The organism is Streptomyces sp. NPDC089799, from assembly GCF_040684755.1.
In the GTDB taxonomy this organism is placed as follows: Bacteria; Actinomycetota; Actinomycetes; order Streptomycetales; family Streptomycetaceae; genus Streptomyces.
Genome location: NZ_JBFBGR010000047.1, coordinates 1 through 55,433 on the forward strand (window position 1 = coordinate 1; position 55,433 = coordinate 55,433).

Below are 55,433 nucleotides of genomic sequence, written 5' to 3' on the forward strand. Positions count from 1 at the left end.
ACCTCGGTCAGCCGGCGCGAGAGCCGGTGCGCGAGCTCGATCGGCAGCGGCATCAGGTTCGGGGTCTCGTCCGAGGCGTAACCGAACATCAGGCCCTGGTCGCCCGCGCCCTGCTTGTCGAGCTCGTCCTCATCACCCTCGACGCGGGTCTCGTACGCCGTGTCGACGCCCTGCGCGATGTCCGCGGACTGGGCACCGATGGACACCGACACGCCACAGGAAGCGCCGTCGAAGCCCTTCTTGGACGAGTCGTAGCCGATCTCCAGGATCTTCTCGCGGACGAGCTGGGCGATCGGCGCGTACGCCTTGGTGGTCACCTCGCCCGCGATGTGGACCAGACCGGTGGTGATCAGGGTCTCCACCGCCACGCGGGACGTGGGGTCCTCGCGCAGCAGGGCGTCGAGAATGGTGTCGCTGATCTGGTCAGCGATCTTGTCGGGGTGGCCCTCGGTAACGGACTCCGAGGTGAACAGACGGCGGGACACATCGCTCCCTGGGGTTGCAGCGGCTGCTGGCTGATCATTTGACGGCACGGTATCGGGGGCTGCGCCCGTTCCGTACCGGGTTCAGCTTATCGGGCGCCGCCACCCGCAAGACCACCTGTCTCGCCTTCTGGGAGCCGTGTGACCTGCGGCACTCCATTCTTGCGCCATCCGGAGCACCGGAACAAGGGTGCTCACCGGGCCGGCGGGGCCGTGAGGCGGGCCGCGACGTGGTCCCAGATCACGTCCGCCAGAGCTTCCTTGGGACCGTGGGGCACAGGGGTCTCGGTGCCGTCGGACGCGAGGATCACGGCCTCGTTCTCCTCGGATCCGAAAGTCTTCTGTTCGCCGACCTCGTTGACCACGAGCAGGTCGCAGCCCTTGCGCTTCAGCTTGCTCCGGCCGTTGGCGAGGACCTCGTCGGTCTCGGCCGCGAATCCCACCACGACCTGGCCCTCCCGGGCGCGTCGCGCGGAGACCTCGGCGAGCACGTCCGGGTTGCGCACCAGGGTGATCGGGGCGGGCTCCTCGCCGTCCTTCTTCTTGATCTTCCCCTCGGCGTACGCGGCGGGGCGGAAATCGGCCACGGCGGCGGCCATGACCACGGCGTCCGCGTCCGCCACGGCAGCCAGGACGGCCTCCCGGAGCTGGAGCGCGGTGCCGACCCGTACGACGTCGGCGCCGGCCGGGTCGGGCAGCGCGGTGTTGGCCGCGATCAGGGTGACCCGGGCGCCGCGCGCCACCGCCGCACGGGCCAGTGCGTAGCCCTGCTTGCCGGAGGAGCGGTTGCCGAGGAAGCGGACCGGGTCCAGGGGTTCGCGGGTGCCGCCGGCGCTGACCACGACGCGCCGCCCGGCGAGGTCGGGCCCGGTGCCGGCGCGCTCCGGACCGCTCCGGCCCAGGACGTGCCGGCAGACCTCGAAGATCTCCTCGGGGTCGGGCAGCCGCCCCTTGCCGGTGTCCTTGCCGGTGAGCCGGCCGACGGCGGGCTCGATGACCACCGCGCCGCGCCGGCGCAGGGTGGCCACGTTCTCCTGGGTGGCCGGGTGCTCCCACATCTCGGTGTGCATGGCGGGGGCGAAGACGACCGGGCAGCGTGCGGTGAGCAGGGTGTTCGTCAGCAGGTCGTCGGCGAGCCCGTGGGCGGCCTTGGCCAGCATGTCGGCGGTGGCGGGGGCGACCACGACGAGGTCGGCGGACTGGCCGATGCGCACGTGCGGGACCTCGTGGACGGTCTCCCAGACCTCGGTGCCGGCCGGGTTCCCGGAGAGTGCGGCCCAGGTGGCCTCGCCGACGAAGTTCAGGGCCGAGGCGGTCGGCACCACGCGCACGTCGTGTCCGGATTCGGTCAGCCGGCGCAGCAGCTCGCACGCCTTGTACGCGGCGATGCCGCCGCTGACCCCCAGCACGACCTTCGGCTTGTCCACTGAGTCTCCCGCTCGTCGGTCGTCGTCGTGACGACGTCGTTCCATGACACACCCCATGACACACCACAGGCCCGGCAGCGGTGCTGCCGGGCCTGTGGTGAAGGTGTTTCGTGCCTTACTGGGCCGGGGCCTCGATGGCCTCGGAGGTCAGCAGACCCGCGTTGATCTCGCGCAGGGCGATCGACAGCGGCTTCTCGTGGACGTGGGTGTCCACCAGCGGACCGACGTACTCCAGGAGGCCCTCACCGAGCTGCGAGTAGTACGCGTTGATCTGACGCGCGCGCTTGGCCGCGTAGATCACGAGGCTGTACTTCGAGTCCGTGGCCTCGAGCAGCTCGTCGATCGGCGGGTTGATGATGCCCTCGGGCGCGGTGATGGAAGAGGACACGCTCTACCTTCCGAAGATGGGTAAATGATCAAACAAACGATCAAACAACTTCCATCAAGGCTAGCAGCTCGCGCGCCACGTCCTCGACGGAGGTGTTGACCAGGGTGGTGTCGAACTCGGATTCGGCGGCGAGCTCGATCTTCGCGGTGTCGAGCCGGCGCTGGATGACCTCCGGCGGCTCGGTCCCGCGACCGGTGAGCCGGCGGACCAGTTCGTCCCAGCTCGGCGGGGCGAGGAAGACCAGCTGGGCCTCCGGCATGGACTCGCGGACCTGCCGGGCGCCCTGGAGGTCGATCTCCAGGAGGACGGGTTCGCCGCGCTCGAGCCGCTCCAGCACCGCCCCGCGGGGGGTGCCGTAGCGGTTGCCCGCGAACTCGGCCCACTCAAGCAGCTCGCCATTGGCGATCAGCTTGTCGAACTCGTCGTCCGTGACGAAGAAGTAGTGGACTCCGTGTCGCTCACCGGGCCGCGGCTTGCGGGTGGTGGCCGACACCGAGAGCCAGACCTCGGGGTGGACCTTGCGCATATGCGCGACGACCGTGCTCTTGCCGACCCCGGAGGGGCCGGAGAGCACGGTCAGCCGCGGACGAACCTCTGCTGCCATGAAGCGATTATCCCGGTTCTTGAGACTGCTCGGGAACACGGGACGAACTTCGGGCAACGCTTCAGGCGGAGCGGCCGCCGAACTCGCGCTCCAGGGAAGCGATCTGGTTGGAGCCGAGACCCCGGACACGCCGGGACTCGGAGATGCCGAGGCGCTCCATGATCTGCTTGGCGCGGACCTTGCCCACGCCGGGCAGCGACTCAAGAAGAGCCGAGACCTTCATCTTGCCGATGACCTCGTTCTTCTGACCCTGCTCGATGACGTCGTGCAGGGAGGCGCCGGAGTGCTTGAGTCGATTCTTGACCTCGGCCCGCTCCCGGCGAGCCGCGGCGGCCTTTTCGAGCGCGGCTGCGCGCTGTTCAGGGGTAAGGGGCGGAAGAGCCACGCCTACGTCACCTCGGATGTAGAACTGTCGGATACGGACCGAGCGCACGAACAGTGGTTGCGCTCGTTCGCTCTGCTCGGAGACTAGCGGCCAGGACCGCTCCAGTCAGCGAGAACGAACGAAAAGTCCTGGTCAGCATCCACTGAACCGAACATCCCGGACAAAATACCCCGGTTTTGTCCGACGGCCGACCTGCGATTTCGTCAAATCTCGCGGTCGGGTTCCCGGCCGGTGACCGGCCGGGAACGGGTCCGGCCCCGCTTCAGCCCGCGACCGCCTCGCGGATCTCGTCCGCGAACCGCTCCGCGGAGGCGCGCAGCGCGGCCACGTCCGGGCCGTGCTTGAGGACGCCCCGGGAGACGTTCGGGACCACGTTGCGGACCGCCGTGCCGAAGACCGCCGGGAGGTCCGCGGCGGTGGCGCCCTGGGCGCCGATGCCCGGGGCCAGGAGGGGGCCGTTGATGTCCAGGTCGAAGGCGGACAGGTCGCCGAGGGTGGCGCCGACCACCGCGCCGAAGGAGCCCATGGGCTCGGCGCCGGCGTTCTCCGCCGCCAGGTGGGCCAGCATGGTGGCGCCGATGGTCAGGCCGTCCTCGCGGACGGCGCGCTGGACCTCCGCGCCCTCCGGGTTGGAGGTGAGCGCGAGGACGAACAGGCCGGCGCCGTTCTCCCGGGCCAGGTCGACGGCGGGCTTCAGCGAGCCGTAGCCCAGGTACGGGGAGACCGTCAGGGCGTCGGAGAAGAGCGGGGAGTCCTTGCGCAGGAAGGTCTCGGCGTACGCGGCCATGGTCGAGCCGATGTCGCCGCGCTTCGCGTCCATGACGACCAGGGTGCCGGCCGCGCGGGCGTCCGCCACGGTCCGCTCCAGGACCGCGATGCCCCTGGAGCCGAACCGCTCGAAGAACGCGGCCTGCGGCTTGAAGACCGCCACGGAGTCCGCCAGGGCCTCCACGACCGTGCGGGAGAACCGCTCCAGGCCCTCGATGTCGTCGTTCAGGCCCCAGGAGGACAGCAGGGCGGCGTGCGGGTCGATGCCGACGCAGAGCGGGCCCCGTGCGTCCATGGCCTCGCGGAGTCGGGTACCGAAGGAGAGAGTCACAGGGAAGCCTTCCGGGTCTCGGCGCCGACGGCCTCGGCGAGGGTGGCGTAGGGGCTGGCGGCCAGGCGGGCGGCCAGGCCCTTGTGGATGGCTCGGGCGTAGCAGGGACCCTCGTAGATGAAGGCGCTGTAGCCCTGGATGAGGGTGGCGCCGGCCAGGATGCGCTGCCAGGCGTCCTCGGCGTTCTCGATGCCGCCCACGCCGACCAGGACGATCCGGTCGCCCACCCGGGCGTACAGGCGGCGCAGGACCTCCAGGGAGCGCTCCTTGACGGGGGCGCCGGACAGTCCGCCGGTCTCCTTGAACAGCTCCGGGGAGGACTTCAGCCCCAGCCCCTCCCGGGCGATCGTGGTGTTCGTGGCGATGATGCCGTCCAGACCGAGCTCCAGGGCGAGGTCGGCGACGGCGTCGACGTCCTCGTCGGCCAGGTCGGGGGCGATCTTTACCAGGAGGGGGACCCGGCGGCCGGTGACCGAGCGGTCGGCGGCCTCGCGCACGGCGGTCAGCAGCGGGCGCAGGGACTCGGTGGCCTGGAGGTTGCGCAGGCCGGGGGTGTTGGGCGAGGAGACGTTGACCACGAGGTAGTCGGCGTGGCGGGCGAGCCGCTCGGTGGAGAGCACGTAGTCGGCGGCGGCCTCGGCCTCCGGCACGACCTTGGTCTTGCCGATGTTGACGCCGACGACCGTCCTGAAGACGGGCTTGCGCGCCGCCAGGCGGGCCGCCACGGCCTCGGAGCCCTCGTTGTTGAAGCCCATGCGGTTGATCAGGGCGCGGTCCGGCACGAGGCGGAACAGCCGCTTCTTGGGGTTGCCGGGCTGGGCCTGGCCGGTGACCGTGCCGATCTCGACGTGGTCGAAGCCGAGCATGGACATGCCGTCGATGGCGACGGCGTTCTTGTCGAAGCCCGCGGCCAGGCCGAAGGGGCCGTGGAAGCGCAGGCCCAGGGCCTCGGTGCGCAGCTCCTTGTGGCGGGGGGCGAGGTAGGCGGCGACGAAGGTGCGCAGCACGGGGGTGCGGGCGGCCAGGCGGATCCACCGGAAGGCCGTGTAGTGGGCCTGCTCGGGGTCCATCCGCTTGAAGACCAGGTTGAAGAACAGCTTGTACATCGTCCGTTTAGTCCCTTTAGTCCCTTGAATCCCTTGTGTGCTCGAAACGAGCTCATGAAAGGGGGGACACCGGTCGAAGTCGCCGGTGCCCCCCTTTCGAACGGGCTGCTAGTCGCGGGCCGCGGTCAGGTGCTCCGCGTGCTCCTGGAGGGAGCGGACGCCCACGTCGCCGCGGTTGAGGGCGTCGATGCCCTGGACCGCCGCGGCGAGCGCCTGGACGGTGGTCAGGCACGGGACGCCGCGGGAGACCGCCGCCGTACGGATCTCGTAGCCGTCGAGGCGGCCGCCGGTGCCGTACGGGGTGTTGACGATCAGGTCGACCTGGCCGTCGTGGATCAGCTGGACGATGGTCTTCTCGCCGCCCGGGCCCTCGCCCTCGGACTGCTTGCGCACGATGGTGGCGTTGATGCCGTTGCGCTTGAGGACCTCGGCGGTGCCGGAGGTGGCCATCAGCTCGAAGCCGTGGGCGACCAGCTCACGGGCCGGGAAGATCATCGAGCGCTTGTCCCGGTTGGCGACCGAGATGAACGCGCGTCCCTTGGTGGGCAGCGGGCCGTAGGCGCCGGCCTGCGACTTGGCGTACGCCGTGCCGAAGACCGAGTCGATGCCCATGACCTCGCCGGTGGAGCGCATCTCCGGGCCGAGGACGGTGTCCACGCCGCGGCCGTGGATGTCGCGGAAACGGCTCCACGGCATCACGGCCTCCTTGACGGAGATCGGCGCGTCCATCGGCAGGGTGCCGCCGTCGCCGTTCTTCGGCAGCAGGCCCTCGGCGCGCAGCTCGGCGATGGTGGCGCCGAGCGAGATGCGGGCGGCGGCCTTGGCCAGCGGGACCGCGGTCGCCTTCGAGGTGAAGGGGACGGTCCGGGAGGCGCGCGGGTTGGCCTCCAGCACGTAGAGGATGTCGCCGGCCATCGCGAACTGGATGTTGATCAGGCCTCGCACGCCGACGCCCTTGGCGATGGCCTCGGTGGAGGCGCGCAGGCGCTTGATGTCGTAGCCGCCGAGGGTGATCGGGGGCAGGGCGCAGGCCGAGTCGCCGGAGTGGATGCCGGCCTCCTCGATGTGCTCCATCACGCCGCCCAGGTAGAGCTCCTGGCCGTCGTAGAGGGCGTCGACGTCGATCTCGATCGCGTCGTCGAGGAAGCGGTCGACCAGCACGGGGCGGGTCGGGGAGATCTCGGTGGACTCGGCGATGTACGCCTGCAGGCGCGCCTCGTCGTAGACGATCTCCATGCCGCGGCCGCCGAGCACGTAGGACGGGCGGACCAGGACCGGGTAACCGATCTCGTCGGCGATGGCCTTGGCGCCGGCGAAGGTGGTGGCGGTGCCGTGCTTGGGGGCGGGCAGGCCGGCCTCCTGGAGCACGCGGCCGAAGGCCCCGCGGTCCTCGGCGGCGTGGATGGCTTCCGGGGAGGTGCCGACGACCGGTACGCCGTTGTCCTTCAGCGCCTGGGACAGGCCCAGCGGGGTCTGGCCGCCGAGCTGTACGACGACGCCCGCGATCGGGCCCGCGAGGGACTCGGCGTGGACGATCTCCAGGACGTCCTCCAGCGTGAGCGGCTCGAAGTACAGCCGGTCGGAGGTGTCGTAGTCGGTGGAGACGGTCTCGGGGTTGCAGTTGACCATCACGGTCTCGTAGCCGGCCTCGCTCAGGGCGAAGGAGGCGTGGACGCAGGAGTAGTCGAACTCGATGCCCTGGCCGATGCGGTTCGGGCCGGAGCCCAGGATGATCACCGCGGGCTTCTCGCGGGGCGCGACCTCGGACTCCTCGTCGTAGGAGGAGTAGAAGTACGGGGTCTTGGCGGCGAACTCGGCGGCGCAGGTGTCGACCGTCTTGTAGACCGGGCGGACGCCCAGGGCGTGCCGGACCTCGCGGACGACGTCCTCGCGCAGGCCGCGGATCTCGGCGATCTGGGCGTCGGAGAAGCCGTGCCGCTTGGCCTCGGCGAGGAGCTCGGGCTCGAGCTTCTCGGCGGCGGCGAGCTCGTCGGCGATCTCCTTGATCAGGAAGAGCTGGTCGACGAACCACGGGTCGATCTTGGTGGCCTCGAACACCTCCTCCTGGGTGGCGCCGGCGCGGATGGCCTGCATGACGGTGTTGATCCGGCCGTCGGTCGGACGGACCGCGATGGCCAGGAGCTCCGCCTTGTCACCGGGCTCGCCGACGAAGGTGAACTGCGAGCCCTTCTTCTCCAGGGAGCGCAGGGCCTTCTGCAGGGCCTCGGTGAAGTTGCGGCCGATGGCCATGGCCTCGCCCACCGACTTCATGGTGGTGGTGAGGGTGGCGTCGGCCAGCGGGAACTTCTCGAAGGCGAAGCGCGGGGCCTTGACGACGACGTAGTCGAGGGTCGGCTCGAAGGAGGCCGGCGTCTTCTCGGTGATGTCGTTGGGGACCTCGTCGAGGGTGTAGCCGATGGCCAGCTTGGCGGCGATCTTGGCGATCGGGAAGCCGGTGGCCTTCGACGCCAGCGCCGAGGAGCGGGAGACGCGCGGGTTCATCTCGATGACGATGACGCGGCCGTCGTCCGGGTTGATCGCGAACTGGATGTTGCAGCCGCCGGTGTCGACGCCGACCTCGCGGATGATCGCGATGCCGATGTCGCGCAGGCGCTGGTACTCGCGGTCGGTGAGGGTCATCGCCGGGGCGACGGTGATCGAGTCACCGGTGTGCACGCCCATCGGGTCGAAGTTCTCGATGGAGCAGACGACCACGACGTTGTCGGCCTTGTCGCGCATCAGCTCCAGCTCGTACTCCTTCCAGCCGAGGATGGACTCCTCCAGGAGCACCTCGGTGGTCGGGGAGAGCGTCAGGCCCTGGCCGGCGATGCGGCGCAGCTCCTCCTCGTCGTGGGCGAAGCCGGAGCCGGCGCCGCCCATGGTGAAGGAGGGGCGGACGACGACGGGGTAGCCGCCGAGGGTGTCCACGCCATTGAGGACGTCGTCCATGGAGTGGCAGATGACCGAGCGGGCGGACTCGCCGTATCCGATCTTGGCCTTGACGGCCTCGACGACGCCCTTGAACAGGTCGCGGTCCTCGCCCTTGTTGATCGCCTCGACGTTGGCGCCGATGAGCTCGACGCCGTACTTCTCCAGCACACCCTGCTCGTGCATGGAGATGGCGGTGTTCAGGGCGGTCTGGCCGCCGAGGGTGGGGAGGAGCGCGTCGGGGCGCTCCTTCGCGATGATCTTCTCGACGAACTCGGGGGTGATCGGCTCGACGTACGTGGCGTCGGCGATCTCCGGGTCGGTCATGATCGTCGCCGGGTTGGAGTTCACCAGGATGACCCGCAGGCCCTCGGCCTTGAGGATGCGGCACGCCTGGGTACCGGAGTAGTCGAACTCCGCGGCCTGGCCGATGACGATCGGGCCGGAGCCGATGACCAGGACGGACTGGATATCGGTGCGCTTAGGCACGCTGGCCCTCCATCAGGGAAACGAAGCGGTCGAACAGGTACGCGGCGTCGTGCGGGCCCGCGGCCGCCTCGGGGTGGTACTGGACGCTGAAGGCCGGCTGGTCGAGCAGCTGGAGGCCCTCCACCACGTTGTCGTTGAGGCAGACGTGGGAGACCTCGGCGCGGCCGTAGGGGGTGTCGGAGACCTTGTCGAGGGGCGCGTCCACGGCGAAGCCGTGGTTGTGCGCGGTGACCTCGACCTTGCCGGTGGTGCGGTCCTGGACCGGCTGGTTGATGCCGCGGTGGCCGTACTTCAGCTTGTAGGTGCCGAAGCCGAGCGAGCGGCCGAGGATCTGGTTGCCGAAGCAGATGCCGAAGAGCGGGGTCTTGCGCTCCAGCACGCCCTGCATGACGGAGACGGCGTGGTCGGCGGTGGCCGGGTCGCCGGGGCCGTTGGAGAAGAACACGCCGTCCGGGGCGACCGCGTAGATGTCCTCCACGGTGGCGGTGGCGGGCAGCACGTGCACCTCGATGCCGCGCTCGGCCATCCGGTGCGGGGTCATGCCCTTGATGCCCAGGTCGACGGCGGCGACGGTGAACTTCTTGTCACCGATCGCGGGGACGACGTAGGTCTCCTTGGTGGCGACCTCGGCGGACAGGTTGGCGCCCTTCATCTGCGGGGCGGCCTGCACCTTGGCGACCAGGGCCTCCTCGCGGACGCCGGTCCACGCCTCGCCGGAGAAGATGCCGACGCGCATGGCGCCGCGCTCGCGCAGGTGGCGGGTGAGGGCGCGGGTGTCGATGCCGGAGATGCCGACGACGCCCTGCCGCTCCAGCTCCTCGTCCAGCGAGCGCTGCGCGCGCCAGTTGGAGGGGATGCGGGCGGGGTCGCGGACGACGTAACCGCTGACCCAGATGCGCGAGGACTCGGGGTCCTCGTCGTTCACACCGGTGTTGCCGACGTGCGGGGCGGTCATCACCACGACCTGGCGGTGGTACGACGGGTCGGTGAGGGTCTCCTGGTAACCGGTCATGCCGGTGGAGAACACGGCCTCGCCGAAGGTCTCCCCCACGGCTCCGTAGGCGCGGCCGCGGAAGACGCGCCCGTCCTCCAGGACGAGTACGGCGGGAGCTTTGGCTGCTCCCCTGGTGGAGGTCGTCATCGTTCGGCGCCTTCCGTCATGGTGGTGGTGGATTGGTTCATGGAGTTGATCGCCTCGACCCAGGCGGCGTGCTCGGCCGCACGGTCGGAGCGGAATCCGGAGTCGATCAGCTTGTCGCCGTGCGCCCAGGTGACGACGAGCAGACCGCCCTCGGTGAGTACCTTGCCCGCGATTCCCTTGTCGAGGCGGGCGCCGCGCAGCTGCACGGCCGGTACGAAGAAATCTGTTGCCCCCGGACGGACCACGTCGAGGCCCGCTTCGGTGAGGGTGAGCTCGACCCGGCTGCGGACGCCCAGGCTGTGCGCGACGATCCGGTCGAGCCACTGTCCGGCGGTGGTGGACCCGTGGTACCGGCCGGTGAGGGCCAGCCGGTGTTCGGGAAGTCCACCGGGTGCGACGGGCAGCTCCGGCAGGTCGTTCTGCAGGGCTCCCCGCCATTTCCAGCCTTGCCGCATCAGCCAGTACACGAAGGCGATGAAGAGGATCAGACCGATCACCCACGCGATGCGGGCGCCCCAGTCCGTCACCTCCGCCGACTTCTGTTCGGTTGCCACGGTGGCCTTGTGGGCCAGCTGGATCACTGCAGGTGTCACGCGAGTTTCCCGTCCACGACCGTTGCCCGGCCCCGCAGGAAGGTGTGAGTGACGCGCCCCGGCAGCTCGCGGCCCTCGTAGGGCGTGTTGCGGCTGCGGGAGGCGAAGTGTGCGGGGTCCACGACACCACGGTACGAGGTATCGACCAGGGTCAGGTTCGCGGGTTCACCTGCCGAGACGGGGCGTCCGTGGTGGGCGAGGCTGCCGATGCGCGCCGGGGCGGAGGACATCCGGTCGGCGACCCCGGCCCAGTCGAGCAGGCCGGTCTCGACCATCGTCTGCTGGACGACGGAGAGGGCGGTTTCCAGGCCGACCATGCCCATGGCGGCGGCGGCCCACTCGCAGTCCTTGTCCTCGTGCGGGTGCGGGGCGTGGTCGGTGGCGACGATGTCGATCGTGCCGTCGGCCAGGGCCTCGCGGAGCGCCATCACGTCGGCCTCGGTGCGCAGCGGCGGGTTGACCTTGTAGACCGGGTCGTACGAGCGGACCAGCTCGTCGGTGAGGAGCAGGTGGTGCGGGGTGACCTCGGCGGTCACGTCGATGCCGCGGGACTTGGCCCAGCGGACGATCTCGACGGAGCCGGCGGTGGAGAGGTGGCAGATGTGCACGCGGGAGCCGACGTGCTCGGCGAGCAGCACGTCGCGGGCGATGATCGACTCCTCGGCGACGGCGGGCCAGCCGCCCAGGCCCAGCTCGGCGGAGACGACGCCCTCGTTCATCTGGGCGCCCTCGGTGAGGCGGGGCTCCTGGGCGTGCTGGGCGACGACGCCGCCGAAGGCCTTTACGTACTCCAGGGCGCGGCGCATGATCACGGCGTCGTCGACGCACTTGCCGTCGTCGGAGAAGACGGTGACGGCGGCGGCGGACTCGTGCATGGCGCCCAGCTCGGAGAGCTTCTTGCCCTCCAGGCCGACGGTGACGGCGCCGATGGGCTGCACGTCGCAGTAGCCGGCCTCCTGGCCGAGGCGGTAGACCTGCTCGACCACGCCGGCGGTGTCGGCGACGGGGAAGGTGTTGGCCATGGCGAAGACGGCGGTGTAGCCGCCGGAGGCGGCGGCGCGGGTGCCGGTGAGGACGGTCTCGGAGTCCTCGCGGCCGGGCTCGCGCAGGTGGGTGTGAAGGTCGACGAGGCCGGGGAGGAGGACCTGGCCGGCCGCCTCGATGACGGTGTCGACGCCGTCGGCGGACAGCCCGGTGCCGACCTCGGCGATGGTCTCGCCGTCGATCAGGACGTCCTGCGGCTCGCCGCCCAGTACCTTCGCGCCACGGATCAGGATCTTGCTCATGGTTACTTGTTCTCCTCGGTGCGCGCGGCGGCGGGGGCGGTGGTGGTGACGGCGGGCTCGGAGCCGCCCAGCAGCAGGTAGAGCACGGCCATGCGGATGGACACGCCGTTGGCGACCTGCTCGACGACCGTGCAGCGGTCGGAGTCGGCGACCTCGGCGGTGATCTCCATGCCGCGGACCATGGGGCCGGGGTGCATGACGATGGCGTGCTCGGGCATCTTGGCCATGCGCTCGGCGTCCAGGCCGTAGCGGCGCGAGTACTCGCGCTCGGTGGGGAAGAAGGCGGCGTTCATCCGCTCTCGCTGCACACGCAGCATCATCACCGCGTCGGACTTCGGCAGCACCTCGTCGAGGCTGTACGAGACCTCGCAGGGCCAGTTCTCCACGCCGACCGGGACCAGGGTGGGCGGGGCCACGAGGGTGACCTCGGCGCCGAGGGTGTGCAGCAGGTCCACGTTGGAGCGGGCCACCCGGCTGTGCAGCACGTCGCCGACCAGGGTGATGCGGCGGCCGTCGAGGCCCTTGCCGAGGCCGGCGTCGCGGCCGACCAGGCGGCGGCGCATGGTGAAGGCGTCCAGCAGGGCCTGGGTGGGGTGCTGGTGGGTGCCGTCGCCGGCGTTGATGACGGGGGCGTCGATCCAGCCGGAGGTGGCGAGCCGGTAGGGGGCGCCGGAGGCGTGGTGGCGGATGACCACGGCGTCGACGCCCATGGCCTCCAGGGTCTGGGCGGTGTCCTTGAGGGACTCGCCCTTGGAGACCGAGGAGCCCTTGGCGGCGAAGTTGATGACGTCGGCGGAGAGCCGCTTCTCGGCGGCCTCGAAGGAGATCCGGGTGCGCGTGGAGTCTTCGAAGAAGAGGTTGCAGATCGTGCGGCCGCGGAGGGTGGGCAGCTTCTTGATCGGCCGGTCCGCGACGCGGGCCATCTCCTCGGCGGTGTCGAGGATGAGGACGGCGTCGTCGCGTGTGAGGTCGGCGGCCGAGATGAGGTGGCGCTTCATCTGGGTGCTCCGTAGAGGTCGTGAGGATCAGCGGGTACGGCGCGGGGCGCCGCGGTGGCCTGCGTACCGGCGGGCACGGGGCAGAACGGGGCAAGTCGGGCGGTGCGGGGCACACTGGGGCGCAGGTCCGGATCGCGGACCTGTCACCCGTTCGGCCTACTGCTGCCCGGCTGCCCGGTCGGTCCGCTGGCCGAGCAGCACGGCGTCACGGCCGTCCTCCTCCTGGAGCTGGACCTTGACGGCCTCCCGCAGCGACGTGGGGAGGTTCTTGCCGACGTAGTCGGCACGGATGGGGAGCTCGCGGTGGCCGCGGTCGACGAGGACCGCGAGCTGTACGGCGCGGGGGCGGCCGAGGTCGCCGAGGGCGTCCAGGGCGGCGCGGATGGTGCGCCCGGAGAAGAGCACGTCGTCGACGAGGACCACGAGGCGGCCGTCGATGTCGTCGCCGGGGATCTCGGTGCGGCCGATCGCCCGGGCGGGCTTCATCCGCAGGTCGTCGCGGTACATGGTGATGTCGAGGGAGCCGACCGGGATCTTGCTGCCGGTGATCTCTTCGAGCTTCGCGGCCAGCCGGCGGGCGAGGTACACACCGCGGGTGGGAATGCCGAGGAGCACCACGTCGTCGGCGCCCTTGGCGCGTTCGACGATCTCGTGGGCGATACGGGTGAGGACCCGGGCGATGTCCTGCGCCTCCAGAACGGGGCGGGTGTCGCCGGTCTCCTGCTGAGCTGCCGGGGCGTCCATGAAAAGGACCTCCTTCTCCGCCTCACGGGACGGTTCTTAAAGGACGTCGGTGTACGGATGTACGGGGGCCACGTTACCAGGGCGGGACGGGGGGCTCCGCAAGGGGGTCGCGGAGATCCTTCCCGGGGGTGCGAGCCGGTCCATTCGGCTTGACGCAGCCAAGTAACGCTGCGTAACCTCACAGTGAGTTACCAGCCGCACGGCGGAGCCGCATGTGGTCAAGTAGTCACAGAGCTATACAGCGTCACAGAGCTATACAACGTTACAGAGCTATACAGCGTCACAACGTCATGTTGTAGCAGCGTCACGTCATCGCAGTGCCCAGAAGTCACAGCGTCACAGCGTCCGGGAGCGTTATGTCCAGCGAATACGCCAAACAGCTCGGGGCCAAGCTCCGCGCCATCCGCACCCAGCAGGGCCTCTCCCTCCACGGTGTCGAGGAGAAGTCGCAGGGCCGGTGGAAGGCAGTGGTGGTCGGGTCGTACGAGCGCGGGGACCGCGCCGTGACCGTCCAGCGCCTTGCCGAGCTCGCGGACTTCTACGGCGTGCCGGTGCAGGAGCTCCTGCCGGGCACCACCCCCGGCGGTGCGGCCGAGCCGCCGCCGAAGCTGCGTCTGGACCTGGAGCGGCTGGCCCACGTGCCCGCCGAGAAGGCCGGTCCCCTGCAGCGTTACGCCGCCACCATCCAGAGCCAGCGCGGCGACTACAACGGCAAGGTCCTGTCGATCCGCCAGGACGACCTGCGGACGCTGGCCGTCATCTACGACCAGTCCCCCTCCGTGCTGACCGAGCAGCTGATCAGCTGGGGCGTGCTGGACGCGGACGCGCGCCGCGCCGTGGCCCACGAGGAAGCCTGATCCTCAGGGATCTGAAGAAACGTATACGCGGTAACGGAAGGGCCCGCAGCGCTGGTGCGCTGCGGGCCCTTCCGCATGCCGTCGGGTCTCCCGCGTCGGTCCTCGGGTCAGTCCTCGCCGCGGCGAAGGCTGGGCTTGAGGTCCTTGAAGCGGCCCAGGAGCCCGTTCACGAAGGCCGGGGAGTCATCGGTGGAGAACTCCTTGGCCAGCTGGACGGCCTCGTCGATCGCCACGGCGTCCGGGGTCTCGTCGACCCAGATCAGCTCGTAGGCGCCCAGGCGCACGATGTTCCGGTCCACGACCGGCATGCGGTCGAGGTCCCAGTCCACGGCGTAGGTGGCGATCAGATCATCGATCCGGTTCACCCGTTCGGCGTAGCCCTCCACGAGATTCATGGTGAACTCGCTGACGGGGGGCTGGCGGGTGTCGCTCCGCGAGTGCCGGATCCAGTCCGCGAGGACCTCGCGCACGGGGACCCCGCGCTGGTCGGCCTCGAAGAGGATCTGGAAGGCGCGCTTGCGCGCGTTGCTGCGGGCAGCCACGGTTAGCCGCTCACCCGGCCGAGGTAAGAGCTGTTGCGGGTGTCGACCTTGACCTTCTCGCCGGTGCTGACGAAGAGCGGCACCTGGATCTCGTGGCCGGTCTCCAGGGTGGCGGGCTTGGTGCCACCGGTGGAGCGGTCGCCCTGGACGCCCGGGTCGGTGTGCTTGATGACCAGCTCGACGGCGGCCGGGAGCTCGACGTAGAGCACCTCGCCCTCGTGGCGGGCCACGGACGCCTCGAAGCCCTCGATGAGGAAGTTGGCGGCGTCGCCGACGACCTTGCGGTCGATGTGCAGCTGGTCGTAGGTCTCCAGGTCCATGAAGACGAAGTACTCGCCCTCCATGTAGGAGAACTGCATGTCGCGACGGTCGATGGTGGCCGTGTCGACCTTGATGCCGGCGTTGAAGGTCTTGTCGACGACCTTGCCGGACAGCACGTTCTTGAGCTTGGTGCGCACGAAGGCCGGGCCCTTGCCGGGCTTGACGTGCTGGAACTCGACGACGGACCAGAGCTGGCCGCCTTCGAGCTTGAGCACCATGCCGTTCTTGAGGTCGTTCGTGGAAGCCACGGTTGCGGAATCTCCTGCACTGGAAGACCAAGGGCCGCGGCGCGCGCACAGCTTCGGCTACAGCGCGAGCAGCTCCTTGGTCGTAATGGTGAGTAGCTCGGGACCGCCGTCCGCCTCGGGGCGCACGACGAGCGTGTCATCGATCCGGACACCTCCCCGCCCGGGGAGGTGAACCCCCGGCTCGACGGTGACCGGCACGCAAGCGTCCAGTTTACCCATGGCCGCAGGTGCAAGCTGCGGGTCCTCGTCGATTTCGAGACCGACGCCGTGACCGGTCGAGGGCGCGAGGGCCTCGCCGTGTCCGGCGGAGTCCAGCACCGACCGCGCGGCATGATCCACGTCGCGGTAGGCGGCACCGGGCAGCAGGGCCTCGCGGCCGGCCCGCTGGGCCGCGAACACGAGGTCGTAGAGCTCGATCTGCCAGTCGGCGGGAGTGGTGCCGATCACGAAGGTACGGCCGATCTCGCAGCGGTACCCGCGGTAGGCGGCTCCCAGGCAGACCGAGAGGAAGTCGCCCTCCTCGACCCGTCGGTCGGAGGGGCGGTGGCGGGACCGGCCGGAGTTCGGGCCGGTGCCCACGGAGGTGGGGAAGGCAGGGCCGTCGGCGCCGTGGTCGACCAGCCGCCGCTCCAGTTCGAGCGCGAGGTGCCGTTCCGTCCGGCCGACCAGGATCGACTCCAGCAGCTCGCCGAGCGCCTGGTCGGCGATCTCGGCGGCGATCCGCAGGCAGGCGATCTCCTCCTCGTCCTTGACCAGCCGCTGCTGCTCCACGGCGGTGCCGAGGTCGGCCAGGTGCAGCCTGGGGGCGACCGAGCGGAGGGCGCGGTGCCGGGCGACGGTGAGGTGGTGCTCCTCCACGGCCAGGGTCTCGGCGAGGACGGCGGGGCCCGCGGCGAGGTCCGCGGCGGCGACCGCGGGGTCGGCGCCGGGGGTGGCCAGTACGGTCACGGCCAGCTGTTCGTCGAGCCGGCCCTCGTCCGGTTCCCCGGTGGGCGCGCCGGGACTGAACAGCACGTCCTCGGCCGTGCCCACCAGCAGCACGGCGCCGGTGGGGCTGGCGCCGGCGAGGTAGCGGACGTTCGCCGGGCGCGTGATCAGGGCGGCGGTGTTGCCGGTTGCGGCGCAGCGGTCGCGAAGCAGGGCTCGGCGGGCGGCGTACACATCTGACATGGTTCGAGCGTATTTGCGTAGCCGCGGCCCTGCGCGCCGAGCGCGTCCGGCCGGGTCCGCTGCGCGGCGCCGGCTACCAGCGGGGCGGGACGGTCAGGGCCCGGGCCAGCGCCTCGTCGAGGGCCCTGGACGTGGCCTCCACGTCCAGGTTCGAGTTGTCGATGATCGGGAGGCCGGAGCCGTACCAGCCGGCCATGCGCCCGTGGATGCGGGCGACCTCCTCGTCGGAGAGCCTCCGGTTGCCCGAGCGCTCCGCGTTGCGTTCGAGCACGATCTCCAGGCCGGGCAGCAGGACCACCGGGAGCAGTCCGGGGCCCATGTGGCGTTTCCAGCCGCCGAGCCCCACCACCGGCCGGTCGGGGAAGACCGCGTCGTCGACGATGCAGGAGATGCCGTTGGCCAGGAAGTTCCGGGCGGCGAAGCCGCAGGTGCGGCGGGCGAGGCGGTACTGCGCCTCGGAGTGCTCGTTCCAGCCCGCCTGCGGGTCCGCGAACCCTGCGCAGACCCATTCGCGTACGTCGTCCAGGCTGATGTGCGCGGTGGCCACCGGCCGGGTGGCGGCCCAGTGCCGGGCCACGGTCGTCTTGCCGGCGCCGGCCGGGCCGATCAGCAGGACCGACAGGGTGGCCCCGCCGGTGCCGGGCGCGGCCGGCGGAGGCAGCGGGACGTGCCCGGTGGCCTCCGGCACCGGGGCCACGGGGGCCACCGGGGCCGGAGGAGAAGCCGGCCAGCCCTGCGCGGGGGGTATCGGCGGTTGCGGGGGCACGCCCGGGTGGTGCCCCGGCGGCCCCCAGCCCCCCACTCCGTGCTGCATCCGCTGCCACTCCGTCTCGTTCACGGCCGGCCCTGAGGTTCACGGCCGGCTGCTGATGCGAGAACGTTATCTCAGCCCTGGACTTCCTCCGCCAGTGCGCGCAGCGCCAGCCGGTAGGAGCCCAGACCGAAGCCCGCCACCGTGCCGGTGGCCACCGCGGCGATGACCGAGGTGTGCCGGAACTCCTCCCGGGCGTACGGGTTGGAGATGTGCACCTCGATCAGCGGGGCGGTGCGCTGGGCCGCGGCGTCCCGCATCGCGTACGAGTAGTGCGTGAACGCGCCGGGGTTGATGACCACCGGGATCCGCCCGTCCGCTGCCTCGTGCAGCCAGCGGACGAGCTCGCCCTCGTCGTTGGTCTCGCGGACCTCGACGTCGAAGCCGAGCTCTGCGCCGAGCTCGGTGCAGGTCTCCACCAGGCCCTTGTAGGAGGTGGAGCCGTACACGTCGGGCTCGCGGGAGCCGAGCCGGCCCAGGTTCGGACCGTTCAGCACCAGGACGGGCCGGCTCATGCCGACACCTCGCCGTACGCGGCGATCAGGTGGGCCGGGTCGGGGCCCTCCAGGACCGTCGGCTTGGCCAGGCCGTCCAGGACGATGAAGCGCAGCAGGTTGCCCCGCGACTTCTTGTCGACCTGCATGGTCTGCAGCAGCTTGGGCCACTGGTCGCCGCGGTAGGTGAGCGGCAGTCCGACGGAGGCCAGGATCGCCCGGTGCCGGTCGGCGGTGGCGTCGTCCAGGCGTCCGGCCAGCCGGCCCAGTTCGGCGGCGAAGACCATGCCCACGGACACGGCCGCGCCGTGCCGCCACTTGTAGCGCTCGTTCTTCTCGATGGCGTGCGCGAGGGTGTGGCCGTAGTTGAGGATCTCCCGCAGCCCGGATTCCTTCAGGTCGCTGGAGACCACGTCCGCCTTGACCTGGATGGAGCGGACGATCAGCTCGGCCGTGTGCGGGCCGGCGGGCGTACGGGCGCCCTCCGGGTCGGCCTCGATCAGGTCGAGGATCACCGGGTCGGCGATGAAGCCGGCCTTGATGATCTCGGCCAGGCCGGAGACGTAGTCGTTGACCGGCAGGGAGCCGAGCGCGGCGAGGTCGCAGAGGACCCCGGCCGGCGGGTGGAAGGCGCCGACGAGGTTCTTGCCCTCGGCGGTGTTGATGCCGGTCTTGCCGCCTACCGCCGCGTCCACCATGGCGAGCACCGTGGTGGGGACGGCGATCCAGCGGACGCCGCGCAGCCAGCTGGCCGCGACGAAGCCCGCCAGGTCGGTGGTGGCGCCGCCGCCCACGCCGACGATGACGTCGGTGCGGGTGAAGCCGGACTGGCCGAGCGCCTTCCAGCAGTAGGCGGCGACCTCGACGGTCTTGGCCTCCTCGGCGTTCGGCACCTGGATGGCGATCGCCTCGTAGCCCTGTTCGGCGAGGTCGTCGCGCAGGGCCTCGCCGGTGGAGGCGAGCGCCTCGGGGTGGATCACGGCGACCCGCTGGGCCTTCGTGCCGACGAGCCCGGCGAGCTCGCCGAGCAGCTGGTGCCCGACCAGCACGTCGTACGGGTCGTGGCCGGCGCTGCCGCCGACGTGGATCCGCGTCACCTGCTGGTCGGTGTCCTGCTCCGTCATGAGTCCTTCAGCTCCAGTGCGTCGAGGACCGCCTGCGCGACCTCTTCGGGGGTGCGGTCGTCGGTGGCCACGACGACGCGTGCGACTTCGGTGTAGAGGTGGCGACGGGCCTCCATCAGCTCGCGCCACTGACGGCGCGGGTTGACGGCGAGCAGCGGGCGGGCGGTGTTCAGCCCGACCCGGCGCACGGCCTCCTCCACGTCCATCGAGAGGTAGGCGACCGGCAGCCCGGCCAGCAGCCCGCGGGTCCCCTCGTCCAGGACGGCGCCGCCGCCGAGGGCGAGGACCCCGGTGTGCTCGGTGAGCGCCGTGGCGACGGCTTCCCGCTCCAGTGCCCGGAAGTGGTCCTCGCCGTCGTTCACGAAGATGTCCGCGATCTCACGGCCTTCGTCGGCGACGATGTCGGCGTCGGTGTCCCGGTAGGGGACGCCGAGCCTCGCGGCCAGCAGCGCCCCCACCGTGGACTTGCCCGAGCCCATGGGCCCGACCAGGACGACCAGTGGTCCGCCGGTCACCGGATGTGGAGGTTGTCGAGGTACGCCTGCACGTTGCGGCGGGTCTCCGGGACGGAGTCACCGCCGAACTTCTCGACGACGGCGTCGGCGAGGACGAGGGCGACCATGGCCTCGGCGACGATGCCGGCGGCCGGCACGGCGCACACGTCAGAGCGCTGGTGGTGGGCGGCGGCCGCCTCACCGGTGACGACGTCGACGGTCGCCAGGGCGCGCGGAACGGTCGCGATGGGCTTCATGGCGGCCCGGACGCGCAGCAGCTCGCCGGTGGTCAGGCCGCCCTCGGTGCCGCCGGCGCGGCCGGAGGTGCGCTTGATGCCCTCGGGAGTGGAGACGATCTCGTCGTGCGCCTTCGAGCCGGGCACGCGGGCGAGCTCGAAGCCGTCGCCGACCTCGACGCCCTTGATGGCCTGGATGCCCATGAGGGCGCCGGCGAGGCGGGCGTCGAGACGGCGGTCCCAGTGGACGTGGGAACCGAGGCCGACGGGGACGCCGTAGGCCAGGACCTCGACGACGCCGCCGAGGGTGTCGCCGTCCTTGTGCGCCTGGTCGATCTCCGCGACCATCGCCTTCGACGCGTCGGCGTCGAGGCAGCGCACCGGGTCGGCGTCGAGCTTCTCGACGTCGGCGGGGGTCGGGTAGACGCCGTACGGGGCCTTGGCCGCGGCCAGCTCGACCACGTGCGAGACGATCTCGATGCCGGCGACCTCCTTGAGGAAGGACCGGGCGATCGCGCCGAGGGCGACCCGGGCGGCGGTCTCACGGGCGCTGGCGCGCTCCAGGATCGGCCGGGCCTCGTCGAAGCCGTACTTCTGCATGCCGGCGAGGTCGGCGTGGCCGGGCCGCGGGCGGGTCAGCGGCGCGTTGCGGCCGGTGTCCTTGAGCAGCGAGGGGTCGACCGGGTCGGCCGACATGACGGTCTCCCACTTGGGCCACTCGCTGTTGCCGACCATGACGGCGACGGGCGACCCGAGGGACAGGCCGTGCCGTACGCCGCCCAGGAAGGTGATCTCGTCCTGCTCGAACTTCATGCGGGCACCGCGGCCATAGCCCAGCCGACGCCGAGCCAGGTGATCGGCCACCAGCTCGGTGGTGACCGGAACGCCGGCGGGAAGACCCTCCAGCGTCGCGACCAGCGCCGGTCCGTGGGACTCTCCGGCCGTCAGCCAACGCAACCTGCTCAACGATGCTCCTCATGCTCGCGCGTGATCCGGCGGTGGCCGACCGGGGCGCGCAGCCCTGGTCCGCCACACTGATCCTCCCACGTCCGGGCGGGTATGACGGGCCCTGGTCCAGCTATCGGACGCCTTGTCCGTCAGGTGTGCACCGTCGCGCGTCGGGAATGTGTGGTCCGGGCGTCAGGAATGCGCGGTCCGGGCGTCCAGCGCGCGCTGTCCGGCGGCCCGCATGGCCGCCAGCGGCCCCGGCCGTCCGGTCATCTGCTCGACCTGGAGCACCGCCTGGTGGACCAGCAGGTCCAGGCCGCCGAGCAGCTTTCCGCCCCGCTCGGACCAGGCGGCGGCGAGCGCCGTCGGCCAGGGCTCGTAGAGCACGTCGAAGAGGGTGCCGGGGCTCTCCGGCACGGCGCCGGCCAGTGCGTCGGTGGTGCCCGCCGGAGTGGTGGCGATCACCAGCGGTGCTTCGAGGGCTGCAGCCGCGTCCGCCCAGTCGGCCGTGCGGACGGACACGCCGAGGCGCTCGCCCCACTGCCGCATCTCGTCGGCGCGCGCCCGGGAGCGCACGTACGCGGTGACCTCGCCGGAGCAGATCCGGGAGAGGGCGGCCAGGGCCGAGGAGGCGGTGGCCCCGGCGCCGAGCACGGCCGCCGAGTCGACCTTGTCCACGCCCCGCTCGCGGAGCGCGGCGATCAGGCCGGGGATGTCGGTGTTGTCGCCGGTCAGCCGGCCGTCCTCGGCGCGGACGACGGTGTTGACCGCCTCCACGGAGGCCGCGGTCTCGCTGATGCCGTCCAGCAGCGGGATGATCGCCCGCTTGAGCGGCATGGTCAGCGACAGTCCGGCCCACTCGGGGCCGAGCTGCGCCACGAAGTCCGGGAGCGCGGCCTCGTCGATCTCGAAGCGGTCGTAGGACCAGTCGGCGAGGCCGAGCTCCTCGTAGGCGGCGCGGTGCAGGACCGGGGAGAGGGAGTGCTCGATCGGCGATCCGAGCACCGCTGCGCGCTTCACTGCTTCTTCTCTTGCCTTTCCTTCTCGTACTCCGCGCGGTTCTGGTTGTGCTCTTCGTTGGTGGTGGCGAACAGGGTCCGCTTCTCCAGGGACACGAAGTAGAACCAGGGCCCGGGCTCGGGGTTGAGCGCGGAGTGCAGGGCCTCCTGACCGGGGTTCCCGATCGGACCGGGGGGCAGGCCCTTGATCTTGTAGGTGTTGTACGGGTCGTTGAGCGTACGGAGCTTGTCGACGGAGCCGACGTCCAGGGTGCTCTGACCCTTCATGTAGTTGATCGTGGAGTCGAAGTCCAGCAGACCGTAGGTCTCGGTGTTGTCCGGGTCCAGACGGTTGTAGACGACGCGGGCGATCTTGTCGAAGTCGGGCTTGTTGTTGCCCTCGGCCTGGACGAGGCTGGCCAGGGTGAGGATCTGGAGCGGGTTCTGCAGGCCCAGCTTGGCGGCCTGGCCCTGGACGTCCTGCTCGGTGAACGACTCGTTGGCCTTGGCGACCATCTGCTTGAGCAGGGACTGCGGGGTCGAGTCCTTGCCCAGGTCGTAGCGGGTCGGGAAGAGGAAGCCTTCCAGCGGGTCCTTGATGTCCTTGCTGTTGTTGGCCCAGGCGGGCAGCCCGAAGGTCTTGAACTCCTTCTTGGCGATCTCCGCGGTGGTGCCCTCGGGCTTCCGCAGGCGCTTGTCGATCTCCTTGTAGATCTGGACGTTGCGCCAGCCCTCGGGGATCGTGAGGACGTTCAGCTTGGTCGGGTCGATCATCAGGGCGACGGCCGCCTTGGCGGACATCTCCTTCTTCATCGGGTAGAGGCCCGGCTGGATCGATTTGCCCCTGGGGTCGGCGCCCGCCGCGTCCGTGAACGCCTGGACGCTCTTGACCACGCCGGCTTCCTTGAGCGCCAGGCCGATGTCCATGAGGCTGGCGCCGGCCTTGATCTCCACGTCGACGGGCGCGCCGCCCTCGCCGGTGAAGTCCTCGGGCGCGCCGAACCGGTCCTGCAGGAAGGAATAGCCGTAGTAGCCCACGCCGCCGACGCCGCCCACCAGGACGAGCGTCACGAACAGGCAGGCGACACCGTTGCGGCCCTTGCGCTTCTTGGCCTTGCCCTCGCCGTCACCGCCGCCCTTTCCGCCCTTGCCACCGCCCTTGCCGCGGGCGGAGCGGCGGCCGCCGGGGGGCGTGCCGTCCTTGTCGGCGGCGTCGTCGTCGCCGTCCTCGTCCCCTTCGGGGGACCGTTCCTCCGCGGCGGGGTCGGTGTCCTCGTCCTCCACCTGCCACGGGGAGGCCGGCCGGCGGCGGCCGGGGGGCTCCGGCGGCGGGTACGCCTCTTCGGTGCCGTAGCCGTCGGCGGTCTCGCCGGGGTAGGCGGTGGCCTGCTGCTGGGGGTAGGGCTCGGGGCCCGCGCCGTAGGGGTCGCCCCCGTACGGCGCCTGCGGCGGAGCCGGGGTCGGGGTCTGGAAGTGGCCGCCCTGGGAGTCGTACGTCTGCTGCCCGTCGAAGTACGGCTGCTGCCCCTGCGGCACCTGCTGCTGGAACTGCGGGGACTGCTGGAAGTGCGGCGCCTGCGGGAACTGAGGGGGCTGCTGGGGGTGGTGTGGCTGCTGGGGGTGGTGTGGCTGTTGGAACTGCGGTGCCTGCGGATGCCCCTGGTACTGCGGGCCGGGGTACTGCTGGTCCGGGTAAGGGGCGTTCTGGTATCCGGCGTCCGGGTACTGCTGGTCCGGATAGGGCTGGTCCGGGTACTGCTGCTGGGCGTTGGCCTGGGGATAGTGCTGCTGGGCCTGCTGCTCGCCCGTCCACCCCGGGTCCCCGTAGAGGGGGTCCGCGGGGTGCCACGGTTCAGGGGCCTGGCCCCGCCCATACTCAGTCATCGATCCCCTAGCGCCGCGCCGCGTCGAATAGCCGACGGCTGTTCGAATGCCGCCACATCGCGCGGAACGTTACCGTATCGCGATCAGATGACCACTTCGACGCACTCACCGGGCGGATTTCCGGATACCCGTTCGGTCTCAAGAGCATTTTGAAGAATGATCACAGCAGCGGCCTGGTCGATGACCGAGCGGCCCTTCTTCGCGTTCTTCCCCGAGGCCCGCAGGCCCTGGGCGGCGGTGACCGTGGTCATCCGCTCGTCCACCAGACGGACCGTCACGGGCTTGATGCCCCTGGCCAGTTCGGTGGCGAAAACCCGGACCTTGGCCGCGGCCGGCCCCTCGCGTCCGCTGAGCGAACGCGGGAGGCCGACCACCACCTCAAGGGGCTCGTACTCCGCCACCAGCTGGCGCAGCCGGCGGTGCGCGGCCGGGACGTCACGTCCCGGCACGGTCTCCACCGGTGTGGCCAACACCCCGTCGGGGTCGCAGGAAGCGACCCCGATCCGGGCGTCACCGACATCGATCGCGAGGCGTCGGCCACGGCGCAGCGTCATTACGCGGTCTCCCCCACCAGGCGCTCGACGGCGGCGATGGCGTCGCCGACCGCGGCCGGGTTCTGGCCGCCGCCCTGGGCGACGTCGGGCTTGCCGCCACCGCCGCCGCCGAGGGTCTTGGCGGCGGTGCGGACCAGGTCACCGGCCTTGAGGCCGCGCTCGCGGGCCGCCTCGTTGGTGGCGATGACGGTCAGCGGCCGGTCGCCCGCCACCGCGAACAGGGCGACCACGGCCGGGCGGTCGCCGGGGATGCGGCCGCGCACGTCGAGGACCAGCTTGCGCAGGTCGTCGGCGCCGGTGCCGTCCGGCACCTGCCCGGTGACCACGGCCACCCCGCGGACGTCCTGGGCGCCGGCGGCCAGACCGGCGGCGGCCTGCAGGACCTTCTCCGCGCGGAACTTCTCGATCTCCTTCTCGGCGTCCTTCAGCTTGCCGAGCATGGTCGCGATCTTCTCCGGGAGCTCCTCCGGCCGGCCCTTGACCAGCTCCTGGAGCTGGGCGACGACCGTGTGCTCCTTGGCGAGGAAGTTGTACGCGTCCACGCCGACGAGGGCCTCGACCCGGCGCACGCCGGAGCCGATGGAGGACTCGCCGAGCAGCTTCACCAGACCCAGCTGGCTGGTGTTGCCCACGTGGGTGCCGCCGCACAGCTCCTTGGAGAAGTCGCCGATGGTGACCACGCGGACCCGCTCGCCGTACTTCTCGCCGAATTCGGCGATGGCGCCCTGCTTCTTCGCCTCGTCGATGCTCATGATCTCGGCGGTGACGTCGAGCTCACGGGAGAGCACGTCGTTGATCTTCTGCTCGACGTCGGTGAGGACGGTGCCGGGAACGGCGTTCGGCGAGCCGAAGTCGAAGCGGAAGCGGCCGGGGCTGTTCTCCGAACCGGCCTGGGCGGCGGTCGGGCCGAGGGCGTCGCGCAGCGCCTGGTGGGTCAGGTGGGTGGCCGAGTGGGCGCGGGCGATGGCCCGGCGGCGGTTGACGTCGATGGCGGCGTACGCGGAGGCGCCCACCGTCACCTCGCCGACCTGGACGGAACCCTTGTGCACGGAGACGCCCGGGACGGGCTGCTGCACGTCGCGGACGACGATGACGGCGCCCGAGTCGAGCTTGATCCGGCCCTGGTCGGCGAGCTGGCCGCCGCCCTCGGCGTAGAAGGGGGTGCGGTCGAGGACGACCTCGACGTCGTCACCCTCGGAGGCGGCGGGCGCGGGGACGCCGTTGACCAGCAGGCCGACGATGGTGGACTCGCCCTGGTTGGTGGAGTAGCCGGTGAACTCGGTGGCTCCGGCGCTGTCGGCGATCTCGCGGTACGAGGAGACGTCGGCGTGGCCGGTCTTCTTGGCCTTGGCGTCGGCCTTGGCCCGGTCGCGCTGCTCCTGCATCAGGCGGCGGAAGCCGGGCTCGTCCACGGTCAGGCCCTGTTCGGCGGCCATCTCCAGGGTGAGGTCGATCGGGAAGCCCCAGGTGTCGTGGAGCAGGAACGCCTTGTCGCCGGAGAGGACCGTGCCGCCGGCGGCCTTGGTCTCGGTCACGGCGGTGTCGAGGATGTTCGTGCCGCCCTTGACGGCCTTGAGGAAGGCGGCCTCTTCGGCGAGCGCGACGGTCTCGATGCGCTTGCGGTCGGTGACCAGCTCCGGGTACTGCTGACCCATCGTGTTGATCACGACGTCGACGAGGTCCTGGACGACCGGGCCCGTGGCGCCCATGAGGCGCATGTTGCGGATGGCGCGGCGCATGATGCGGCGCAGCACGTAGCCGCGGCCCTCGTTGCCGGGGGTGACGCCGTCGCCGATGAGCATGACCGAGGTGCGGATGTGGTCGGCGACCACGCGCATCGACACGTCGGTGTTCCGGGCGGCTCCGTAGCGCACGCCGGTGAGCTCGGTGGCCTTGTCCATGACCACGCGCAGGGTGTCGGTCTCGTACATGTTCTGCACGCCCTGCAGGATCATCGCGAGGCGTTCCAGGCCGAGGCCGGTGTCGATGTTCTTGGACGGCAGGTCGCCGAGGATCGGGAAGTCCTCCTTGCCGTCACCGGCGCCCCGCTCGTACTGCATGAAGACGAGGTTCCAGATCTCGACGTACCGCTCGTCGTTGACGGCCGGGCCGCCCTCGACGCCGAACTCGGGGCCGCGGTCGTAGTTGATCTCGGAGCAGGGGCCGCAGGGGCCGGGAACGCCCATGGACCAGAAGTTGTCCTTCTTGCCCAGGCGCTGGATGCGCTCGGCGGGGACGCCGATCACGTCGCGCCAGATCGTCTCGGCCTCGTCGTCGTCGAGGTAGACGGTGATCCAGAGCTTCTCCGGCTCCAGGCCGTAGCCGCCGTCCGCCACGGAGCTGGTGAGCAGCTCCCAGGCGTACTTGATGGCGCCTTCCTTGAAGTAGTCGCCGAAGGAGAAGTTGCCGCACATCTGGAAGAACGTGCCGTGGCGGGTGGTCTTGCCGACCTCTTCGATGTCGGGCGTACGGACGCACTTCTGCACGCTGGTGGCGCGCGGGGCCGGCGGCTTGGTCTCACCGAGGAAGTACGGCTTGAACGGCACCATGCCCGCGTTGACCAGCAGCAGAGTCGGGTCGTCCGCGATGAGCGACGCCGAAGGGACGACGGTGTGACCGCGCTCCTCGAAGAAGCTCAGCCAGCGACGGCGGATCTCAGCCGACTCCATTAGTGGTCCTCATTCCGGTTGTACGAATAGTTCGGTCGGTGGTTCTGGTGGGGCACGTCGTTGCCGATGGCCCGCAGCCGGCGCGGTCCGTCCAGGGCGCGCACGTTGTCGGGCCGGTCCGGGTCGTGGGCCAGCCCCAGTGCATCGTTCAGCTCGTCCTCGCGCTGGGTCATTCCCGCCTTGACGTCGAGGGCGAAGTCCTTGAGCCGGTGGCCCGCCTCCACCGCCTTCTCGGCGGCCTGGGCGGCGAGGCTCTCCGGGGTCAGCTGCTTCAGCTTGCGGTTGACCTTGGTGGTGGCCCACACTCCGGCGGCTGCGCCGGCGGTGAACCAGAAGGTGCGGCGGAACATCGCGGTCTAGCCCTTCTGCTTGCGGCGCCGGGCGGCCGGCACGGTCCGTCCGACGATCACGCTACGTCGCTCCGGGCGCGCCGGCACGTCGTCCGTCCGGCCCAGTGCCTTGCGCACCCCGTAGCCGAACGCCGCCACCTTGACCAGCGGGCCGCCGAAGGTGCTGGCCACGGTGGAGCTGAGCGCGGAGGCGTTGGAGGTGACCTCCTGGACGTCGCTGGTGATCGCGTCGACCTTGTCGAGCTGGGTGCGGGCGGATCGGACGGTGGTGGAGGCGTCTGCGAGGAGCGGGACGGCCTGCTCGGTCACGTCCGCGACCAGCTTGGTCGCTGCCTTCAGCGTCTGCGCCAGCCTCACCAGCGCCAGCGCGAGGAACGAGACGAGGATCGCCCAGAAGACGGCCACGATGATCCCGGCCACCTCTCCACCGGACACGTTGCACCGCTCCCTGAAGTCTGAGAAAAGTCGTCCCCCGACCCTATCGCGCCGGGGGCGGCCCTCCGTACCGGAATTCCGCGGCGAGCAGGCCTTCTTGTACGGGGAGCATCCGGAGCAGTACGCTCCGTGTCCCATGCGGACCGGGACCCACGGCAATCTTCCCTCGGAGCTCACCGGCCTGGTCGGGCGGGGTGCCGAACTGGACGTGCTGGGGCGGCTGCTGGACGCCTCCCGACTGGTGACGGTGACCGGGGTCGGCGGGGTGGGCAAGTCCCGGCTAACGGTGGCGGCCGCACGCGCGGCGCAGGAACGCTTCCCCGACGGGGTGTGGCTGGCCGGGCTGTCCTCCGTACGCGATCCCGCGCTGCTGGCGCTGACGCTGGCCGAGGCGCTGGGGCTGACCGACCACACGGTGCGTGCGCCCCGGGTGGTGCTGGCCGAACACCTGGCCGACCGGACGCTGCTGCTGGTGCTGGACGGGTTCGAGCAGCTGGTCGACGAGTGCGCCGAGCTGGTGGTGGAGCTGCTGGGGCGGGCGCCGGGGCTGCGGGTGCTGGCGGCCGGCCGGCGGGCTTTCGCCGTCGACGGGGAGCGGGTGTTCCCGCTGGCGCCGCTGGACGGCGGGGATTCCGTACGGCTGCTGGCGGCGCGGGCCGGGGCCGCCGATCCGGGGTTCGCCGCCGATCCGGGGGTGCTCGCGGAGCTGTGCGCGCGACTGGACGGGATCCCGCTGGCGCTGGAGCTGGCCGCGGCGCGGCTGCGGGCGCTGTCGCCGGAGCAGGTGCTGGACCGGCTGGACGACCGGTTCCGGCTGCTGGCGGGCGGGACCCGCGGGGTGCTGCCCCGGCACCGGACGCTGCGGACGGCGATCGGCTGGAGCCACGAGCTGTGCACGGCGCGGGAGCGGCTGCTGTGGGCACGGCTGTCGGTGTTCGCGGGGCGCTTCGACCTGGACGCGGCGGAGTACGTGTGCTCGGGTCCGGACCTTCCGGTGGAGGAGGTGCTGGACGTGCTGGGCGAGCTGCTGGACCAGTCGCTGCTGGTCCGGGAGGACACCGCCGCCGGGATCCGCTACCGGATGCTGGAGACCGTACGGGTGTACGGAGCGGGGTGGCTGGATTCGCTGGGTGACGCAGGGCGGCTGCGGCGCCGGCACCGGGACTGGTACCTGGGGCTGGCGACCTGGTGCGAGGTGGACTGGTTCGGCGACCGGCAGGCGGAGGTGGCCGCGCTGGTGGAGGCGGAGCTGCCCAACCTGCGGCTGGCGCTGGACTGCTGCCTGGAGGATCCGGAGGAGGTCCACCTGGGCCGGTTCCTGGCCGGGACGCTGTGGTTCTTCTGGGCCGGCTGCGGCCGGCTGGCCGAGGGCCGGCTCTGGCTGGACCGGGCGCTGTCCCATGAGGCGGCGCACGGCACGGACGCGGACACCTCTCGGCTGAAGGCGCTGTGGGTGCTGGGTTACGTCGCGGCGCTGCAGGGCGACGGAGTGGCCGCGCTGGGCGCGCTACACGAGTGCCGGGAGGGCGCGGAGGCGGCCGGGAACGCGGTGGCGACGGCGTACGCGGTGCACCGGATGGGCTGTCTGGCCCTGGTGTCGGACGACATGGGGCGGGCGGGCGAGCTGCTGGGGGCGGCGCTGGAGCAGTACCGGGCCGCCGGGGAGCTGAACAGCAACGTGCTGATGTGCCAGGTGGAGCTGGCGATGGTGCTGGCCTTCCAGGGCGACCTGCCGGCGGCACGGGAGCTGTGCGAGGAGGTGCGCGAGCTCTGCGAGGAGCGCGGGGAGCGCTGGACGAAGACGTACGCGCTGTACGTGCTGGCGTACGCGGCACTGGACGCGGGGGATCCGGCGGCGGCGCGGCGGCTGCTGTCCGAGTGCGTGTCCGTGAACCACGCGTTCCGCGATCTGGTGGGCCTGGTCCTGGCGGTGGAGCTGCTGGCGCTGGTGACGGTCGCCGAGGGGCACGCGGCGGAGGCGGCCCTGCTGCAGGGCGCGGTGGAGCCGGTGTGGGGTTCGGTGGGGCTGCAGCTGTTCGGGTCGGGGTACTTCAACGCGCCGCGGCTGATGTGCGAGGAGCGCTGCCGGGAGGTGCTGGGGCGGGCCGAGTACGCCGCGGCGGCCGCGCGGGGCCGGGACCTGGGGGTCGACGCCCTCGCCGAGCGGGCCCTGCGGGGGCCGGTCCGGCAGCCGGCGGGCCGTGCGGGGGCGGCGCTGCCCGGCCCCGGGAACGGCGGAGGCCCGCAGCCCCCCGGAGGGGTGCTGCGGGCCTCGCGTACAGCCGGGTGAGGCTACGACCGCATCAGCGGGCGTAGTACTCGACGACGAGCTGCTCGTCGCAGATCACGGGGATCTCCTTGCGCTGCGGCTCGCGGTCCAGGCGGAAGGCCAGGGCCTTCAGGTTGACCTGGAGGTAACGCGGGGTCTCGCCCTCGCCGGCGTAGCCACCCTCACGGGCGACCTGGAAGGGGTGCTTCTCGCGGCTGCGCTCGCGCACGGTGATGACGTCGTCCGGACGGACACGGAACGACGGCTTGTCGACCTTGCCACCGTTGACCTCGATGTGGCCGTGGACGACCATCTGGCGGGCCTGGTAGATGGTGCGGGCGATGCCGGCACGCAGGACCAGGGCGTCCAGACGACGCTCGAGCTCGACGACCAGGGCCTCGCCGGTCTTGCCGGAGACCTTCTTCGCGCGGTCGTACGCGCGGGCCATCTGCTTCTCGCTGATGTCGTACTGAGCGCGCAGACGCTGCTTCTCGAGCAGACGGACCTTGTAGTCCGAGTTCTGCTTGCGGCCACGGCCGTGCTCACCCGGCGGGTAAGGGCGGGCCTCGAAGTACTTGACGGCCTTCGGCGTCAGGGCGATGCCGAGAGCACGCGACTTCTTGACCTTGGGTCGTGCCTGGTTCACGTGGAACCTACCTCCATGTAAGTTAGGTGAGCCTTACCTTATTTCGAGGAGGACGTAATGTCTCGACCGCATGGGATCCCCCTGCCCAGTGCGCACCGCAGTTCGGACGAGAAACGATCCACGTCCGCTTGCGACGACGGTAGGCAAGGTCAGCCGCGTCCCAGGGAAGGCGCTCGACAGCTCACCGGAGCCGAGCGCGTACGAACCCTCGTAGAGTCCAACGCCTCAGTATCCCTCACGCTGGCGGGTGCTCGTGACCGGCAGGGTCACGGGGAGCCCGCCGTGTTCGGGACGGGGATGCCGGCCGCACGGACCGTCACCCCGGACGGGGACGTGATTCTCCTCGTTTCCGGGGAATCGGCGGCTGCCAGGGCTGCCGCTCACGCCCAGGACGACGACCTCGCAGCAGTGATCGAGATCACTGATGTGGCGCCGGTGTCCGTGCCCCATCGTATCCGGAGCCGCGCCTGGCTGTCCGGCTGGCTCACCCCGGTCCGCGGCGCCGCCGAACGGGCGTCCTGCGCCGCGCTGCTCGCCGAGCGCCACCCGGTGGGCCAGCTGCTGGGCCTGGACGAGGGGGTCCCCGGGGACCGGCCGGCCTGGATGCTGCTGCGGCTGGAGGTCGGGGTGATCAACGTGGACGACCTGTGGGGCGCGGAGCAGGTGGACGCCGAGGACTTCGCGGCGGCCGTGCCCGACCCGCTGACCGGGCACGAGACGGAGCTGCTGCAGCACCTGCACGCGGCGCACGCGGAGCGGCTCGCGGACCTGCGGGGCCTGCTCGGGCCGCGTGCGGCGGACTCCCTGACGGCGGTGCCGCTGGCGCTGGACCGGCTCGGGCTGCGGGTCCGCTTCGTCGACGCGGCCGACGGCGCCTCCTTCGACGCCCGCTTCGACTTCCCGGACCCGGTGGCCGACGTGTGCGGCCTCCGCCGCGCCATGCAGGGCCTCTTCGCAGCCGCGGGCTCCTGACCCCCCGGGTGCTGTGCACGCGCCGGCTGCGCCCCACGCCACCCTCCCCCAGACTCCGTCCGGGGGACCCCCATCCGGAAACCGGAGGCGTCCGCCCCCGAACCCCGCCCGGCGGGCCGTGCCGGACCCGCGGGTCCGCCGTGGTTGCCCGCGCGGTTGCCCGCGCCCCTGGCAGGTCCCGCCCGGGCCCGGTCACCCAGGGGCGCGGGGAACTGCGCGAACGGCCACGACGGCGCCGCACGCCGGGGCCACTTGCCCCGTCACGGCGGAGAGGGACCGCGCGGCGAGGCGCTAGCCGTCGCCGCGGAGGCGGGTGCGGACCCGCTCGACCACGTCGGCGTAGCGCGCCTCCGCCCCGTACCGCGTCGGCTCGTAGTACCGCTTGCCGTGGATCGCGTCCGGCGCGTACTGCTGCGCCGCGATCGCCCCCGGCACGTCGTGCGGGTACACGTACCCCTGCGCGTGCCCCAGCTTCGCTGCCCCCTTGTAGTGGCCGTCCCGCAGGTGCGCCGGCACCGGGCCCGCCAGCCCCGCCCGTACGTCGGCCAGGGCGGCCCCGATCGCCGTCGTCGCGGTGTTCGACTTCGGGGCCAGCGCCAGCGCGATCGTGCAGTGGGAGAGGGTCAGCGCCGCCTCCGGGAAGCCGATCATCGCGACCGCCTGGGCCGCGGCGACGGCCGTAGGCAGGGCCGTCGGGTCGGCCAGGCCGATGTCCTCGCTCGCCGAGATCATCAGCCGGCGCGCGATGAACCGCGGGTCCTCCCCCGCCTCGATCATCCGCGCCAGGTAGTGCAGCGCCGCGTCCACGTCCGAGCCCCGGATCGACTTGATCAGCGCCGAGGCCACGTCGTAGTGCTGGTCGCCGTCCCGGTCGTACTTCACCGCCGCGCGGTCGACCGTCTCCTCCAGCGTCTCCAGGGTGATCTCCGGCTCGCCCTTGGCGATCGCCGCACCCGCGCCGGCCTCCAGCGCCGTCAGCGCCCGCCGCGCGTCCCCGCCGGCGATCCGCAGCAGGTGCGCCTCCGCATCCCCGGCGAGCGTCACCGCGCCGCCCAGGCCCCGCTCCTCCGCCAGGGCCCGGCGCAGCAGCCCGGACAGGTCCTCGTCGGTCAGCGACTCCAGCGTCAGCAGCAGCGAGCGCGACAGCAGCGGGGAGATGATCGAGAAGTAGGGGTTCTCCGTGGTGGCAGCGATCAGCGTCACCCAGCGGTTCTCCACCGCCGGCAGCAGCGAGTCCTGCTGGGCCTTGCTGAAACGGTGGATCTCGTCGAGGAAGAGGACGGTCTCCTTGCCGTACCCGCCGGCCGCCCGGCGGGCTCCGTCGATGACCGCCCGGACCTCCTTGACCCCGGCGGTGATCGCGGACAGCTCCACGAACCGCTTCTGCGTGGCCTGGCTGACCACGTAGGCCAGGGTGGTCTTCCCGATGCCCGGCGGGCCCCAGAGGATCACCGAGGAGGAGCCGGCCGGGCCGCCGCTGCCCTCGCCGACCAGCCGCCGCAGCGGGGAGCCGGGCTTGAGCAGGTGCTGCTGGCCGACGACCTCGTCCAGGGAGCGCGGGCGCATGCGGACGGCGAGCGGTGAGCTCGCCGGGTCCTTCTCCTGGCGGTCCTCGGCGGCGGCGGTGAACAGATCGGGTTCCACGCATTGAAGCCTAAGCGAGGCCACCGACAGCCCGGTCCCGGGTCAGCCGGTCCGGGTCGCCCGGTCCCGGTCAGGAGGCCCGGGTCAGGAGGTCCGGGTCAGGAGGCCCGGGTCACGAGGTCCAGAAGTCCCACCAGCGGGTCAGGATCAGCATGCCGATGATCCCGATGTGCAGCACCGGCGGCACCCAGGCGAACTCTTCGAAGAACGCCTTCAGCCAGCCCGGCGCCGGGAGCAGCCCCTCGCGGACGTTGTGCGCGGTGACGTACCAGAACATGACGATGGTGGCGACCCAGGCCAGGCAGCACCACAGGCAGAGGGCGTTGATGTTGTACAGCGACTGGTACGTGAGCCAGGCGCAGAACCCGACGCCGAAGAGCGTGCCGGCGTTGAAGGTCAGCCAGTACCAGCGCCGGAACCGGGCGCCGGCCAGGATGCTCATGCCGACGCAGATGACGATGCCGTAGGCGACCAGGCCCAGCATCGGGTTGGGGAAGCCGAAGGCGGACGCCTGCTCGGACTTCATGATGCTGCCGCAGGCCACCACCGGGTTGAAGCTGCAGCCCGGGACGAAGTCCGGGTCCTCCAGCAGCTTGAACTTGTCGATGGTGATCACCCACGCGGCGAGCAGCCCGGCCGCCCCGGTGATCACCAGCAGCCAGGCCAGCGCCCGGCTCCCGCCGACCGTCCGTGTGGATTCCGCGCCCGAAGTCGTCATGCGGAGCATTCTGCCGCACCCGGTCCGGGGGCCGTGCCCCGGACCGGGTGCGGATGATCTTGCGCCGCCGGGGCGGCGGGGCCGTCAGGCCAGCTTGGCGCGGACCGCCTCGACGAGCCCGTCGACCGGTACGGCGGCCTGCTCGCCGGACTCCATGTCCTTGAGCTGGACGACGCCCTCGGCGAGGTCCCGCTCACCGGCGACCACGGTCAGCCGCGCACCACTGCGGTTCGCGTCCTTCATGGCGCCCTTGAGGCCCTTGCCGCCGTAGCCGAAGTCGGCCGCGATGCCCGCCCGGCGCAGCTCGGTGACCTTGCCGAACAGCAGCCGGCGGGCGTCGTCGCCGATGGCGACGGCGAACACGCTGGTGGCCGCGGGGATGTCCAGCTCGATGCCTTCGGCCTCCAGCGCCAGCACCGTGCGGTCCACGCCGAGCGCCCAGCCGACCGACGGAAGCGCCGGGCCGCCGATCATCTCGGACAGGCCGTCGTAGCGGCCGCCGCCGCCGACCGCGGACTGGGCGCCCAGGCCGTCGTGCACGAACTCGAAGGTGGTGCGGGTGTAGTAGTCCAGGCCGCGCACCAGCTTGACGTCGTCCTCGAAGGCCACGCCCGCCGCGGTGACCAGCGCGCGCACCTCGTCGTGGTACGCCTTGCAGGCGTCGCACAGGTAGTCGCGCAGCAGCGGCGCGTCCACCAGCTGCTTCTGCACGTCCACGCGCTTGTCGTCGAGCACCCGCAGCGGGTTGATCTCGGCGCGGCGCAGGGTCTCCTCGTCCAGGTCCAGCCCGCGCAGGAAGGTCTGCAGCGCCTCCCGGTACACCGGGCGGCACTCCTTGTCGCCCAGCGAGTTCAGCAGGATCCGGAAGTTCCGCAGGCCCAGCGAGCGGTACGCCTGGTCGGCGAGGATGATCAGCTCGGCGTCCAGGGCCGGGTCCTCGGCTCCGATCGCCTCGGCGCCGACCTGCGAGAAGTGGCGGTAGCGGCCCTTCTGCGGGCGCTCGTAGCGGTAGTACGAGCCGGAGTACCAGAGCTTGACCGGCAGGTTGCCCTGCTTGTGCAGGCTCGCCTCCAGGGCGGCGCGCAGCACGGAGGCGGTGCCCTCGGGGCGCAGGGCGAGCCTGTCGCCGCCCTTGGTCTCGAAGGCGTACATCTCCTTGGTGACGATGTCGGTCGATTCGCCGACACCGCGGGCGAAGAGGTTGACGTCCTCGAATCCGGGGGTCTCGATGTATCCGTAACCCGACGTGCGCAGCGGGCCGGAGATGGCCTCGCGGACCGCCAGGTACTTGGCGGAGTACGGCGGGATCAGGTCGTACGTGCCCTTGGGGGCCTTGAAGGTGCTCAACGTAATCTCGTCACATTCCTCGTCGTGGGGCGGCGGTGCCGTCTCCCAGGCCGGCGGCGACTTCCCGCAGGTACGGGTTGGTCGCGCGCTCGCGGCCGATGGTGGTCTGGGGACCGTGGCCGGACAGCACCACGGTCGAGTCGTCGAGCGGCAGGCACACGCGGGCCAGCGATTCGAGCATCTCGGCGTGGGAACCGCCGGGCAGGTCGGTGCGTCCGATGGAGCCGGCGAAGAGCAGATCACCGGAGAAGAAGACCGGCGGGATGTCCGCCAGCTCCGGCATCCGGAAGGTCACCGACCCCTTGGTATGGCCGGGCGCGTGCGCGACCGAGAACTCCAGACCGGCCAGTTCGAGGGTGCTGCCGTCGGTCAGCGTGCGAACGTCGTCCGGCTCGCCCACGGTCAGCTCGCCCATGAGCGGCATCCCGATGGAGCGGCCGAGGGCCTTCTCCGGGTCGCTCAGCATGTAGCGGTCCTCGGGGTGGATCCAGGCGGGCACGTCGTGCGCTCCGCAGACCGGGACCACCGAGGCCACATGGTCGATGTGGCCGTGGGTGAGGACGACCGCCACGGGCTTGAGCCGGTGCTTCCTCAGCGTCTCCTCGACTCCCTGGGCGGCCTGGTGGCCCGGGTCGATGATGACGCACTCCTCACCGGCGGCGGGGGCGACCAGGTAGCAGTTGGTGCCCCAGGCCCCGGCGGGGAATCCGGCAATCAGCACGTTCGTCCTCACGTCGGTCTCGGCTGGGCGGGTCAGCGGGAAATGCTGCAGATCAGAGCGTACCGGCGCCGCTCATCACACAGCGAACCCATATACGGTACGGCCTGACCCTGCCCGCACTTTGGTACCGGACACGCACAAGGAGACGACCCAGGTGGTCACGAGCGATCAGCGGCGGCGTCAGCTCGCCAGGGAGAAGTACGAGCGTCAGCAGAAGCGCCGCGCCGAGGCGCGGCAGAAGACCCGCCGCAAGACGGCGGTGATCAGCGCGGCCGCGGCGGTGGTGGTGGCGCTGCTGATCGGCCTGGCCGTGGGCGGCGTGTTCAGCAGCGAGGACTCCGGCGAGCCCAGCGCGGCGAACTCGCCGTCGGCCGAGCCCACGCCCAAGCAGTCCCCTTCGCCGGCGATGGCGATCGACGCCAAGGCGAAGTACACGTTCTCGCTGAAGACCAACCAGGGCGAGATCAAGATCGACATGGATGCCGCGAAGACGCCGCAGACGGTGAACTCGTTCAAGTCGCTCGCCGACAAGGGCTACTTCGACAACACCAAGTGCCACCGGCTGACCACCGAGGGCATCTTCGTCCTGCAGTGCGGCGACCCGCAGGGCAACGGAACCGGCGGCCCCGGCTACACCATCCCCGACGAGAACCTGGACGCGCTGGGCAAGCCCAACGAGCAGGGCCAGGTGATCTACCCGGCCGGCACCGTGGCCATGGCGAACACCGGCCAGCCCGGCTCGGGCGGCAGCCAGTTCTTCCTGGTCTACAAGGACAGCCCGCTCACGCCGACGTACACCCCGTTCGGGAAGCTCGACGCGGCGGGCCTGAAGATCGTCCAGGACGTCGCCAAGGAGGGCACCGTCGAGGGTGGCATCGCCCCGAAGAAGGGCGTCACCATCGAGAAGGCCACGGTCACCAAGAACTGACCGTCCCGGCGCCGCCGGGCCGGCCGCCGCACCCCGCGGGCGATATTCCGTCGTGCGGGATGCGGACAGCCGGCCCGGCGGTCGCCTATGTTTGCGTTGTGCAGGGCGGGCGCTGCCCGCCCCCTGGAACTGTGGACGATGCCGAGGGGTGATCCCCGTACGGGCATCAGGTGGAGGAGGCGCTGTGAGCAGCGACCCGTGGGGCCGCGTCGACGAGACGGGCACCGTGTACGTGCGAACCGCCGATGGCGAGAAGGTCGTCGGTTCGTGGCAGGCGGGCACCCCCGAGGAGGCCCTGGCCTACTTCGAGCGCAAGTACGAGGGCCTGGTGGTCGAGATCGGCCTCCTCGAACGGCGGGTGCGGACCACCGATCTGTCCGCGAAGGACGCGCAGACCGCGATCGACCACATCAGGCATCAGGTGGACGAGCACCACGCGGTGGGTGACCTCGACGCGCTCCGCACCCGGCTGGACAAGCTGGTCGCGAGCGTGGAGTCGCGCCGCGAGGAGCGCAAGGTCGCCAAGGCCAAGCAGACCGACGAGGCCCGCAAGGCCAAGGAGGACCTGGTCACCGAGGCCGAGCAGCTGGCCCAGAGCGACCAGTGGCGGTCGGCCGGCGAGCGGCTGCGCGCGCTGGTGGACACCTGGAAGGGCCTGCCCCGGCTGGACCGCAAGTCGGACGACGAACTGTGGCACCGGTTCTCGCACGCCCGGTCGGCCTTCTCCAAGCGCCGCAAGGCTCACTTCGCCGCGCTGGACGCGCAGCGCGAGGACGCCCGCAAGGTCAAGGAGCGGCTGGTCGCGGAGGCCGAGGCCCTGTCGAAGTCGACCGACTGGGGTACGACGGCGGCCCGCTACCGCGAGCTGATGGCGGACTGGAAGGCGGCCGGCCGGGCGCAGCGCGAGGCGGAGGACGACCTGTGGAACCGCTTCCGCGGCGCCCAGGACGTGTTCTTCGCGGCGCGCGGCGAGGTGTTCGCCGAGCGGGACGCCGAGCAGGTGGAGAACCTGAAGCTGAAGGAGGAGCTGGCCGACGAGGCCGAGAAGCTCGTCCCGGTGACGGACCTGAAGGCGGCCCGGGCCGCGTTCCGCTCCGTCAACGAGCGCTGGGAGGCCATCGGCCACGTCCCGCGGGACTCCCGCCCGAAGGTCGAGGGCCGGATGCACGCGGTGGAGCGCGCGATCCAGGAGGCCGAGGAGACCGAGTGGCGCCGTACGAACCCGGAGGCGCGGGCCCGCGCGGCCGGCCTGACGGGCCAGCTGCAGGCGGCCGTCGACAAGCTGCGCGAGCAGATCGACGCGGCGCGTGCGGCGGGCAACAACGCCAAGGCCGACAAGCTGGCGCGTGAGCTGGAGGGCCGCCAGGCCCTGCTCGACCAGGCCCTGAAGGGCCTGGAGGAGTTCGGCGGCTGATCCCCCGCCCCAGTCGGTTCCGGAGGCCCGGCAGTGCCCTGCGCACCGCCGGGCCTCCGTCGTCCCGGCCCACCGTCACCGGGGCCGGCCCGGTGGTCCCCCGCCGAGGCCGCAGGGCTCCGGTGCGGATCTCCGCTCTGCCGGACCGGGCCCTCGCGGCTGTCCGTCCGCGGTCAGGGGACGCGCTTGCCGTCCTCGAGCAGGCCGAGTGCGTGTTCCAGCACCTCGCAGGCGTGGATGTGGTTGCCGGACTCCTGGAGGAGTCCCGCCAGCCACCGGCAGACCTGGACGGCTTCCGGCCGGTAGAACCGGTGCACCTGGACGAACGCCTCCTCCAGCACGCTGATGGCCTCGGCGAGCTGACCGGTCTCCGCCAGCATGTCGGACAGTTCGAGCTGGACCGCCAGAAGATCACCCGCGCCCGCGGCCGACCGCTCGTTGAGGACCAGTCGCAGTACGGGCAGCGCGTCGCGGGTCCGGCCGGCCGCCCGCAGTCTCCGGGCCAGCGCCAGCCCTGCCCCGCCCATGGCCGACTGCAGGTCCTCGCGGCTCACCGGACCCGCCGGAGCCCCGCCGGGGGAACAGGCGCGGTTGCGCACGAGGTGCAGCCGCCCGACCCCGTTCTCCTCTGCCTTCCGGGGCAGCGGACGGTTCTTGGCCCGCAGCCGGGACTCCAGGCTGCGGAACAGGGTGTCCAGGTCGATCAGCTCGGGCCCCTCCTGGATGCCGTCCCGCAACACCGTGAGCAGCTCCCCGGTGAAAGCGGTGTGCCGCTCGCCGTCCGGAGCCAGCGCCACCCGGTCGCCGGGGGACGCGGTCAGCACGTAGGCACCCTGTACGGCGGCCTGGGCGGCGAGTCCGTCGGAGTCGTCGGCGGACAGCACGCGGGCGGCCCGTCCGCTGAAGCAGCAGTCCAGAATCACCACCTTGCGGGCCGCACGTGCGCTGCGCACGGCGGAGCGCAGATGCTGGTAGGCCACGGCGGTATAGCCGAGGTTCTGCCGGGAACCGTGCAGAGCCAGGTACAAGTCGGCAGAGTCGGAGTCCCGCATGCCGTGGCCGGCGAAGTACACCAGCAGGGTGTCGGTCGCTTCCTCTCCTGCCTGGTGGACGGGGTCGAGGAGGTCGGCGGGATGCTCGGGGTCGGTGACGACCGTGAGGTGCTGTCCGGGCAGCCCCCACACGGTAGCGTCGGCGAGTTCGGCGGCCAGGTCCTCCAGGTTCGCCGCGACCGGCGGCAGGGCGGGTAGGTGCCGGTAGCCGGCGCTGCCGATCAGCACGGCACGGGACGCCCCGGGGTCAGGAACTCCCGTCATCGTCCCCGCCGAGGGCGGCCACGATTCTGCCCAGCGTCTCGGGGTCCGTGGCCTCGGATCCGGTGAGCCGGATCTCGTACGGTCCGCAGCGCACGCTGACTTCGGGCGGCCGGCGCCGTGCGGCCTGCCACTGGAGGATGGTGAAGACCAGGGACGCCATGGACAGGCCGCTGCCGACGGCGAGTTGAACGAGGTCGAAGGCGCCCGTGCCCATGTGGCCGGGCGGCAGCGGCTGGTCTCCGGTGATCCGGCCGCGTATCCGGCTCCCGGTGCCCTCGTCCTCGGTCAGCCAGGCCAGGAGGGAGCGCAGGTCCTCCTCCGCTCCTTCCTCCGTCACCCGGGCTCCCCGGAGGCGTAACTCGACTTCAGGCATGCTTCTCGCTCCTCGCCGCACCGATGCGGTTGCTGATCTGCGCGAACAGTTCCACGGCCGCGGCGGATTCGCCGAGCCGGCTCAGGCATACGGCCTGCCAGTACTGGCAGGCCAGGGTGGTCGGGTGGGCCGCTCCCAGGTTCTCCCGGCAGTAGGGAAGCACTCCGTCGAGGATGTCGGCCGCCTCGCGGACGTCCCCTCGCAGCACCAGTGCGACGGCCTCCCGCTGGCGGGCCAGCGCGGAGGGCTCTGTCATGCGGCTGCGGACCAGCCGCCGGGTGACCGCCCCCAGCGGGACCGGTTCCACGGTCCTGGACAGGTCTCCGTGCGGGGGCCGCCATTCCGGGTCGGGGTCGGCCTGTCGCGGGACGAAGGGGGCCTCGGGCACCGTGCCGGGCTCGGCCGCCCAGGGCGAGAGCAGCCGGACGGCCTCTCCGGTATCCGCCGGCCGGTCGCGGGGCGCCAGGGCGCAGAGGCTGTCGACGACGTCGGCGAACCCCTCCGGCAGGCTCAGCCCCGTCTCCCTCAGCGAGGGCAGGCCACGCGCGATGCGGTACACGGTGGCGATCGGATGGTCGTCCTCCGCCTCCACCGGCCGACGCCCGGTGAGCATGAAGCGCAGGCAGACGCCGACCCCGTACAGGTCGGACGCCGGCGATGCCCGGCTCCCCTGGACGCGCTCGGGTGCGAGGTAGTCGGGAGTGCCGACGATTCCGCCGCCGGCGGTGTCGCTGGAGTCGTCCGCCAGCTTGGCCAGGCCGAAGTCGTACAGGACCACACCGCGCCGGGTGATCCGCACGTTCTGCGGTTTCACGTCCCGGTGGAGAACACCGCTGGCGTGCGCCGCGCCGAGTCCGGTGAGCATGTCGACGGCCACCCGGCAGGCCCGGTCCACCGACAGCGGGCCGTGCCCGGCGACGAGGTCGGCCAGGTCCTCTCCGTCGAGGAGCTCCATCACCAGGTAGGGGACGGAGTCGTCCATACCGGCGTCGTGCACGGCGACCACGCAGGGGTGGCTGATGCGTGCGAGCGCGATCGCCTCGTCCCGGAAGCGCTGGGCGGCCTTCTCGCCCAGCCCCTCCTGCCGGGTCAGGACCTTGACCGCGACCATCCGTTCCAGCCTGAGGTCCTCCGCGGCGAAGACCACCCCCATGCCGCCCCGGCCGATCACCCGTAGCGGCTCGTAGCGTCGGCCGAGCCCACGCGGGAACAGGTCGTTCGGCGCCACGCGCTCCCCCCGGAACGGACGGTCGGGGCCGGGTCAGGCCCTCGTCACGGTCTCCTCGCAGAAGTCACACGGTAGACGTCGTAGACGCCCTCCACACCCCGAACGGCCTTCAGGACGTGGCCCAGGTGCTTGGGGTCGCCCATCTCGAAGGTGAAGCGGGAGGTGGCGACGCGGTCGCGGGAGGTCTGGACGGCCGCGGACAGGATGTTGACGTGCTGGTCGGAGAGGACGCGGGTGACGTCCGACAGCAGGCGGGACCGGTCCAGCGCCTCGACCTGGATGGCGACCAGGAAGACGGAGGACTGGGTGGGCGCCCACTCGACCTCCAGGATGCGTTCCGGCTGCTGGGACAGGGAGTCCACGTTGACGCAGTCGGCACGGTGGACGGAGACGCCGCTGCCGCGGGTGACGAAGCCGATGATCGGGTCGCCGGGCACCGGGGTGCAGCAGCGGGCCAGCTTCACCCACACGTCCTCGACGCCCTTGACCATCACGCCCGGGTCGGTGCTGCCGCGCCGCTTGCCGCGGCTGCGCGACGGCGGGACGCTCTCCTCGATCTCCTCGCCCGCGGCCTCCTCGCCGCCCAGCGCCTGCACCAGCTTCTGGACCACGGCCTGTGCGGAGACGTGGCCCTCGCCGATGGCGGCGTAGAGGGAGGAGATGTCCGGATAGCGCATCTCGTGCGCGAGGGTGACCAGGGAGTCGCCCGTCAGGATCCGCTGGATCGGCAGGTTCTGCTTGCGCATGGCCCGCGCGATGGAGTCCTTGCCCTGCTCGATGGCCTCGTCCCGGCGTTCCTTGGAGAACCAGGCGCGGATCTTGTTGCGGGCGCGCGGGGACTTGACGAATCCCAGCCAGTCGCGGGACGGGCCCGCGCCCTCCGCCTTGGAGGTGAAGACCTCGACGAGGTCGCCGTTGTCCAGGGTGGATTCGAGCGGCACCAGGCGGCCGTTGACCCGGGCCCCTATGGTCCGGTACCCGACCTCGGTGTGCACGGCGAAGGCGAAGTCGACCGGGGTGGCGCCGGCGGGCAGCGCGATGACGTCGCCCTTGGGGGTGAAGACGAAGACCTCGTGGCGGGAGAGGTCGAAGCGCAGGGACTCCAGGAACTCGCCCGGGTCCTCGGTCTCCTTCTGCCAGTCCAGGAGCTGGCGCAGCCAGGCCATGTCGTTGACGGTGTCCTGGCCGGCGCTGCCCTTGGCGGCCTTGGGGACGTCCGTGCGGATCTTGGAGCTGCCGGCGACGGTCTCCTGCTTGTACTTCCAGTGCGCGGCGATGCCGTACTCGGCGCGGCGGTGCATGTCGAAGGTGCGGATCTGCAGCTCGACCGGCTTGCCGCTGGGCCCGATGACCGTCGTGTGGAGCGACTGGTACATGTTGAACTTGGGCATCGCGATGTAGTCCTTGAACCGGCCGGGGACCGGGTTCCATCGCGCGTGGACGGTGCCGAGCGCCGCGTAGCAGTCGCGGACGGTGTCCACCAGGACGCGGATGCCCACCAGGTCGTAGATCTCGGCGAAGTCGCGGCCCCGCACGATCATCTTCTGGTAGACGCTGTAGTAGTGCTTGGGGCGGCCGGTGACGGTGGCCTTGATCCGGGCGGCGCGCAGGTCGACCATCACCTCGTCGGTGACGACGGCCAGGTACTCGTCGCGCTTGGGCGCGCGCTCGGCGACGAGGCGGACGATCTCGTCGTACATCTTCGGGTAGAGGATCGCGAAGGCGAGGTCCTCCAGCTCCCACTTGATCGTGTTCATGCCGAGGCGGTGGGCCAGCGGCGCGTAGATCTCGAGGGTCTCGCGGGCCTTCTTCTCCTGCTTCTCCCGCTTGAGGTAGCGCATGGTGCGCATGTTGTGCAGGCGGTCGGCCAGCTTGATGACCAGGACCCGGGGGTCCTTCGCCATGGCCACGACCATCTTGCGGACGGTCTCGGCCTGCGCGGCCTCGCCGAACTTGACCTTGTCCAGCTTGGTGACGCCGTCGACGAGCAGGGCGACGGCGTCGCCGAAGTCCCGGCGGAGCTGTTCCAGCCCGTACTCGGTGTCCTCGACGGTGTCGTGCAGCAGCCCGGCCATCAGGGTGGCCGGGTCCATGCCGAGCTCGGCGAGGATGGTGGTCACCGCGAGCGGGTGGGTGATGTACGGGTCGCCGCTCTTGCGCTTCTGGCCGCGGTGCCAGCGCTCCGCGACCTGGTACGCCTGCTCGATCTGGCGGAGCGTGGCCGTCTCGATCTTGGGGTCGTTGCTGCGGACTATGCGGAGCAGGGGTTCCAGCACCGGGTTGTACGGGCTCGAACGCTGGACGCCGAGACGGGCCAGCCGGGCGCGCACACGGTTGGAGGACCCGGCGGGCTTCAGCGGCGCGGAGCGGGACGGCACGGCGGGCGGGGCCGGCTTGGGCTCGGCTGCGGCCGCCTGGGGCGGCTCGGCCTTCGGGTCGGGCTGCGCGGCGGAGATGGGCTGGACCTCGTCTGGCAAGAGCGCTCCTCTGGGGGTCCCCGCGGACGGAGTCCGGGGGAGGATCCGGGGCCCCGGTCAGGTCCGGACAACCCATGGTAGCGAGCCGCGCCGACAGCCGTTCCCTCCGGCCGCCATGCGGACCCCCGCCCTCCAGGCCCTCCGCCCGCGCGGAAAGGGGCCGGGAACGACGGAGCGGCGGCTTCCTCCGTTCGGGGGAAACCGCCGCTCCGGTCAGTCCGGTCCGGCCTGGGCCGTACGTGCTAGACCACGATCAGCGCGTCCAGCGGGGCACCGGCCAGGGCGCGCTCCAGGCGCACCCGGCCGGGCAGGAACGACAGCTCCATGAGCACCGCCACGCCCGCGACCTGTGCCCCGGCCCGCCGGATCAGCTCCAGAGAGGCTTCGGCGGTGCCGCCGGTGGCCAGTACGTCGTCGATCACGAGCACCCGGTCCTCGGCCGCGAGGGCCTCGGCGTGGATCTCGATCTCCGCCGTGCCGTACTCCAGCTCGTACGACTGGGCCAGCGTCGCCCCCGGCAGCTTCCCGGCCTTGCGGACCGGGACGAAGCCGATGCCCGAGTGGACCGCCACCGGCGCCGCGAGGATGAAGCCGCGGGCCTCCAGGCCGACGATCTTCGTCGCCCCGCAGGCCACCGCGAGCCCCGACAGGACCTCGGTCAGCGCCGTGAACGCCTCCGGGTCCGCGAGCAGCGGGGTGATGTCCTTGAACATCACGCCCGGCTTCGGGTAGTCCGGCACGTCCGTGATCCGGCTGAGCAGCAGCTCGCGCACCTCGTCCGCGACCGGTCCGGGGCGCCCGGTCACCGGCGGCGGCCCGTCGTACGGCCCTGCGTACGGCCCGCGGTCCGGCCCTGCGCGACCACCTCGGGGCCGTCGTCGCCGTCGGCCGGGTCGAGGTCCGCGGACTCGCCCTTCGCGGCGGCCGCGGCCCGCTTGGCGAGCACCCGCTTCTTCAGTGCCTTCATCGCCGGCTCGCGCTCGCGGAGGTCCACGACCAGCGGGGTCGCGATGAAGATCGAGGAGTACGCACCGGCCGCGAGGCCGACGAACAGCGACAGCGAGATGTCGTTCAGCATGCCCGCGCCCAGCACGCCGCCGCCGATGAACAGCAGGCCGGCGACCGGCAGCAGCGCCACCACGGTGGTGTTGATGGACCGGACGAGGGTGCCGTTGATGCTCTTGTTGGCCAGCTCGCCGTAGGTGAAGCGGCTCTGCTTGGTGATGTCCTTCGTCGACTCCTTGAGGCCGTCGAACACCACGACGGTGTCGTACAGCGAGTAGCCGAGGATGGTCAGCAGGCCGATGACCGTACCGGGGGTGACCTCGAAGCCGACCAGGGCGTAGATGCCGACGGTGATGGTGAGGTCGTGGATGAGCGCGATGAGCGCGGCCACGGCCATCCGCCATTCGAAGGCGATCGCCAGGTAGATCACCACGAGGACCATGAACACGCCGAGGCCGGTCCACGCCTTGTTGGCGATCTGCTCGCCCCAGCTGGGGCCGACCAGGTCGGCGTTGATGTCCTGCTCGGTGACCTTGAGCTCGGTCGCGAGCTGCTTCTTCACGCCGGCCGCGGCGTCCGTGTCCAGACCGGAGATCTGGATCCGGAGGCCGCCGGTGCCGAGCTTCTGGACGATGGCGTCGTGTCCGGACGCCGCCTCGGCCTCCTCGGTGGCCTTGGCCACGGACACGGTCGTCTTCGGGGTGGTGAAGACGGCACCGCCCTTGAACTCGATGCCCATGTTGAGGCCCTGCACGGCCAGGGCCACGATCGCCGTGATGGTGATCAGAACGGAAACGCCGTACCAGACGAATCGCTTGCCGACGAAGTCGTACCCGACCTCACCGCGGTACAGCTTGGCGCCGAGATCTCCGAGCTTCGACATCTCACGCCTCCTTAACGTCGACGGGGGCGGAGGTGGTGCGGCGGGACCGGCGCAGCGGCGGCTTGGCGCCGAGCCGCTTCGGGTCCAGTCCGGACCACGGGTGCCCGGAGGCGAAGAACTTCGTCCGCGCGAACAGCGTCATGATCGGCTTGGTGAAGAGGAACACCACGACCACGTCGAGCAGGGTGGTCAGACCCAGGGTGAAGGCGAAGCCCTGCACCTTGCCGACGGTGACGATGAACAGCACGGCCGCCGCGAGGAACGACACGAAGTCGGAGACCAGGATGGTGCGCCGGGCGCGCGGCCAGGCCCGCTCCACGGAGGACTGCAGCGAGCGGCCCTCGCGGATCTCGTCACGGATGCGCTCGAAGTACACGATGAACGAGTCGGCGGTGATACCGATCGCGACGATCGCACCACAGACTGCGGGGAGGTTCAGCGCGAAGCCGATGCCCTTCCCGAGCAGCGCCATGATCGAGTACGTGAGGATCGCGGAGACCAGCAGCGAGGCGACCGCGATCAGCGACAGCCCGCGGTAGTACACCAGCAGGTAGATCACGACGAGGGCGAGGCCGATGGCACCGGCGATGAGGCCGGCCTTCAGCTGCTCGCTGCCGAGCGCCGAGGTGACGGTGGTGACGCTGTCCTCCTGGAAGGACAGGGGCAGGGCGCCGTACGAGAGCATGTTGCCCAGGTCCTGCGCGGACTGCTGGGTGAAGCCGCCGGAGATCTCGGCGCTGCCGCCGGCCAGGGCCTGGCTCACCGACGGGTCGGAGACGACCTCGCCGTCGAGCACGATCGCGAACTGGTTCATCGGCGGGGCCTGGGCGGCCAGCTGACCGGTGATCTTCGCGAACTTGTCGGAGCCCTTGTTGTTGAACTTCATCGTGACGATCCAGGCACCGCGCTGCGAGTCCAGGATGCCCTTGGCCTCGGTCACGTCCTTGCCCTCGACACCGGCCGGGCCCAGGATCCACTTGCCCCAGCTGTCGCCGCGCTTGCCGCAGGCCAGGGTGGGGTCGGTCGGCTTGGCGTCCTTGCCGACGGTGGCCCGCTGGTCCTCCTTGGTGCAGTCCAGGGCGGCGAACTTGGCCTGCAGGGCCGCGACGCCCGCGTCGCCGCCCGCCGGGGCGGAGGGGTTCGGCGCCGGGGCGGAGCCGCTCGGCGTCGGGGCGGGGGAGCCGGTCGCCTTGTTGTCGTCTGCCTTCTTCGACTGGCCCGCCGACGGGGTCGGCGTGGGCGTGCCGGGGGCCTTGAGGCCCTCGGTCAGGGCACGGCCCTGCGAAGTGGCGCTGGACGACGGCGTGGCCGACGGGCTGGACTTGCCCTTGTTGTCACCGGCCTTCGGAGAAGCCGAGGCGCTGCCGGACGGGCTCGGGGAGCCGCTCGGGGTGCCGGAGGGGTTCGCCGTGGGCATCGGCTGCTGGGCCGTGCCCATGTCCTGGTAGGCCAGGACCGGGCGGAAGTACAGCTGGGCGGTGGTACCGACCTGCTCGCGGGCCTGCTTCTCGTTCGATCCCTTGGGGATGTTCACGATGATGTGGTCGCGGCCCTGCGTCTGGACCTCGGCCTCGGAGACGCCGAGACCGTTGACGCGGCGCTCGATGATCCCGACCGCCGTGTTCATGTTGGTCTCGTTGATCGCGTTCGGCTTGCCGGGCTCGCTCTTGGCCTTGAGCGTGATGCTCGTACCGCCGGCCAGGTCGATGCCCAGCCGGGGAGTCGTCTGCTTGGAGAGGAACATCCCCGCGGTGAGCGCCACCATCGCGATCAGGATGATCGCCAGGGCACGCCCCGGCCTCCCCTGAGCCCCCGTGGGCCGCCGGCCCTTCTTCGGTGCTGCCACCTTTGTCGTATCTCCCTGTCCAACCGTCCCGCGCTCGGTCAGCGCGCGGACGGCCACGAAATGTGTGGTGGGGACCCCTGCCCCCCGCCGAAACGGGTCTGGTCGGGGGACCGCCGCGGCCGCCGGTCGGACGGCGCGGGGTCCCCCGCCGGTGCGCTACTTCGTGCCGCCCTCGGCGTCGCCCTTGGGCTCGTCCTTCTTGCCCAGGTCGAGCTTCGGGGTCTCGTCGGCGTCCTTGTCCGCGTCCTTGGCCCCGGTCTTGTCCTCGGTGGAGTCGATCAGCGAGGAGGCGTCGTCCGGGACGACCGGCGTGTCGATGGTCAGATCATCGCTGGCACCGTGGACGATGCGGTTGTACTCGTCGTCCTCCAGGACGGCGCCGATGGCGTTCTTCGCGTAGATCGCGTGCACGCCGGGGGCCACCTCAAGGGTGACCGTGTCGTCACCGATCTCCTTGACCGTGGCGTACATGCCGCCGATGGTCCTGACACCGGTACCGGGGGTCAACTGGTCCCGCATCTGGCTGGCCGCCTGCTGCTTCTTCTTGGCAGAGCGGGTCATCAGGAACATCGCCCCGATGAGCACGATGAACGGGAGGAAGGTCACGAGGTTCACGAGACGAAGATCCTTCGCACGACCGCGCCGGAGGGCGGCCTTTTCTACGGGGGTGGGTATACCGACCTGCACGGTCGGCATCGGCGGAGTCTAGGCGAGTCCGCACCGATGGAACAACGCCCAGCATGGCACCGCAGTTCCAACCGGGGCGAACCTCCGCGCCGTCATGCCCCGAAGAGCCCCTGCTGTCCGGCCTGCGCCCCGGGGGGCACGAGTCCCAGATGGGCCCACGCGGCCGGGGTGGCGACCCGCCCCCTCGGCGTCCGGGCGAGCAGGCCCTCCCGGACCAGGAAGGGCTCGGCGACCTCCTCCACCGTCTCCCGCTCCTCCCCCACCGCGACCGCGAGGGTGGACAGGCCGACGGGACCGCCGCCGAACAGCTTCAGCAGCGCCTCCAGGACGGCCCGGTCCAGCCGGTCCAGGCCGCGCGCGTCCACCTCGTAGACCTGGAGCGCGGTGGCGGCCACCTCGCGCGTGATCACGCCGTCCACCTTGACCTGGGCGTAGTCCCGGACCCGGCGGAGCAGCCGGTTGGCGATGCGGGGGGTGCCGCGGGACCGGCCGGCGATCTCGGCGGCGCCGTCGGACTCGATCTCCACGTCGAGGAGGCGGGCCGAGCGGTGGATGACCCGCTGCAGCTCCTCGGGGGCGTAGAACTCCATGTGGCCGGTGAAGCCGAAGCGGTCCCGGAGCGGCGGGGGCAGCAGGCCCGCCCGGGTGGTGGCGCCGACCAGGGTGAAGGGCGGCAGCTCCAGCGGGATGGCGGTGGCACCGGGGCCCTTGCCGACGATCACGTCGACCCGGAAGTCCTCCATCGCCATGTACAGCATCTCCTCGGCGGGCCGGGACATGCGGTGGATCTCGTCGAGGAAGAGCACCTCGCCCTCCTGGAGGGAGGAGAGGATCGCGGCGAGGTCGCCGGCGTGCTGGATGGCCGGGCCCGAGGTGATCCGGATCGGGGCGCCCATCTCCGCGGCGATGATCATCGACAGCGTGGTCTTGCCGAGGCCGGGCGCGCCGGAGAGCAGTACGTGGTCGGCGGTGGCGCCGCGCTGCCGGGCGGCCCTCAGGACCAGGTCGAGCTGCTGCCGGACCTTCTCCTGGCCGACGAACTCGTCGAGGTCCTTCGGCCGCAGGGCCGCCTCGACGGCGCTGTCGTCGCGGTCGGCGTCCGCGCCGACCAGGCGCGCACCCGTCGCGTCGGTGGTCTCGTCGTCCCAGTTCACGATGTGCCTTCTCGGTGCCTTCTCGGTGTGTGCGGTTGCGTCCCGGCCGGTGACCGGACCGTGTCTAGCGGGCCCGGTTCAGGGTCTGGAGGGCGGCCCTCAGGAGCTGCGGCACCGGCGCCGAGCCGGTCTCCGCGATGGCCGCCTCGGCCTGCGGGGACACGGCGGTGACGGCGTCCTCCGCCTCGCGGGCGGCGTAGCCGAGCCCGATGAGGGCGGCGGAGAGCTGCTCGGTCCAGGGGGCCGGGCCGGAGGCGGCCCGCTGGGCGCCGACCAGGCCGCCGGTGACCGACGGGGCGCCCAGCTTGTCCTTGAGCTCCAGCAGCAGCTTCTGCGCGCCCCTCTTGCCGATGCCCGGCACCGCCGTCAGCGCCTTCTCGTCGCCGGTGGCGAAGGCGGTCCGCAGCGCGTCGGGGCTGTGCACGCCGAGCATGGCCTGGGCGAGCCGCGGCCCGACCCCGCTCGCGGTCTGCAGCAGCTCAAAAACCTGCCGCTCGTCGTCCTCGGCGAAGCCGTAGAGGGTGAGCGAGTCCTCGCGGACCACCAGGGAGGTGGCCAGCCTGGCCTCCTCGCCGGCCCGCAGGCCGGCCAGGGTGGCGGGGGTGCAGTGGACGAGCATGCCGACGCCCCCCACCTCGATCACGGCGCTGGTGGGGGCGAGCGCGGCGACCGGGCCGCTGACGAAGGCGATCATGTGCTTCGGCCTTTCGAGGCGTGCAGGGCTACGGCCTGCTGCAGGCGGTTCTGGGCGGGGGCCCGCCAGATGTGGCAGATGGCGAGGGCGAGCGCGTCGGCGGCATCGGCCGGCTTCGGCGGGGCGTCCAGCCGCAGCAGCCGGGTCACCATGGCCCCGACCTGCGCCTTGTCGGCCCGGCCGCTGCCGGTGACGGCGGCCTTCACCTCGCTGGGGGTGTGCAGCGCGACCGGTATGCCGCGGCGCGCGGCGCACAGCATGGCGACGGCACTGGCCTGCGCGGTCCCCATCACGGTCCGTACGTTGTGCTGGCTGAACACCCGCTCCACGGCGACCAGATCGGGCCGGAACTCCTCCAGCCACTGCTCGATGCCTCGCTCGATCCCCACCAGCCGGATCCCGGTGTCCGCGTCGGCGGGGGTCCGTACGACGCCCACGCCGAGCATCTTCAGGGGACGCCCCGCGACTCCCTCGACCACACCGACACCGCACCGGGTCAGACCGGGGTCCACCCCCAGAACGCGCACACCGACCTCACTTCGCTCACCAGTTCCCGCACGTTTGAGCAGGCTATCCGGTAGGTCTGACAACGCAGCGGGCCGACGGGGGCGTGTCCCCGTCGGCCCGCTGCGCGGAAGGCCGCGGATCAGGCGTCGACCTTCTCCATGACCTCGTCGCTGACGTCGAAGTTCGCGAAGACGTTCTGCACGTCGTCGCTGTCCTCCAGCGCGTCGATCAGCTTGAACATCTTGCGCGCGCCCTCTTCGTCGAGCTCGACCTGCATGGTCGGGACGAAGCTGGACTCGGCCGAGTCGTAGTCGATGCCGGCCGCCTGGAGCGCGGTACGGACCGCGATCAGGTCGGTGGCCTCGCTGATGACCTCGAACTGCTCACCGAGGTCGTTGACCTCCTCGGCGCCCGCGTCGAGCACGTGCTCCAGGACGTCGTCCTCGGACAGCTCGCCCTTGGGCAGCACGACGACGCCCTTGCGGTTGAACAGGTACGAGACCGAGCCCGGGTCGGCCATCGAGCCGCCGTTGCGGGTCATGGCCACGCGCACGTCGGACGCGGCGCGGTTGCGGTTGTCGGTGAGACACTCGATGAGCACCGCGACGCCGTTCGGACCGTAGCCCTCGTACATGATCGTCGCGTAGTCCACGCCGCCGGCCTCGAGGCCGCCGCCGCGCTTGACCGCGGAGTCGATGTTCTTGTTCGGGACCGAGCTCTTCTTGGCCTTCTGGATGGCGTCGAAGAGGGTCGGGTTACCGTCCGGGTCGGCGCCACCCGTACGGGCCGCGACCTCGATGTTCTTGATCAGCTTCGCGAAGAGCTTGCCGCGCTTGGCGTCGATCACGGCCTTCTTGTGCTTCGTCGTAGCCCATTTAGAGTGGCCGGACATCTGCCTGTCTCCTTCGCGTAACCAACAGTGTTTCGCCTCGATCCTACCGGGACGCGGTCAGGCGCTTGCGCGCACCATGTCCACGAAATACGCGTGCACGCGCTCGTCTCCGGTGAGTTCGGGGTGGAACGAGGTCGCCAGGACGTTCCCCTGGCGGACGGCGACCGTGTGGCCGTCGTACTCGGCGAGGACCTCGGCGGAGGCGCCGACCGACTCGACCCAGGGGGCACGGATGAACACGCCCTCGACCGGGCCGCCCTCGATGCCGGCGAACTCGATCCGGGCCTCGAAGGACTCGTTCTGTCGCCCGAAGGCGTTACGGCGCACGATCATGTCGATGCCGCCGAGCGTCTCCTGGTCCTCACGGCCGTCCAGGATCTTGTCGGCGAGCATGATCATGCCGGCGCAGGTGCCGTAGACCGGCATGCCGGCCCGGACCCGCTCGCGGAGCGGCTCCAGCATCCCGAACAGGACCGCGAGCTTCGACATGGTCGTGGACTCGCCGCCCGGGATCACCAGGGCGTCGACCTCGGCAAGCTCCTCGGGGCGCCGGACCGGCCTGGCCACGGCGTCCGCCGCGGCCAGGGCGATCAGGTGCTCCCGTACGTCGCCCTGCAGGGCCAGGACGCCTATCACGGGGGGATTGCTCATCGGGGTTACTGCCTTACCAGCCGCGGTTGGCGTAGCGCTCGGCCTCGGGCAGGGTGTCGCAGTTGATGCCGACCATGGCCTCGCCCAGGTTGCGGGAGGCGTCCGCGATGACCTTCGGGTCGTCGTAGAAGGTGGTGGCCTTCACGATGGCGGCGGCACGCTTGGCCGGGTCGCCGGACTTGAAGATGCCGGAGCCGACGAAGACGCCCTCGGCACCGAGCTGACGCATCAGCGCGGCATCGGCCGGGGTGGCGACACCACCGGCGGAGAACAGCACGACCGGGAGCTTGCCGAGCTCGGCAACTTCCTTGACCAGCTCGTACGGGGCGCGCAGGTCCTTGGCGGCGGCGAACAGCTCGTTGTTGTCGAAGCCGCGCAGCTTGGCGATCTCGTTCTTGATCTGGCGCAGGTGACGGACGGCCTCGACGACGTTGCCGGTGCCGGCCTCGCCCTTCGAGCGGATCATGGCCGCGCCCTCGGCGATGCGGCGCAGGGCCTCGCCCAGGTTGGTGGCGCCACACACGAACGGGGTGGTGAAGGCCCACTTGTCGGAGTGGTTGATCTCGTCGGCCGGGGTCAGGACCTCGGACTCGTCGATGTAGTCGACGCCCAGCGACTGCAGGACCTGCGCCTCGACGAAGTGGCCGATGCGGGACTTCGCCATGACCGGGATGGAGACCGCGCCGATGATCTCCTCGATCATGTTCGGGTCGGACATCCGCGCGACGCCGCCGTCCTTGCGGATGTCGGCGGGCACCCGCTCCAGGGCCATGACGGCCACGGCACCGGCGTCCTCGGCGATCTTCGCCTGCTCGGCGTTGACCACGTCCATGATCACACCGCCCTTGAGCTGCTCGGCCATGCCGCGCTTCACGCGCGCCGTGCCGGTCTCAGGGGTCTGCGGGGTGGGGGAAAGCGTGCTCACGGGGTGACCTCACTCGAAAGGTACGGATCTACTCGGCCGAGCAAACCGCCCGGGACCAGTCCACTGCAAGGGCCAATAAGGAGCCGGTGGCTCCTCCCGACTTGGCCATCCGGTACAAAACCCCGGCCGGGCGATGCGCTAGGGCGGGCGTGGGGTGGCCTCGGGGAGGCCGGTGGGGCCGCTTGTCGGGGCCGGTCAGACGGGTGGTCGGGGCCGGTGGGCCGACCTGTCAGGGCCGGTGGGCCGATCCGTCAGGACCGGTGGGCCGGCTCTGACGGAGCCGGTCCGCCGACCACCCGATCAGGGCCGGTCCGCCAGCAGGGCGGGCGGCTCGTCGTCCATCTCGAACGCCAGCGGAAACGGCGCGTGCCCTGCCAGTCTGAACCAACGGACCTTCCGATGGGTACGCAGCGCGCGGGCGGCACGCACCGCGTCGTTGTGGAACCGCCGCGCCATCGGCACCCGCCGCACCGCCGCCCCCAGCTCCTCGGCCGCCTGCTCGCCCCCGGGCGCCTCCCGCAACGCCTCCACCTGCGAGGCGTCCCCGAACACGGCCCGCAGGGCCTGGCTCAGCTCGCTCTCGGCAACCTCCCGCTGCTCCTCCTCGGCCTGCCGCGCCGCGTGCGCGGCCTCGTACAGCACCAGGGAGGAGGCAGGGTCCATGGCCCCGGAGGTGGCCACCTCCACCGCCACGGACGCACGCCGCACGAGCTGGGCGTCCAGCGCGGCCCGCGCCGCGTCCATCCGCACGTGCAGCCGGTCCAACCGCCCGGCGGTCCAACTGAGGTACACGCCGACGACAGCCAGCCCGACGACGATCCACACAACCGTTTCGATCACGCCGAGCGACTCTAGCGGGTCATGCGGAACGCACCTCCCCGCGGCCCGCTCCACCCCCCGAGCCCCACCGGGGCGGGACGGGGGCTGCCCACCCGCCCCCCGGCACCGTGCGGACGGGCCGGACGACGCGGGGAGGCGGGTCGGGGCAGCAACGGGACTCCGCCCGGGCGGAATGAGCCGACAGACGGGGCCGGGGCAGCAACCGGACTCTTGTCGAGTGGGACCGGTCGGCGGGTGGGGGTGTGGGTGGGGGTGTGCCGGGGCGTTGCCTGGACGGAATCGCAGGGGTGCCCGGGGGCTGCCCGTCAGTCCCAGTGTCATTCCGGGTCCGTCAGCCCTGTCAAGGGCGCTCCTTCGTCGCGTCGCCCGGAGGGCGATGGCCCGTTGGGCCACCCTTGACAGACCTGACGGCCCCGGAACGACAAGGACTGTCGGGCGGCCCCCGGGGGAACGGCATGGAGGGACCCAAGGCCACACCTGCTCTGGCGTTGGCGGGCACGGGCAGCGGCTGTCGCTCGGCCAGCCGCCCTCCGGGCGGAAGCAAGAGTGCGGTTGAGGGGATGACTGCACACCAGCGCGTCCAGGGCGCCCCAGATCGCTACGTGCTCCTGCCGGAAGGCGAATTGGGCCTGCCGGTGGCCGTACATAAGCCGCCATCGATCGCTACGCGGTCCGGGCCGTCTCGGCGGCCGACGAGCCTGTGGGGTTGGTGCCTGCGGAGGGCGGCAGACGCCCACGATCGCTACGTGGTTCGGGCCGGTCTCGGCGGCCGGCAGGCCGATGGGGCTGGTGCATGTCAGATGGCAGACGGCGGATCAGGCGACCGCGACTCGCTTCGGTTTGTCGGCGGATGCGGCGCTCCGGGGGCTGGGGAGATGACGCAGGTGATCGCTGTGTGCTGATGCCGGGATGGCGGCAGACAAGCCGACCCGAGGCGGGGCTTCTGAGACCCGATGTGGGAGGCACGCACGCAGTGCGTGAGACCGGGCAGCCACTTGACCGCTCGTGGTGACGAACAGGCCGTCGTTTCATGCAGTCTGCCGCCTCCGGCGGCGGCTGGCCGGTGCCGGGTGGCCGGTGGATCAGGCGGCCGGCGTTCGCGGTCCGGCGGGAGCGCGTAGCGATCGATGGCGGGTCACCCCCGCCCGTCTGATCGTCTCCACGGACGGCCTGTCGGCCGCCATGCTCTGAATGCACACGTAGCGATCGATGGCGGCTTGTGTCCGGCCCCTGACGGGCCGGATCCGCTGAGAAACAGGAGCACGTAGCGATCTGGCGCGCCCTGGGCGTCGTTTTCGTGCAGTCATCCCGTCGACTGCGATTTGGCGTCCCGCCCGGAGGGCGGCTGGCCGAGCGGAGCTGCTGCTCGTGCCCGCCAACGCCAGAGTCGATGGGTCCTCGGTCCCCCATGCCGTTCCCCCGGGGGCCGCCCGACAGTCCTTGTCGTTCCGTGACGGTCGTCGGGGTCAAGGGTGGCCCAAAGGGCCATCG

Annotated in this window: 52 protein-coding genes; 5 read left to right on the forward strand and 47 right to left on the reverse strand. The window is 71.3% G+C overall.

Annotated features, from left to right (window positions below):
• From AB0O36_RS33545 to pyrR, 13 genes are all read right to left on the reverse strand, one after another.
• A partial coding sequence (locus AB0O36_RS33545) for an S-adenosylmethionine synthetase N-terminal domain-containing protein (protein ID WP_365116911.1) occupies positions 1–485 on the reverse strand: 485 nt, incomplete at its 3' end.
• 191 nt (positions 486–676) lie between these two features.
• Positions 677–1,909, reverse strand: coding sequence for a bifunctional phosphopantothenoylcysteine decarboxylase/phosphopantothenate--cysteine ligase CoaBC (gene coaBC / locus AB0O36_RS33550; RefSeq protein ID WP_365116914.1), 1,233 nt, complete (start codon positions 1,907–1,909; stop codon positions 677–679).
• Positions 1,910–2,024: 115 nt separating this feature from the next.
• On the reverse strand, positions 2,025–2,297 hold the full coding sequence (gene rpoZ / locus AB0O36_RS33555; protein WP_004948662.1) for a DNA-directed RNA polymerase subunit omega: 273 nt from the start codon (positions 2,295–2,297) through the stop codon (positions 2,025–2,027).
• Positions 2,298–2,337: 40 nt separating this feature from the next.
• Positions 2,338–2,901: a guanylate kinase gene (gene gmk / locus AB0O36_RS33560; RefSeq protein ID WP_365116917.1), complete on the reverse strand. Its 564-nt coding sequence runs from the start codon at positions 2,899–2,901 to the stop codon at positions 2,338–2,340.
• A 61-nt stretch (positions 2,902–2,962) separates the two neighbouring features.
• Entirely contained in the window at positions 2,963–3,286 is a 324-nt protein-coding gene (locus AB0O36_RS33565; RefSeq protein WP_365116919.1) for an integration host factor, read from the reverse strand.
• 262 nt (positions 3,287–3,548) lie between these two features.
• Positions 3,549–4,385 (reverse strand): orotidine-5'-phosphate decarboxylase, encoded by an 837-nt coding sequence (gene pyrF / locus AB0O36_RS33570; RefSeq protein ID WP_365116921.1) that lies wholly within the window; start codon positions 4,383–4,385, stop codon positions 3,549–3,551.
• Complete coding sequence (locus AB0O36_RS33575; RefSeq protein ID WP_365116922.1) at positions 4,382–5,491, reverse strand: quinone-dependent dihydroorotate dehydrogenase; 1,110 nt, start codon at positions 5,489–5,491, stop codon at positions 4,382–4,384. The genes pyrF and AB0O36_RS33575 overlap by 4 nt, the downstream gene beginning before the upstream one ends.
• A 108-nt stretch (positions 5,492–5,599) precedes the next feature.
• The gene (gene carB / locus AB0O36_RS33580) at positions 5,600–8,908 is read right to left on the reverse strand and encodes a carbamoyl-phosphate synthase large subunit (protein ID WP_365116924.1); all 3,309 of its coding nucleotides are present in this window, start codon (positions 8,906–8,908) and stop codon (positions 5,600–5,602) included.
• A complete protein-coding gene (carA, locus tag AB0O36_RS33585; RefSeq protein WP_365116925.1) occupies positions 8,901–10,049 on the reverse strand; it encodes a glutamine-hydrolyzing carbamoyl-phosphate synthase small subunit in 1,149 nt (382 codons plus the stop codon). The genes carB and carA overlap by 8 nt, the downstream gene beginning before the upstream one ends.
• Positions 10,046–10,642 (reverse strand): hypothetical protein, encoded by a 597-nt coding sequence (locus tag AB0O36_RS33590; RefSeq protein ID WP_365116927.1) that lies wholly within the window; start codon positions 10,640–10,642, stop codon positions 10,046–10,048. Before AB0O36_RS33590 ends, carA begins: the two co-directional genes overlap by 4 nt.
• Positions 10,639–11,928, reverse strand: a complete 1,290-nt coding sequence (locus AB0O36_RS33595; RefSeq protein WP_365116930.1) for a dihydroorotase — start codon at positions 11,926–11,928, stop codon at positions 10,639–10,641. Before AB0O36_RS33595 ends, AB0O36_RS33590 begins: the two co-directional genes overlap by 4 nt.
• Before the next feature lie 2 nt (positions 11,929–11,930).
• Complete coding sequence (locus tag AB0O36_RS33600) at positions 11,931–12,926, reverse strand: aspartate carbamoyltransferase catalytic subunit (RefSeq protein ID WP_365116932.1); 996 nt, start codon at positions 12,924–12,926, stop codon at positions 11,931–11,933.
• Between the two features lie 156 nt (positions 12,927–13,082).
• On the reverse strand, positions 13,083–13,670 hold the full coding sequence (gene pyrR, locus AB0O36_RS33605) for a bifunctional pyr operon transcriptional regulator/uracil phosphoribosyltransferase PyrR (RefSeq protein ID WP_365116934.1): 588 nt from the start codon (positions 13,668–13,670) through the stop codon (positions 13,083–13,085).
• A 356-nt stretch (positions 13,671–14,026) separates the two neighbouring features.
• Here pyrR and bldD point away from each other — a divergent pair, with 356 nt between their 5' ends.
• Entirely contained in the window at positions 14,027–14,527 is a 501-nt protein-coding gene (gene bldD, locus AB0O36_RS33610) for a transcriptional regulator BldD (RefSeq protein WP_125645028.1), read from the forward strand.
• Between the two features lie 107 nt (positions 14,528–14,634).
• Here the strand turns inward: bldD and nusB are convergent, their stop codons facing one another.
• The 14 genes from nusB to AB0O36_RS33680 all read right to left on the reverse strand — a co-directional run bounded on the left by nusB (position 14,635) and on the right by AB0O36_RS33680 (position 27,805).
• Positions 14,635–15,069: a transcription antitermination factor NusB gene (nusB, locus tag AB0O36_RS33615; protein ID WP_365116937.1), complete on the reverse strand. Its 435-nt coding sequence runs from the start codon at positions 15,067–15,069 to the stop codon at positions 14,635–14,637.
• A 2-nt stretch (positions 15,070–15,071) separates the two neighbouring features.
• On the reverse strand, positions 15,072–15,638 hold the full coding sequence (gene efp, locus AB0O36_RS33620; protein ID WP_365116939.1) for an elongation factor P: 567 nt from the start codon (positions 15,636–15,638) through the stop codon (positions 15,072–15,074).
• 57 nt (positions 15,639–15,695) lie between these two features.
• Positions 15,696–16,808: an aminopeptidase P family protein gene (locus tag AB0O36_RS33625; protein ID WP_365116942.1), complete on the reverse strand. Its 1,113-nt coding sequence runs from the start codon at positions 16,806–16,808 to the stop codon at positions 15,696–15,698.
• A gap of 73 nt (positions 16,809–16,881) precedes the next feature.
• Positions 16,882–17,622, reverse strand: coding sequence for an AAA family ATPase (locus tag AB0O36_RS33630; protein WP_365117009.1), 741 nt, complete (start codon positions 17,620–17,622; stop codon positions 16,882–16,884).
• A gap of 71 nt (positions 17,623–17,693) precedes the next feature.
• Positions 17,694–18,134: a type II 3-dehydroquinate dehydratase gene (gene aroQ / locus AB0O36_RS33635; protein ID WP_365116945.1), complete on the reverse strand. Its 441-nt coding sequence runs from the start codon at positions 18,132–18,134 to the stop codon at positions 17,694–17,696.
• The gene (aroB, locus tag AB0O36_RS33640) at positions 18,131–19,237 is read right to left on the reverse strand and encodes a 3-dehydroquinate synthase (protein ID WP_365116947.1); all 1,107 of its coding nucleotides are present in this window, start codon (positions 19,235–19,237) and stop codon (positions 18,131–18,133) included. The genes aroQ and aroB overlap by 4 nt, the downstream gene beginning before the upstream one ends.
• A complete protein-coding gene (locus tag AB0O36_RS33645; protein WP_365116949.1) occupies positions 19,234–19,752 on the reverse strand; it encodes a shikimate kinase in 519 nt (172 codons plus the stop codon). Before AB0O36_RS33645 ends, aroB begins: the two co-directional genes overlap by 4 nt.
• Positions 19,749–20,933 carry a chorismate synthase gene (gene aroC, locus AB0O36_RS33650; protein WP_365116952.1) on the reverse strand — a complete coding sequence of 395 codons (1,185 nt, stop codon included), beginning with the start codon at positions 20,931–20,933 and terminating at the stop codon, positions 19,749–19,751. The genes AB0O36_RS33645 and aroC overlap by 4 nt, the downstream gene beginning before the upstream one ends.
• Positions 20,934–21,107: 174 nt before the next feature.
• Positions 21,108–21,935 (reverse strand): shikimate dehydrogenase, encoded by an 828-nt coding sequence (locus AB0O36_RS33655; protein ID WP_365116953.1) that lies wholly within the window; start codon positions 21,933–21,935, stop codon positions 21,108–21,110.
• Positions 21,932–23,797 carry an endolytic transglycosylase MltG gene (gene mltG, locus AB0O36_RS33660; protein ID WP_365116955.1) on the reverse strand — a complete coding sequence of 622 codons (1,866 nt, stop codon included), beginning with the start codon at positions 23,795–23,797 and terminating at the stop codon, positions 21,932–21,934. The genes AB0O36_RS33655 and mltG overlap by 4 nt, the downstream gene beginning before the upstream one ends.
• A gap of 83 nt (positions 23,798–23,880) precedes the next feature.
• The gene (gene ruvX, locus AB0O36_RS33665; protein WP_365116957.1) at positions 23,881–24,351 is read right to left on the reverse strand and encodes a Holliday junction resolvase RuvX; all 471 of its coding nucleotides are present in this window, start codon (positions 24,349–24,351) and stop codon (positions 23,881–23,883) included.
• A complete protein-coding gene (alaS, locus tag AB0O36_RS33670) occupies positions 24,351–27,020 on the reverse strand; it encodes an alanine--tRNA ligase (RefSeq protein ID WP_365116958.1) in 2,670 nt (889 codons plus the stop codon). The genes ruvX and alaS overlap by 1 nt, the downstream gene beginning before the upstream one ends.
• Positions 27,020–27,370: a DUF6167 family protein gene (locus AB0O36_RS33675; protein WP_365116959.1), complete on the reverse strand. Its 351-nt coding sequence runs from the start codon at positions 27,368–27,370 to the stop codon at positions 27,020–27,022. The genes alaS and AB0O36_RS33675 overlap by 1 nt, the downstream gene beginning before the upstream one ends.
• Before the next feature lie 6 nt (positions 27,371–27,376).
• Positions 27,377–27,805 carry a DUF948 domain-containing protein gene (locus tag AB0O36_RS33680; RefSeq protein ID WP_365116962.1) on the reverse strand — a complete coding sequence of 143 codons (429 nt, stop codon included), beginning with the start codon at positions 27,803–27,805 and terminating at the stop codon, positions 27,377–27,379.
• A 136-nt stretch (positions 27,806–27,941) separates the two neighbouring features.
• Between AB0O36_RS33680 and AB0O36_RS33685 the strand changes: the two genes are divergently transcribed.
• Positions 27,942–30,095, forward strand: a complete 2,154-nt coding sequence (locus AB0O36_RS33685) for a tetratricopeptide repeat protein (protein WP_365116963.1) — start codon at positions 27,942–27,944, stop codon at positions 30,093–30,095.
• Positions 30,096–30,108: 13 nt separating this feature from the next.
• Here AB0O36_RS33685 and rpsD read toward each other — a convergent pair whose 3' ends face one another.
• Positions 30,109–30,720 (reverse strand): 30S ribosomal protein S4, encoded by a 612-nt coding sequence (gene rpsD, locus AB0O36_RS33690; protein ID WP_365116966.1) that lies wholly within the window; start codon positions 30,718–30,720, stop codon positions 30,109–30,111.
• 297 nt (positions 30,721–31,017) lie between these two features.
• On the opposite strand from rpsD, the gene AB0O36_RS33695 reads away from it, so the two are divergent.
• On the forward strand, positions 31,018–31,692 hold the full coding sequence (locus AB0O36_RS33695) for a DUF2470 domain-containing protein (RefSeq protein WP_365117010.1): 675 nt from the start codon (positions 31,018–31,020) through the stop codon (positions 31,690–31,692).
• Positions 31,693–31,983: 291 nt separating this feature from the next.
• Here AB0O36_RS33695 and AB0O36_RS33700 read toward each other — a convergent pair whose 3' ends face one another.
• The 4 genes from AB0O36_RS33700 to AB0O36_RS33715 form a co-directional block, all read right to left on the reverse strand.
• On the reverse strand, positions 31,984–33,336 hold the full coding sequence (locus tag AB0O36_RS33700; RefSeq protein ID WP_365116969.1) for a replication-associated recombination protein A: 1,353 nt from the start codon (positions 33,334–33,336) through the stop codon (positions 31,984–31,986).
• A 112-nt stretch (positions 33,337–33,448) separates the two neighbouring features.
• Complete coding sequence (locus tag AB0O36_RS33705; protein ID WP_365116972.1) at positions 33,449–34,054, reverse strand: vitamin K epoxide reductase family protein; 606 nt, start codon at positions 34,052–34,054, stop codon at positions 33,449–33,451.
• Between the two features lie 84 nt (positions 34,055–34,138).
• Positions 34,139–35,401 carry a histidine--tRNA ligase gene (hisS, locus tag AB0O36_RS33710; protein ID WP_365116974.1) on the reverse strand — a complete coding sequence of 421 codons (1,263 nt, stop codon included), beginning with the start codon at positions 35,399–35,401 and terminating at the stop codon, positions 34,139–34,141.
• Positions 35,402–35,411: 10 nt separating this feature from the next.
• Positions 35,412–36,122, reverse strand: a complete 711-nt coding sequence (locus AB0O36_RS33715; protein ID WP_365116977.1) for an MBL fold metallo-hydrolase — start codon at positions 36,120–36,122, stop codon at positions 35,412–35,414.
• A 154-nt stretch (positions 36,123–36,276) separates the two neighbouring features.
• Between AB0O36_RS33715 and AB0O36_RS33720 the strand changes: the two genes are divergently transcribed.
• Both AB0O36_RS33720 and AB0O36_RS33725 read left to right on the forward strand, forming a co-directional pair.
• On the forward strand, positions 36,277–37,050 hold the full coding sequence (locus AB0O36_RS33720) for a peptidylprolyl isomerase (protein ID WP_365116979.1): 774 nt from the start codon (positions 36,277–36,279) through the stop codon (positions 37,048–37,050).
• 184 nt (positions 37,051–37,234) lie between these two features.
• Complete coding sequence (locus tag AB0O36_RS33725; protein ID WP_365116981.1) at positions 37,235–38,464, forward strand: DUF349 domain-containing protein; 1,230 nt, start codon at positions 37,235–37,237, stop codon at positions 38,462–38,464.
• A gap of 173 nt (positions 38,465–38,637) precedes the next feature.
• Here the strand turns inward: AB0O36_RS33725 and AB0O36_RS33730 are convergent, their stop codons facing one another.
• From AB0O36_RS33730 to AB0O36_RS33800, 15 genes are all read right to left on the reverse strand, one after another.
• Entirely contained in the window at positions 38,638–39,780 is a 1,143-nt protein-coding gene (locus AB0O36_RS33730; RefSeq protein WP_365116983.1) for a caspase family protein, read from the reverse strand.
• On the reverse strand, positions 39,764–40,153 hold the full coding sequence (locus AB0O36_RS33735) for a hypothetical protein (protein ID WP_365116985.1): 390 nt from the start codon (positions 40,151–40,153) through the stop codon (positions 39,764–39,766). The genes AB0O36_RS33730 and AB0O36_RS33735 overlap by 17 nt, the downstream gene beginning before the upstream one ends.
• Complete coding sequence (locus AB0O36_RS33740) at positions 40,146–41,381, reverse strand: serine/threonine-protein kinase (protein ID WP_365116986.1); 1,236 nt, start codon at positions 41,379–41,381, stop codon at positions 40,146–40,148. The genes AB0O36_RS33735 and AB0O36_RS33740 overlap by 8 nt, the downstream gene beginning before the upstream one ends.
• Before the next feature lie 44 nt (positions 41,382–41,425).
• Positions 41,426–43,858: a bifunctional (p)ppGpp synthetase/guanosine-3',5'-bis(diphosphate) 3'-pyrophosphohydrolase gene (locus tag AB0O36_RS33745; protein ID WP_365116989.1), complete on the reverse strand. Its 2,433-nt coding sequence runs from the start codon at positions 43,856–43,858 to the stop codon at positions 41,426–41,428.
• A gap of 242 nt (positions 43,859–44,100) precedes the next feature.
• On the reverse strand, positions 44,101–44,664 hold the full coding sequence (locus AB0O36_RS33750; RefSeq protein WP_365116990.1) for an adenine phosphoribosyltransferase: 564 nt from the start codon (positions 44,662–44,664) through the stop codon (positions 44,101–44,103).
• Positions 44,661–45,746, reverse strand: a complete 1,086-nt coding sequence (gene secF, locus AB0O36_RS33755; protein ID WP_365116992.1) for a protein translocase subunit SecF — start codon at positions 45,744–45,746, stop codon at positions 44,661–44,663. The genes AB0O36_RS33750 and secF overlap by 4 nt, the downstream gene beginning before the upstream one ends.
• Before the next feature lies 1 nt (position 45,747).
• The gene (gene secD / locus AB0O36_RS33760) at positions 45,748–47,592 is read right to left on the reverse strand and encodes a protein translocase subunit SecD (protein WP_365116994.1); all 1,845 of its coding nucleotides are present in this window, start codon (positions 47,590–47,592) and stop codon (positions 45,748–45,750) included.
• 156 nt (positions 47,593–47,748) lie between these two features.
• Positions 47,749–48,207 carry a preprotein translocase subunit YajC gene (gene yajC, locus AB0O36_RS33765; RefSeq protein WP_365116996.1) on the reverse strand — a complete coding sequence of 153 codons (459 nt, stop codon included), beginning with the start codon at positions 48,205–48,207 and terminating at the stop codon, positions 47,749–47,751.
• Between the two features lie 164 nt (positions 48,208–48,371).
• Positions 48,372–49,433 (reverse strand): Holliday junction branch migration DNA helicase RuvB, encoded by a 1,062-nt coding sequence (gene ruvB / locus AB0O36_RS33770; RefSeq protein WP_365116998.1) that lies wholly within the window; start codon positions 49,431–49,433, stop codon positions 48,372–48,374.
• A 64-nt stretch (positions 49,434–49,497) separates the two neighbouring features.
• Positions 49,498–50,127 carry a Holliday junction branch migration protein RuvA gene (gene ruvA / locus AB0O36_RS33775; protein ID WP_365117000.1) on the reverse strand — a complete coding sequence of 210 codons (630 nt, stop codon included), beginning with the start codon at positions 50,125–50,127 and terminating at the stop codon, positions 49,498–49,500.
• A complete protein-coding gene (gene ruvC, locus AB0O36_RS33780) occupies positions 50,124–50,654 on the reverse strand; it encodes a crossover junction endodeoxyribonuclease RuvC (RefSeq protein WP_365117001.1) in 531 nt (176 codons plus the stop codon). The genes ruvA and ruvC overlap by 4 nt, the downstream gene beginning before the upstream one ends.
• 119 nt (positions 50,655–50,773) lie before the next feature.
• Entirely contained in the window at positions 50,774–51,526 is a 753-nt protein-coding gene (locus tag AB0O36_RS33785; RefSeq protein WP_365117003.1) for a YebC/PmpR family DNA-binding transcriptional regulator, read from the reverse strand.
• A 57-nt stretch (positions 51,527–51,583) separates the two neighbouring features.
• A complete protein-coding gene (gene pdxT, locus AB0O36_RS33790; protein WP_365117005.1) occupies positions 51,584–52,177 on the reverse strand; it encodes a pyridoxal 5'-phosphate synthase glutaminase subunit PdxT in 594 nt (197 codons plus the stop codon).
• A 13-nt stretch (positions 52,178–52,190) separates the two neighbouring features.
• Positions 52,191–53,102: a pyridoxal 5'-phosphate synthase lyase subunit PdxS gene (pdxS, locus tag AB0O36_RS33795; protein WP_365117007.1), complete on the reverse strand. Its 912-nt coding sequence runs from the start codon at positions 53,100–53,102 to the stop codon at positions 52,191–52,193.
• A gap of 300 nt (positions 53,103–53,402) precedes the next feature.
• On the reverse strand, positions 53,403–53,942 hold the full coding sequence (locus tag AB0O36_RS33800; RefSeq protein WP_365117008.1) for a hypothetical protein: 540 nt from the start codon (positions 53,940–53,942) through the stop codon (positions 53,403–53,405).
• Positions 53,943–55,433 lie beyond the last annotated feature (1,491 nt).

Excerpts from the sequence above, each read along its gene's own strand:
- gmk (WP_365116917.1), bottom strand. The coding sequence starts at position 2,901 with ATGGCAGCAGAGGTTCGTCCGCGGCTGACCGTGCTCTCCGGCCCCTCC.
- AB0O36_RS33575 (WP_365116922.1), bottom strand. The coding sequence starts at position 5,491 with ATGTACAAGCTGTTCTTCAACCTGGTCTTCAAGCGGATGGACCCCGAG.
- carA (WP_365116925.1), bottom strand. The coding sequence starts at position 10,049 with ATGACGACCTCCACCAGGGGAGCAGCCAAAGCTCCCGCCGTACTCGTC.
- AB0O36_RS33595 (WP_365116930.1), bottom strand. The coding sequence starts at position 11,928 with ATGAGCAAGATCCTGATCCGTGGCGCGAAGGTACTGGGCGGCGAGCCG.
- AB0O36_RS33600 (WP_365116932.1), bottom strand. The coding sequence starts at position 12,926 with ATGAAGCGCCACCTCATCTCGGCCGCCGACCTCACACGCGACGACGCC.
- pyrR (WP_365116934.1), bottom strand. The coding sequence starts at position 13,670 with ATGGACGCCCCGGCAGCTCAGCAGGAGACCGGCGACACCCGCCCCGTT.
- bldD (WP_125645028.1), top strand. The coding sequence starts at position 14,027 with ATGTCCAGCGAATACGCCAAACAGCTCGGGGCCAAGCTCCGCGCCATC.
- AB0O36_RS33625 (WP_365116942.1), bottom strand. The coding sequence starts at position 16,808 with ATGTCAGATGTGTACGCCGCCCGCCGAGCCCTGCTTCGCGACCGCTGC.
- AB0O36_RS33630 (WP_365117009.1), bottom strand. The coding sequence starts at position 17,622 with ATGCAGCACGGAGTGGGGGGCTGGGGGCCGCCGGGGCACCACCCGGGC.
- aroQ (WP_365116945.1), bottom strand. The coding sequence starts at position 18,134 with ATGAGCCGGCCCGTCCTGGTGCTGAACGGTCCGAACCTGGGCCGGCTC.
- aroB (WP_365116947.1), bottom strand. The coding sequence starts at position 19,237 with ATGACGGAGCAGGACACCGACCAGCAGGTGACGCGGATCCACGTCGGC.
- mltG (WP_365116955.1), bottom strand. The coding sequence starts at position 23,797 with ATGACTGAGTATGGGCGGGGCCAGGCCCCTGAACCGTGGCACCCCGCG.
- ruvX (WP_365116957.1), bottom strand. The coding sequence starts at position 24,351 with ATGACGCTGCGCCGTGGCCGACGCCTCGCGATCGATGTCGGTGACGCC.
- alaS (WP_365116958.1), bottom strand. The coding sequence starts at position 27,020 with ATGGAGTCGGCTGAGATCCGCCGTCGCTGGCTGAGCTTCTTCGAGGAG.
- AB0O36_RS33675 (WP_365116959.1), bottom strand. The coding sequence starts at position 27,370 with ATGTTCCGCCGCACCTTCTGGTTCACCGCCGGCGCAGCCGCCGGAGTG.
- AB0O36_RS33685 (WP_365116963.1), top strand. The coding sequence starts at position 27,942 with ATGCGGACCGGGACCCACGGCAATCTTCCCTCGGAGCTCACCGGCCTG.
- AB0O36_RS33695 (WP_365117010.1), top strand. The coding sequence starts at position 31,018 with ATGCCGGCCGCACGGACCGTCACCCCGGACGGGGACGTGATTCTCCTC.
- AB0O36_RS33705 (WP_365116972.1), bottom strand. The coding sequence starts at position 34,054 with ATGACGACTTCGGGCGCGGAATCCACACGGACGGTCGGCGGGAGCCGG.
- AB0O36_RS33730 (WP_365116983.1), bottom strand. The coding sequence starts at position 39,780 with ATGACGGGAGTTCCTGACCCCGGGGCGTCCCGTGCCGTGCTGATCGGC.
- AB0O36_RS33735 (WP_365116985.1), bottom strand. The coding sequence starts at position 40,153 with ATGCCTGAAGTCGAGTTACGCCTCCGGGGAGCCCGGGTGACGGAGGAA.
- secF (WP_365116992.1), bottom strand. The coding sequence starts at position 45,746 with ATGTCGAAGCTCGGAGATCTCGGCGCCAAGCTGTACCGCGGTGAGGTC.
- ruvA (WP_365117000.1), bottom strand. The coding sequence starts at position 50,127 with ATGATCGCCTTCGTCAGCGGCCCGGTCGCCGCGCTCGCCCCCACCAGC.
- AB0O36_RS33785 (WP_365117003.1), bottom strand. The coding sequence starts at position 51,526 with ATGTCCGGCCACTCTAAATGGGCTACGACGAAGCACAAGAAGGCCGTG.
- pdxT (WP_365117005.1), bottom strand. The coding sequence starts at position 52,177 with ATGAGCAATCCCCCCGTGATAGGCGTCCTGGCCCTGCAGGGCGACGTA.